General features: G+C 62.1%; 48 protein-coding genes (2 of these 48 only partly in view). 30 read left to right on the top strand and 18 right to left on the bottom strand.

Annotation, left to right across the window (positions count from 1 at the left end; translation table 11 throughout):
• From gyrB to GWL_RS20295, 6 genes are all read right to left on the bottom strand, one after another.
• Positions 1-2,141, bottom strand: the 5' portion of a protein-coding gene (gene gyrB / locus GWL_RS20320; RefSeq protein ID WP_008333934.1) for a DNA topoisomerase (ATP-hydrolyzing) subunit B. It extends 358 nt beyond the left edge of the window; the window shows 2,141 of its 2,499 coding nt (coding positions 1-2,141); its start codon is at positions 2,139-2,141; the stop codon falls past the left edge of the window.
• Positions 2,142-2,277: 136 nt separating this feature from the next.
• A complete protein-coding gene (gene dnaN, locus GWL_RS20315) occupies positions 2,278-3,384 on the bottom strand; it encodes a DNA polymerase III subunit beta (RefSeq protein ID WP_008333931.1) in 1,107 nt (368 codons plus the stop codon).
• Between the two features lie 654 nt (positions 3,385-4,038).
• Positions 4,039-5,439, bottom strand: coding sequence for a chromosomal replication initiator protein DnaA (dnaA, locus tag GWL_RS20310; protein ID WP_008333930.1), 1,401 nt, complete (start codon positions 5,437-5,439; stop codon positions 4,039-4,041).
• A 395-nt stretch (positions 5,440-5,834) separates the two neighbouring features.
• Entirely contained in the window at positions 5,835-6,602 is a 768-nt protein-coding gene (locus tag GWL_RS20305; RefSeq protein ID WP_034351523.1) for a class II glutamine amidotransferase, read from the bottom strand.
• A 219-nt stretch (positions 6,603-6,821) separates the two neighbouring features.
• Positions 6,822-7,139, bottom strand: coding sequence for a hypothetical protein (locus tag GWL_RS20300; protein ID WP_008333926.1), 318 nt, complete (start codon positions 7,137-7,139; stop codon positions 6,822-6,824).
• Between the two features lie 642 nt (positions 7,140-7,781).
• Positions 7,782-8,015, bottom strand: a complete 234-nt coding sequence (locus tag GWL_RS20295; RefSeq protein ID WP_008333924.1) for a hypothetical protein — start codon at positions 8,013-8,015, stop codon at positions 7,782-7,784.
• A gap of 168 nt (positions 8,016-8,183) precedes the next feature.
• Here GWL_RS20295 and GWL_RS20290 point away from each other — a divergent pair, with 168 nt between their 5' ends.
• The 3 genes from GWL_RS20290 to GWL_RS24065 all read left to right on the top strand — a co-directional run bounded on the left by GWL_RS20290 (position 8,184) and on the right by GWL_RS24065 (position 12,090).
• Entirely contained in the window at positions 8,184-9,143 is a 960-nt protein-coding gene (locus tag GWL_RS20290) for a LysR family transcriptional regulator (RefSeq protein WP_008333922.1), read from the top strand.
• A 127-nt stretch (positions 9,144-9,270) separates the two neighbouring features.
• Entirely contained in the window at positions 9,271-11,307 is a 2,037-nt protein-coding gene (locus GWL_RS20285) for an AsmA family protein (protein WP_008333920.1), read from the top strand.
• Between the two features lie 657 nt (positions 11,308-11,964).
• A complete protein-coding gene (locus GWL_RS24065; RefSeq protein ID WP_008333915.1) occupies positions 11,965-12,090 on the top strand; it encodes a hypothetical protein in 126 nt (41 codons plus the stop codon).
• Here GWL_RS24065 and GWL_RS20275 read toward each other — a convergent pair.
• Both GWL_RS20275 and GWL_RS20270 read right to left on the bottom strand, forming a co-directional pair.
• Complete coding sequence (locus GWL_RS20275; RefSeq protein WP_034351717.1) at positions 12,080-12,382, bottom strand: 2Fe-2S iron-sulfur cluster-binding protein; 303 nt, start codon at positions 12,380-12,382, stop codon at positions 12,080-12,082. The two genes, GWL_RS24065 and GWL_RS20275, sit on opposite strands and share 11 nt — an antisense overlap.
• Before the next feature lie 448 nt (positions 12,383-12,830).
• Positions 12,831-13,715: a LysR family transcriptional regulator gene (locus tag GWL_RS20270; RefSeq protein ID WP_008333910.1), complete on the bottom strand. Its 885-nt coding sequence runs from the start codon at positions 13,713-13,715 to the stop codon at positions 12,831-12,833.
• 293 nt (positions 13,716-14,008) lie between these two features.
• Between GWL_RS20270 and GWL_RS20265 the strand changes: the two genes are divergently transcribed.
• The 7 genes from GWL_RS20265 to GWL_RS20235 all read left to right on the top strand — a co-directional run bounded on the left by GWL_RS20265 (position 14,009) and on the right by GWL_RS20235 (position 22,369).
• On the top strand, positions 14,009-15,520 hold the full coding sequence (locus tag GWL_RS20265) for a CoA-acylating methylmalonate-semialdehyde dehydrogenase (protein ID WP_008333908.1): 1,512 nt from the start codon (positions 14,009-14,011) through the stop codon (positions 15,518-15,520).
• A gap of 81 nt (positions 15,521-15,601) precedes the next feature.
• Complete coding sequence (locus GWL_RS20260) at positions 15,602-17,221, top strand: GMC family oxidoreductase (RefSeq protein WP_008333904.1); 1,620 nt, start codon at positions 15,602-15,604, stop codon at positions 17,219-17,221.
• A 212-nt stretch (positions 17,222-17,433) separates the two neighbouring features.
• Positions 17,434-18,204: an ABC transporter ATP-binding protein gene (locus tag GWL_RS20255; protein ID WP_034351715.1), complete on the top strand. Its 771-nt coding sequence runs from the start codon at positions 17,434-17,436 to the stop codon at positions 18,202-18,204.
• A 29-nt stretch (positions 18,205-18,233) separates the two neighbouring features.
• The gene (locus GWL_RS20250; RefSeq protein ID WP_034351713.1) at positions 18,234-18,962 is read left to right on the top strand and encodes an ABC transporter ATP-binding protein; all 729 of its coding nucleotides are present in this window, start codon (positions 18,234-18,236) and stop codon (positions 18,960-18,962) included.
• A gap of 189 nt (positions 18,963-19,151) precedes the next feature.
• Positions 19,152-20,360, top strand: a complete 1,209-nt coding sequence (locus tag GWL_RS20245; protein ID WP_008333899.1) for an ABC transporter substrate-binding protein — start codon at positions 19,152-19,154, stop codon at positions 20,358-20,360.
• Between the two features lie 131 nt (positions 20,361-20,491).
• Positions 20,492-21,376 (top strand): branched-chain amino acid ABC transporter permease, encoded by an 885-nt coding sequence (locus GWL_RS20240; RefSeq protein WP_008333897.1) that lies wholly within the window; start codon positions 20,492-20,494, stop codon positions 21,374-21,376.
• Between the two features lie 12 nt (positions 21,377-21,388).
• A complete protein-coding gene (locus GWL_RS20235) occupies positions 21,389-22,369 on the top strand; it encodes a branched-chain amino acid ABC transporter permease (RefSeq protein ID WP_008333895.1) in 981 nt (326 codons plus the stop codon).
• 15 nt (positions 22,370-22,384) lie between these two features.
• Here GWL_RS20235 and GWL_RS23530 read toward each other — a convergent pair whose 3' ends face one another.
• Positions 22,385-22,570 (bottom strand): hypothetical protein, encoded by a 186-nt coding sequence (locus GWL_RS23530; RefSeq protein ID WP_157174295.1) that lies wholly within the window; start codon positions 22,568-22,570, stop codon positions 22,385-22,387.
• 100 nt (positions 22,571-22,670) lie between these two features.
• On the opposite strand from GWL_RS23530, the gene GWL_RS20230 reads away from it, so the two are divergent.
• The 7 genes from GWL_RS20230 (at position 22,671) to GWL_RS20200 (ending at position 29,378) form a co-directional block, all read left to right on the top strand.
• Positions 22,671-23,432, top strand: a complete 762-nt coding sequence (locus tag GWL_RS20230) for a TSUP family transporter (protein WP_008333886.1) — start codon at positions 22,671-22,673, stop codon at positions 23,430-23,432.
• A gap of 307 nt (positions 23,433-23,739) precedes the next feature.
• Positions 23,740-25,668: a tRNA uridine-5-carboxymethylaminomethyl(34) synthesis enzyme MnmG gene (gene mnmG, locus GWL_RS20225; protein WP_008333884.1), complete on the top strand. Its 1,929-nt coding sequence runs from the start codon at positions 23,740-23,742 to the stop codon at positions 25,666-25,668.
• Between the two features lie 52 nt (positions 25,669-25,720).
• A complete protein-coding gene (gene rsmG / locus GWL_RS20220) occupies positions 25,721-26,383 on the top strand; it encodes a 16S rRNA (guanine(527)-N(7))-methyltransferase RsmG (protein ID WP_008333882.1) in 663 nt (220 codons plus the stop codon).
• Positions 26,383-26,934, top strand: coding sequence for a lipocalin family protein (locus tag GWL_RS20215; protein WP_008333880.1), 552 nt, complete (start codon positions 26,383-26,385; stop codon positions 26,932-26,934). The genes rsmG and GWL_RS20215 overlap by 1 nt, the downstream gene beginning before the upstream one ends.
• Before the next feature lie 69 nt (positions 26,935-27,003).
• On the top strand, positions 27,004-27,636 hold the full coding sequence (gene leuE / locus GWL_RS20210) for a leucine efflux protein LeuE (RefSeq protein ID WP_008333879.1): 633 nt from the start codon (positions 27,004-27,006) through the stop codon (positions 27,634-27,636).
• A gap of 18 nt (positions 27,637-27,654) precedes the next feature.
• Positions 27,655-28,425 (top strand): ParA family protein, encoded by a 771-nt coding sequence (locus GWL_RS20205; protein WP_008333877.1) that lies wholly within the window; start codon positions 27,655-27,657, stop codon positions 28,423-28,425.
• A gap of 41 nt (positions 28,426-28,466) precedes the next feature.
• The gene (locus tag GWL_RS20200) at positions 28,467-29,378 is read left to right on the top strand and encodes a ParB/RepB/Spo0J family partition protein (protein ID WP_008333870.1); all 912 of its coding nucleotides are present in this window, start codon (positions 28,467-28,469) and stop codon (positions 29,376-29,378) included.
• Between the two features lie 84 nt (positions 29,379-29,462).
• Here the strand turns inward: GWL_RS20200 and GWL_RS20195 are convergent, their stop codons facing one another.
• Complete coding sequence (locus GWL_RS20195; RefSeq protein WP_081486121.1) at positions 29,463-31,019, bottom strand: glucan biosynthesis protein G; 1,557 nt, start codon at positions 31,017-31,019, stop codon at positions 29,463-29,465.
• Between the two features lie 258 nt (positions 31,020-31,277).
• Here GWL_RS20195 and bglX point away from each other — a divergent pair, with 258 nt between their 5' ends.
• Complete coding sequence (gene bglX, locus GWL_RS20190; protein WP_008333868.1) at positions 31,278-33,632, top strand: beta-glucosidase BglX; 2,355 nt, start codon at positions 31,278-31,280, stop codon at positions 33,630-33,632.
• 114 nt (positions 33,633-33,746) lie between these two features.
• On the opposite strand, the gene GWL_RS20185 is transcribed toward bglX, so the two are convergent.
• The gene (locus GWL_RS20185; RefSeq protein ID WP_008333867.1) at positions 33,747-35,603 is read right to left on the bottom strand and encodes an ABC transporter ATP-binding protein; all 1,857 of its coding nucleotides are present in this window, start codon (positions 35,601-35,603) and stop codon (positions 33,747-33,749) included.
• A gap of 371 nt (positions 35,604-35,974) precedes the next feature.
• Between GWL_RS20185 and GWL_RS20180 the strand changes: the two genes are divergently transcribed.
• The gene (locus GWL_RS20180; protein ID WP_034351518.1) at positions 35,975-36,631 is read left to right on the top strand and encodes an HD domain-containing protein; all 657 of its coding nucleotides are present in this window, start codon (positions 35,975-35,977) and stop codon (positions 36,629-36,631) included.
• An 84-nt stretch (positions 36,632-36,715) separates the two neighbouring features.
• On the opposite strand, the gene GWL_RS20175 is transcribed toward GWL_RS20180, so the two are convergent.
• Positions 36,716-38,416 carry a methyl-accepting chemotaxis protein gene (locus GWL_RS20175; RefSeq protein ID WP_008333864.1) on the bottom strand — a complete coding sequence of 567 codons (1,701 nt, stop codon included), beginning with the start codon at positions 38,414-38,416 and terminating at the stop codon, positions 36,716-36,718.
• Between the two features lie 265 nt (positions 38,417-38,681).
• On the opposite strand from GWL_RS20175, the gene GWL_RS20170 reads away from it, so the two are divergent.
• Together GWL_RS20170 and GWL_RS20165 are read left to right on the top strand one after the other, a co-directional pair.
• Positions 38,682-40,457 carry an ABC transporter ATP-binding protein/permease gene (locus GWL_RS20170; protein WP_008333863.1) on the top strand — a complete coding sequence of 592 codons (1,776 nt, stop codon included), beginning with the start codon at positions 38,682-38,684 and terminating at the stop codon, positions 40,455-40,457.
• Between the two features lie 120 nt (positions 40,458-40,577).
• Positions 40,578-41,426: a D-amino acid aminotransferase gene (locus GWL_RS20165; RefSeq protein WP_034351516.1), complete on the top strand. Its 849-nt coding sequence runs from the start codon at positions 40,578-40,580 to the stop codon at positions 41,424-41,426.
• Between the two features lie 7 nt (positions 41,427-41,433).
• Here GWL_RS20165 and GWL_RS20160 read toward each other — a convergent pair whose 3' ends face one another.
• Positions 41,434-42,030, bottom strand: a complete 597-nt coding sequence (locus GWL_RS20160) for a hypothetical protein (RefSeq protein WP_008333861.1) — start codon at positions 42,028-42,030, stop codon at positions 41,434-41,436.
• A gap of 4 nt (positions 42,031-42,034) precedes the next feature.
• Positions 42,035-42,613 (bottom strand): hypothetical protein, encoded by a 579-nt coding sequence (locus tag GWL_RS20155; RefSeq protein ID WP_008333860.1) that lies wholly within the window; start codon positions 42,611-42,613, stop codon positions 42,035-42,037.
• Between the two features lie 259 nt (positions 42,614-42,872).
• Here GWL_RS20155 and GWL_RS20150 point away from each other — a divergent pair, with 259 nt between their 5' ends.
• Complete coding sequence (locus tag GWL_RS20150; RefSeq protein WP_008333859.1) at positions 42,873-43,154, top strand: DUF493 family protein; 282 nt, start codon at positions 42,873-42,875, stop codon at positions 43,152-43,154.
• Between the two features lie 65 nt (positions 43,155-43,219).
• On the opposite strand, the gene gcvA is transcribed toward GWL_RS20150, so the two are convergent.
• Positions 43,220-44,170: a transcriptional regulator GcvA gene (gcvA, locus tag GWL_RS20145; RefSeq protein ID WP_008333858.1), complete on the bottom strand. Its 951-nt coding sequence runs from the start codon at positions 44,168-44,170 to the stop codon at positions 43,220-43,222.
• A gap of 196 nt (positions 44,171-44,366) precedes the next feature.
• Between gcvA and GWL_RS20140 the strand changes: the two genes are divergently transcribed.
• The 4 genes from GWL_RS20140 to GWL_RS20125 are packed head-to-tail and all read left to right on the top strand — an operon-like array spanning position 44,367 to position 47,210.
• A complete protein-coding gene (locus GWL_RS20140) occupies positions 44,367-44,681 on the top strand; it encodes a DUF2917 domain-containing protein (protein ID WP_008333857.1) in 315 nt (104 codons plus the stop codon).
• A gap of 35 nt (positions 44,682-44,716) precedes the next feature.
• Positions 44,717-45,409, top strand: coding sequence for a lipoyl(octanoyl) transferase LipB (gene lipB, locus GWL_RS20135; RefSeq protein WP_008333856.1), 693 nt, complete (start codon positions 44,717-44,719; stop codon positions 45,407-45,409).
• A gap of 40 nt (positions 45,410-45,449) precedes the next feature.
• Positions 45,450-46,442, top strand: coding sequence for a lipoyl synthase (lipA, locus tag GWL_RS20130; protein ID WP_008333855.1), 993 nt, complete (start codon positions 45,450-45,452; stop codon positions 46,440-46,442).
• An 18-nt stretch (positions 46,443-46,460) separates the two neighbouring features.
• Positions 46,461-47,210 carry a Fic family protein gene (locus tag GWL_RS20125; protein ID WP_008333853.1) on the top strand — a complete coding sequence of 250 codons (750 nt, stop codon included), beginning with the start codon at positions 46,461-46,463 and terminating at the stop codon, positions 47,208-47,210.
• 6 nt (positions 47,211-47,216) lie between these two features.
• On the opposite strand, the gene GWL_RS20120 is transcribed toward GWL_RS20125, so the two are convergent.
• Both GWL_RS20120 and GWL_RS20115 read right to left on the bottom strand, forming a co-directional pair.
• Positions 47,217-48,635 (bottom strand): coniferyl aldehyde dehydrogenase, encoded by a 1,419-nt coding sequence (locus tag GWL_RS20120; protein WP_008333852.1) that lies wholly within the window; start codon positions 48,633-48,635, stop codon positions 47,217-47,219.
• 33 nt (positions 48,636-48,668) lie between these two features.
• Positions 48,669-50,300, bottom strand: coding sequence for a GMC family oxidoreductase (locus GWL_RS20115; RefSeq protein WP_008333842.1), 1,632 nt, complete (start codon positions 50,298-50,300; stop codon positions 48,669-48,671).
• A gap of 235 nt (positions 50,301-50,535) precedes the next feature.
• On the opposite strand from GWL_RS20115, the gene ribA reads away from it, so the two are divergent.
• The 3 genes from ribA (at position 50,536) to GWL_RS20100 (ending at position 55,573) form a co-directional block, all read left to right on the top strand.
• Positions 50,536-51,222, top strand: coding sequence for a GTP cyclohydrolase II (ribA, locus tag GWL_RS20110; RefSeq protein WP_008333841.1), 687 nt, complete (start codon positions 50,536-50,538; stop codon positions 51,220-51,222).
• Positions 51,223-51,399: 177 nt separating this feature from the next.
• On the top strand, positions 51,400-52,575 hold the full coding sequence (locus GWL_RS20105) for a GTP-binding protein (RefSeq protein WP_008333838.1): 1,176 nt from the start codon (positions 51,400-51,402) through the stop codon (positions 52,573-52,575).
• A 157-nt stretch (positions 52,576-52,732) separates the two neighbouring features.
• Positions 52,733-55,573, top strand: coding sequence for an EAL domain-containing protein (locus tag GWL_RS20100; protein ID WP_008333835.1), 2,841 nt, complete (start codon positions 52,733-52,735; stop codon positions 55,571-55,573).
• Between the two features lie 69 nt (positions 55,574-55,642).
• Here GWL_RS20100 and GWL_RS20095 read toward each other — a convergent pair whose 3' ends face one another.
• Complete coding sequence (locus tag GWL_RS20095) at positions 55,643-56,578, bottom strand: AEC family transporter (protein WP_008333833.1); 936 nt, start codon at positions 56,576-56,578, stop codon at positions 55,643-55,645.
• Between the two features lie 146 nt (positions 56,579-56,724).
• On the opposite strand from GWL_RS20095, the gene mnmC reads away from it, so the two are divergent.
• On the top strand, positions 56,725-57,671 hold the 5' portion of the coding sequence (gene mnmC / locus GWL_RS20090; protein ID WP_034351514.1) for an FAD-dependent 5-carboxymethylaminomethyl-2-thiouridine(34) oxidoreductase MnmC. 931 nt of this gene lie beyond the right edge of the window; the window shows 947 of its 1,878 coding nt (coding positions 1-947); its start codon is at positions 56,725-56,727; its stop codon lies beyond the right edge, outside the window.

The raw sequence follows: 57,671 nt of genomic DNA, 5'->3' as shown, positions 1-57,671 counted from the left end.
AGCTGCTGGTAATCCGGGCCGCTCACGAAGTCCGCATCGATCACGGTCGCCTTGATGTTGCCATGCTGGCGACGATGGATATGCAGCGCCACCTTCTCGCTATGCTCATCCACGCGCGCCTGCACGTCGATGTTGATGTCGTTGATGGCCTTCTTCAGGTCTTCCGCGGTGGCGGTGGCCTGCTCGATGTTGTCCATCTTCAGCGCCACGCCACCGGTCATGATGGCGTTCAGGGCCGATTCATCGATCGCGCGCGACAGGCGCATGATGATGGCGTTGGCCGTGTTGTACTGCCGTGCCAGTTCCACCAGCGCTTCGCCGCTGATCGGCGCAGCACCTTCGGAAGGCTTGATCTCGGCGTCGTTCAGGGCGATCTGCATCATGTACTGCGCTTCCTCGAAGTCGTCCTTCAGGTAGCGCTCGTCCTTGCCCGCCTTGACCTTGTACAGCGGCGGCTGGGCGATATAGATGTGGCCGCGTTCGACCAGCGCCGGCATCTGGCGATAGAAGAGCGTCAGCAGCAGCGTGCGGATGTGGGCGCCGTCAACGTCCGCATCGGTCATGATGATGATGCGGTGATAGCGCAGCTTGTCCGGGTTGAATTCGTCAGCACCGATGCTAGTGCCCAGGGTCGCGATGAGCGTCGTGATCTGCTCGGATGAGAGCATCTTCTCGAAGCGCGCCTTCTCCACGTTCAAGACCTTGCCGCGCAGCGGCAGGATGGCCTGGAATTTACGGTCGCGGCCTTGCTTGGCCGAGCCGCCTGCGGAGTCACCCTCGACGATGTACAGCTCGCACAGGGCCGGGTCACGTTCCTGGCAATCGGCCAGCTTGGAAGACAAACCCAAACCATCCATCACGCCCTTGCGGCGCGTCAGTTCGCGTGCCTTGCGCGCAGCCTCACGGGCACGCGCGGCTTCGACGATCTTGCCGCAGATGATCTTGGCATCGTTCGGCTTCTCGGCCAGGAAGTCGGTCAGGGTCTTGGCGACGATTTCTTCCACGGGGCCGCGCACTTCGCTGGAGACCAGCTTGTCCTTGGTCTGCGAACTGAACTTCGGTTCCGGCACCTTCACCGACAGCACGCAGGTCAGGCCTTCGCGCATGTCGTCGCCGGAGATCTCGACCTTGGCCTTCTTGGCGAGATCGTTTTCTTCGATGTACTTGTTGATGACGCGGGTCATCGCGGCACGCAGGCCGGTCAGGTGGGTGCCACCGTCACGCTGCGGGATGTTGTTGGTAAAGCACAGCACCTGCTCGTTGAAGGCGTCGTTCCATTGCATCGACACGTCCACCGATACCAACGTGCCCTGGTCGGATTGCTTCTCGCCGGTAGCCTGGAAAATGGTCGGGTTGAGGATGCTCTTGTTCTTGTTGATGTATTCCACGAAGCCGCGCGTGCCGCCTTCGAAGGCGAAGTCCTCTTCCTTGCCGGTACGCTGGTCGGTCAGCTTGATATGAACGCCATTGTTCAGGAAGGACAGTTCACGGATACGCTTGGCCAGGATCTCGTAGTGGAATTCGACGTGGGTGAAGATTTCTTCGTCGGCCCAGAAGTGGACTTCGGTGCCGCGCTTGTCGGATTCGCCCACGACCTTGATCGGGGAGACCTGCACGCCATCGATCATCTCCAGCTCGCGGTTCTGCACGATGCCCTTGGCGAATTCCATCGCGTGCACCTTGCCATCGCGGCGGATGGTGAGCTTCAGTTTCTTCGACAGTGCATTCACGCACGACACGCCCACGCCGTGCAGGCCGCCGGAGACCTTGTAGGAGTTCTGGTCGAACTTGCCGCCGGCGTGCAGTTCGGTCATCACGATTTCGGCCGCCGAACGCTTGGGTTCGTGCTTGTCGTCCATCTTCAGGCCCGTGGGGATGCCGCGGCCGTTGTCGGTGATGGAGATGGAATTGTCGGCGTGGATGGTGACGTGGATCTCGCTGCAATAGCCGGCCAGGGCTTCGTCGATCGAGTTGTCCAGCACTTCGAACACCAGGTGGTGCAGGCCGGTGCCGTCAGAGGTGTCGCCAATGTACATGCCGGGACGCTTGCGCACCGCCTCCAGCCCTTCCAGGATCTGGATGGAAGAAGCGCCATAGCTTTGTTGCGCGGAATTGGTGTTGTCTGCGGGGCTGGAGGACATGGTTACCTTCTGAAAATGCTAGCCAAACGACTAGGGAGCTGCAAAAAACGGAATTCTGGGGACGAATCTTTGGAATTCTTAAAAGCAACCGAGGGGCCGTCTGGGACGGCCCCTCGGGCGCGTGGAGCGGGTTTGCTCAGATCCGCATCGGCATGACGACGTACTTGAAGTCGGCGTTGTCAGGGATGGTGATCAGGGCCGACGAGTTGGCATCGCCCAGGGCGATGTTGACGTAGTCGTTCTTGAGGTTGTTGAGCACGTCGAGCAGGTAGCTGACGTTGAAACCGATGTCCACGGTGTCGCCGCCGTAGTCGATTTCCAGTTCTTCGACCGCTTCTTCCTGGTCGGCATTGGTGGAGCTGATCTTCAGGCTGCCCGGTGCGATCACCCAGCGTACGCCCTTGAACTTGTCGCTGGTCATGATGGCCGCGCGTTGCAGCGAGCGCAGCAGCTGGTCGCGGCTGATGGTGAAGCTGTTCTTGTAACCCTTGGGCACCACGCGGGTGTAATCGGGGAACTTGCCTTCGACCAGCTTGGAAATCAGCTCGATGTCGGCGAAGGTCAGCTTGACCTGGTTGTTGGCGATCTGCAGCTGGACTTCCTCGTCGCTGTCGTCGAGCAGACGTTGCAGCTCGATGATGGTCTTGCGCGGGATGATGACTTCCTGACGCGGGAAGTCTTCTTCGGTCTCAACCTGGCAGAAGGCCAGGCGGTGGCCATCGGTAGCCACTGCGATGACGTTCTTGCCTTCCACCACCAGCAGCAGGCCGTTGAGGTAGTAACGGATATCCTGCTGGGCCATGGCGAAATGGACCATGTTGAAGAGATGCTTGAGGGTCTTCTGCGGCAGGTTGACCTGGGCGTTGTACTGCTCGGCCTGTGCCACCGTGGGGAACTCCTCGGCGGCCAGTGTCTGCAGGGCGAAGCGGGACTTGCCCGATTGCACGGTCAGACGCTTGTTGGAGAGCGAAATCGCCACTTCGCCGGAGTCAGGCAGGGCGCGCAGGATGTCGAGCAGCTTGCGCGCCGCCACGGTGGTGGCGGTCGCTTCGCTGCCGGAACCGACGTCGGCGTGCGTGGTGATCTGCACTTCGATGTCGGTGGACAGGAAAGACACCTTCTCGCCGTCCTTGCGAATGAGAATATTGGCCAGAATCGGCAATGTGTGCCGACGCTCGACAATACCACTCACGATCTGCAGAGGACGCAGGAGCGTGTCTCGTTGGGTTTTAACCAATTGCATAGTCAGTTTGTCCTTGCTAGTAGTGGTTTAAAGGGCGCCGTCGGCCGGCGTTCAGTCATGCCCATGTCGCGCGTGTTCCTCCTCTGGGTGAAAAACAGCTGCTCTCTGCACTGCAACCTGCCTGAAATACGCAACGCTCCTGCTCGTGCATGACCGGCCGCTGCCGGTCCGAAAACCCGTTCCCGAAAAGCTGGTGATACAGCGACCCGGCATTGTCCATCTGCGCTTGACAAGCCCGGGTAGCCAGAACCACTTGGCTATACTTTTGGAACATTTGAATACTTTTGCCGGATCTTGCCGGGTAGTTATTCGAATTTTCCGTGCTACTTCGCGGATTTCCTGCTCCATGGCCGGCCCTTGCGTCCGCCTGCGAAATAACGCCTTCCATTGTACCAATCATCCCCTCTTCGGAGTAGTGCGGCGGGGGTCCGGCAAGGGCTTTGGGAGGGAAAAAATGGACGGCGAAGCTGCTGTGTTGTCTTTTCTTTCATATGCCGCCGAAAGCGGGATTTTTCAATTATCCACAGGCGGTTTTGACGAAATTCGCCATTGTTCTGCGGCAATGCCCTGTGCAAAAGAAATGCCGCCCGGTTCACGCTGGAAGCGGGCGGCATGTCGATTTATCCACAGGCGTTTTCGCCGGGAGTGAGCGGATCAACCCTTCAGGGTTTGCTCCAGCACGTGCAGTTCATGGTTACACTCCGGGCTCTTGGCACGGTCGGCCGCGATCTTGCGCACGGCGTGCAGCACGGTGGTGTGGTCGCGCCCGCCGAAGAGGTCGCCGATTTCCGGCAGGCTCTTCTGGGTCAGCTCCTTGGCCAGGTACATGGCGATCTGGCGCGGTCGGGCGATGTTGGCCGGGCGCTTCTTGGAATACATATCCGCGACCTTGATGTTGAAGAAATCGGCCACGGTCTTCTGGATGTTTTCCACCGAGATCTGGCGATTCTGTACCGACAGCAGGTCCTTCAGGGCTTCTTTGACCACGTCGATGGTGATGTCCTTGCCGTGGAAACGGGAGTAGGCCAGGATCTTGCGCAGGGCGCCTTCGAGCTCGCGCACGTTGGAGCGCAGGTGCTTGGCCACGAAGAAGGCGACGTCGTCGGACAGCACCACGTCTTCGGCGGAAGCTTTCTTCATCAGGATCGCCACCCGCATCTCCAGCTCGGGCGGCTCGATGGCCACCGTCAGGCCGGAGTCGAAGCGGGAGATCAGGCGGTCATCCATGCCGCTGATTTCCTTGGGATAGGTATCACTGGTGATGATGATCTGCTTCTTGGCCGCGATCAGGGCTTCGAAGGCGTAGAAGAATTCTTCCTGGGTGCGGCTCTTGCCGCCGAAGAATTGAATATCGTCGATCAGCAGCAGGTCCAGCGAATGGTAATAGCGCTTGAAATCGTCAAAGCCCTTGCGCTGGTAAGCCGTCACCACATCGCGTACGTATTGCTCGGCGTGGATGTAGCGGATCTTGGCGCCCGGGTTATCCACAAGCACCTGATTGCCGATGGCGTGGATGATGTGGGTTTTACCCAGACCCACACCGCCGTACAGGAACAGCGGGTTGTAGGACGTGCCGGGATTGTTGGCCACCTGGGTGGCTGCTGCGCGGGCCAGCTGGTTGGCTTTACCGGTCACCAGGTTGTCGAAGGTCAGCACCGGGTTGATGCGCGACTGTTCCTGGCGCGGGGCTACCGCGCGCACCGGCTGGGCCGGTTCCGGATCGAGGTGCAGTTGCTCGTGGTTGGGCAGACCCAGGCCGCTGGCGCCACCGCCATTGGCTTGCGCGTTGGCGGCCGGGCGGCGGCCCTGGTTGCCGCGCGGGTCCAGCACGAACTGCACTTCGGTGGGCGCGTCCCAGTATTCGCAGGCCAGCGCGGTGATGCGGTTGGCGAACTGCGTCTTGACCCAGTCCAGCTTGAAGCGATTGGGCGCGGCAATGCGCAGCAGCCCGTCCTCGAAGTCGAGCGGGACCAGCGGCTTGATCCAGGCGCTGTATTGCTGAGGCGTCAGCTCCTGCTCAAGTTTGTGGGAGCAGGCCTGCCAGAAGTTTTCCATGAAGCTTTCTTGTCGGATGATTGCGGCGCCCGACCGCCGCGTCCAGGGGACGGGCCTGTGGACGATGTCGTCCGGGCGCGAAACGAGGGACGCATTTTACTCCGGTAAACTGAAGTTATCCACAGGCGATCCGGCAAAAAACCCTGAAAAACTTCATCTATCCACAGGCTGCGCAGCAGGCATCTTCGTCGTGTTCACGCAAAGGCGCTTGAGGGGCGGGTGATAGGGGGACAGAGTAACGATCTTGTGGAAAACACAAGCTCATCCTTGGGGACGCGGTTTTTTGTAACAGCCTGTGCAAAACCTGAGAGAGGGACGGATCCTGTCCCCGATTTCCCCTGTGGGCAAATGAAATGATGTGACATTCCGGCTGTGGATAAGATAAATAACCGCCGTCAGTCGACCACGGCCCCATCGACAAAGACCTTCATTTCACCGGCCTGGTATTGCGTCCAGACTTCATTGTTGGTCAGCGGCTGGGTGACGATCACGGCCACCCGGTCATTGGTGGTGGTGACTTCGGCAAAGTCCACCGACAGATCCTCGTCGGACAGCTTGGCCTTCGTGAAGGGATGCTGGCGGACGATGTAATAGAGGTGGGTGGAGCAGTGGGTATAAAGCGCCGAGCCGTCCGAGAGCAGCATGTTGAAGGTGCCATGGCTGGCGATGCCCTCCACGATCCCGCGCAGTGCAGTACGCAGGTCCGCCAGCAAGGGCAGGGTATCGCCGAAGCGCTTGCGCAGCTCCTGGAGGATGAAGCAGAAGGCCAGTTCACTATCGGTGGTGCCGACCGGGCGGAAAGGCCCGTCCAGTGTGGGGGTGAAGTTTTTCAGGTCACCATTGTGGGCAAATACCCAGTAGCGTCCCCACAGCTCGCGCACGAAAGGATGGCAGTTGGCCAGTGTGACACGCCCTTGTGTCGCCTTGCGGATATGGGCGATGACATGCTGCGACTTGATCGGATAGCGCTTGATCAGCTCGGCCACCGGGGAATCCACGGCGGCCTGGTGATCGACGAAGGTGCGCACCCCGGAGCCTTCGAAGAAGGCGATCCCCCAGCCATCGCGATGATGGTCGGTCAGCCCGCCACGGGTGGCAAAGCCGGTGAAGCTGAAGACGATATCGGTGGGGGTGTTGCAGTTCATCCCGAGAAGCTGGCACATGATGTCTTGCGGTGAGGCTGTGATGATAGTCAGCTGGACAAGTTATCACGATTGCCGCCGCCCATGACGCGGGCTGTGGACAAAAAAAGCCCCGCGAGCTTGCGCTGGCGGGGCTAATCCTTCCTAAAGAGGGAGGAGGAGACACAGTACGTACTACAAAACTTCAACTACACGACCAGAAGCCGGTGGGCCTCGAACTACGGTCAGGCGGGGACTGGATCAATCACGCGCGGCCATGTTGCGCAGTTCGGCGGCAAAACTCGGTTGGGACAGGCTGTATTCGTTGGCCATGCGGTTCAACATCATCTTGCCGCTGAACTTGTGCGCCAGGATGCGTTGCTCCAGCGACTTGCGCGGCTTGATCAGCAGCACGGCGGCTTGCGCCAGTCCCAGGATCAGCGGCTTGAACACCATCATCAGGGTCACCAGTGCTCCCAGACCCAGCGCCGGACGGACATAGGCCGCCATCAAACCCAGGAAGGACTGCGCGAAAGGCAGGGCGGCTTCTGCGGGAAAGGCAAGATTCAGGAAGGACATGATATTTCTACCTCTGATAATCAGGCCGCGACACGATTGCGCGGCGTTCAAGTTCACTGTTGTTGCGTCGCAGTATGAATCTTGGCCTCTGGATTGACTACTTTAGAGTTCTCATATCAGTTATAGCGTTTGTGAATAAGAAGGCTCCGGCATGCCGGTTCACTCTCAATCCCGCGTAAAACCGGCTTCCTGAGCGATGCTGGCGCGTCCTTTGTCGGCAACATGGCTGCATGAGCCCCTGTTGTCTGATCGCACTGATGTGGTTTTGCAACGCCATTTGACGGCAAGGAGCGCGGCGGTGAATATCTGACTTGCGGAAATTGGCAAAAAGGCTCACGTCGGAGCCCGGAGAAATGAAGGCGCCGAGGACAACAGGCCCACCCGGCGCGGCTTTGCGGGCAGTCCACAAAAAAAAACCCCGCAGGCTGTGCCTGCGGGGTTAATCCTTCCTAAAGAGGGAGGAGGAGACAACGGATCGGTGTCCTGACGCGTTGATCGAATCAGCGTCAACATAAGCGCCGTAAGCGCCGGGAACTACCGAAATCCTTCACTACCGGCATCAAGCTCTTGGGCTGATGCCAAGGTCACGCAGAAGTCATGCGGACCGGTAAAACTGGAATCTGGTGAAGCAGAAACCTTCGATTAACCGCGCGAAGCGATGAAGCGCAGTTCAGCAGCCAGGTTCGGCTGGGTGGCTTCGAACTTGTCAGCCATGCGGTTGAGCTGGCGGCTGCCGGTGGCGCGATCCTGTTCGGCGGCGACCAGAGCAACGGCTTGCAGTTCGTGGGCCTTCACGAAGTGCACGAAGATGTTGCGCATGACGGCGGCGAACTTGCTCTTGAAGGTGCTGTTGGTGCTTTGTGCGATGGTTGCCATGATTCGATCCTTGACGTTGTGTGTTATGTTGCATTGCAGTGTAGTGAACTCACATTTGTTTGACCACTTTCCGTTTCGGATATCAGTTATATAATCTGTGAATAATATTTCTGCCGGCGATGACCGGCGTCCATACTGCCTCTCCTTACCGCCGCAAAGGCCCGCCCTATGAGCTTTCTCACCCTGGACCTGAACCTGTTGCGCGTATTCGACGCCGTCATGACCGAGCAGAACCTCACGCGCGCGGCCAATCTGCTGGCCATGACGCAGCCGGCTGTCTCCAATGCGCTACGCCGCCTGCGTGACACGCTCAACGATGACCTGGTCATTCGCACCGCCCACGGTGTGAAGCCCACTCCGCGCGCCGAAGAGCTCTGGCCGACGGTGCGCCGGGCGCTTTCCGAGCTGGAAGCGGTGATTGCCCCGGAAAGCTTCGACATCTCGCGCGCCCAGAACACCTTCCGCATGGCCATGGTCGATGCCACGGCCGCGCTGTGGCTGCCCTCGCTGGTGCGCACCATCATGCGCGATGCCCCGCGCATCAAGATCCGCATGATGCCGCTGACCACCCGCGATCCGCGCGCCATGCTGCTGCGCGGTGACATCGACCTGGCCGTGGGCTTCTTCCCCGGCGTGACCGCGCAACTGGCCGACGGCCAGGGCATGGCCAAGAGCCAGATCAGCCACGCCCGGCTCTATACGGGGCAATACGTCTGCGTGATGCACAAGAACCATCCGCTGGCCACCCAGCCGCTGACGCTGGACAGCTACTGCAGCGCCGATCACTTGTTGGTGAGCCTGTCGGGCAAACCCCATGCGGTCATCGATGACGTGCTGGCGGGCATGAACCGCGAGCGCAAGATCCTGTTGACGGTGAACCAGTTCTTCACGGCCGGGCGCATTGTGGCCAGTTCGGAACTGATCACCGTGCTGCCGCGCCATCTGGTAGCCGCCACCGGCATGGCCGAGGTGCTGGTGGTCAAGGAACTGCCCTTCCAGACCCCGGAAGAACACGTCGACATGCTCTGGCATGAACGCGATGCCCGCAATCCCGCCCACAAGTGGCTGCGTGCGCACTTGTCTGCAACAACCCATGACGAATTCGGTCGTATCAACATGAAGCGCTGAGGCAGCGCGTACACGAGGCTTTCCCGATCTGACTCATCCACGGGCGTGCGGGAGACAGGCGCCCGGAAAGCCCCCCGTGTTCGCGCATCGGCGCCTGTTGATAACCCCAACCAGGGAAGCCGATCCGATGCCGCGCCTGACCAGACTCCTCCTTTGGCTGCTCGCCAGCCTGTTGCTTGTGATCGCCGCCGCGGTCATCTTCCTCCTCACCTTCGACTGGAACCGGGCCAAGCCCTGGATCAACGCGCGCGTCTCTGCGACCACCGGGCGCGCGTTCGCCATCGACGGCAATCTGTCGCTGCACTGGCAGCGCCCGCAGCCGAGCACGCCGCCCGCCGGCTTCTGGGCGCGCTGGGTACCCTGGCCGCGTTTGCAGGCCGAGAAGCTGCGGTTGGGCAATCCGGCAGCCCTGGCCAGCTCCGGCCAGATGGTCACGGTGCGGCAGGTCACGTTTACCCTGAATCCCTTACCGCTGCTTGTGCACAAGATCTCCTTGCCTGCGCTGGAGATACAGGAGCCGGCCGTGTCACTGCTGCGCGACCGTGAGGGTGTGAACAACTGGACATTCAAGACCGACAGCGGCAGTCCTTCTACCTGGCAGATGCAGCTGGGGCGGATCAGCCTGCGCCAGGGCAAGCTGGCGCTCAACGATGCGGTGCAGAAGATCGACATCAAGGCCGATATCGATACCCTCGATCCGGACAAGGACAAAGTCTACGGACTGGGCTGGAAACTGACCGGCAGCTTCAACGGGGCGCCGGTGTCGGGTCAAGGCAAGGCGGGCGGGGTGCTCTCGCTGCAGGACCAGCAGCAACCCTATCCGCTGCAGGCTTTGGTCAAGGTCGGCAAAACCACCGTCGGCGTGCGCGGCACCCTGACCAAGCCGGCCGAGCTGGCGGCACTGGATCTGCGGCTGTCGGTCGCCGGTGCCAGCATGGGCAACCTGTATCCGCTGACCGGGGTGCTGCTGCCGGAAACGCCGCCCTTTGCGACCGAGGGTCGCCTGATCGGCACGATTGCCCCGGACCGCAGTCAGTGGCAGTACCAGGACTTCAGCGGCAAGGTCGGTGACAGCGATCTCAACGGCAGCCTGAATTACCTCACCGGCGGGGTCCGCCCGCAGCTGACCGGGACACTGAGCTCGAATGTCCTGCGGCTTGACGACCTGGCGCCGCTCATCGGCGCCGATTCCAATGCCGAGAAGGCGCAACGCGGCGCCGAAGAACGCCAGCCCGGCAACAAGGTGCTGCCGGTCAAGACCTTCAGCACCGAGGCCTGGGGTGCACTGGATGCCGATGTACGCTTCACGGGCAAGCGCATCACGCGCCAGAAGGGCTTGCCCATCAGCGATCTGCAGGCGCATCTGATGCTCAAGGACAAAGTTCTCACGCTGGACCCGCTCAACTTCGGGGTGGCCGGCGGCAATCTCACCTCCACCATCCGACTGGACGGCCAGGCCGCCCGGATGAAGTCCGATATGACGCTTTCTGCGCGCAAGCTGAAGATCCAGAAACTCTATCCGGAGCTCGATGCGTCACGTACCAGCTTCGGCGAGATCAACGGCGATGCGCGCTTGAGCGCAAGCGGCAATTCGGTGGCCGCCATGCTGGGGTCGGCCAATGGCGAAGTGAAGACTTTGGTCAGCCAGGGCGCCATCAGCAAATTCCTGCTGGAGGCGGCAGGCTTGAATGTGGGCAATGTGGTCATCAGCAAGCTGTTCGGCGACAAGGAGGTCAAGCTCAATTGCCTGGCCGGCGACCTGCCCGTGCGCGACGGCGTCATGACCGTCAAGACCCTGCTGCTGGATACGGAAGACGCGCTCATCGTGGTCGATGGCAGCATCGACATGAAACACGAACGGCTGGACCTGAACGTACACCCGCACAGCAAGGGCTTGCGCATCATCTCCTTGCGCTCGCCGCTATACGTCAAGGGCAGTTTCAAGGATCCCGACGTCGGCGTGAACAAGGGCGTGCTGGCATTGCGTGCAGGCGGTGCCGTGGCGCTCGGCCTGCTGGCACCGGTGGCGGCCATCCTGCCCCTCATCAATATCGACGCAGACCAGAAGGCCGAGTGTGGCCGCCTGCTGGAGGAAGTGAAGAAAACGCCGCAGGCCCCGCCGGCGGGCAAATCCCGTCCGCATCAAGCCGCGCCTAAAAAATAGGCAGCCGCAAAACAGGAAGAAAATTGCCGCCGGGCCAGGGGATAACTTCCCTGGCCCGGCGGCTTTCAGGGCCTCGTCTGCGTACGATGGCAGCCGTTTGCTTTTTCCGCCTGTGGGGAAATTGCATGAAATCATGCCTGGCGGCCCCTGTTTCTCCCCTGCCAAGGTGCGAAATCGGGGACCAAATGCCCGAAATCGGTGACTTCCTGAAATTCCACCCCGGATCGACACGAATCCATCAATTTCGGAGTTGCCTGTGGATAAAGTTCTGAATAACTTTTTCACCGATTGGGGAAAAGTCAAAAAGTTATCCAAAGGCGGATTTTTATCCAAGATCGGTGATCGCGTCATACAGAGCTTGCCCAAGGCCTTGTCCTTGCTGTAAACAGCTGATTTTTCTCGCGTAAACGAGGTTATCCACAGCAGACGCAGGGCGTTAACTATCACTACTAATTTTATAAACAGCTTGGATTTAAAGCCTAAGCGCGCGAGCTTTCGCCCGCGACGCGGCTTGGCCTGCAGTCGGTCAGCGACCACTGTCACAGCCTGTGCGTAGAGGCAAGCTCAATGCAGCAAGAAAAGAGAAAACACGGGGCGCTGGTCTCGGAGGCACTGGTGGGCTCGCCAAGGCACAAGGGGATAAGACAGGCAGGGGGCATGCTGCTGTGGAAAACAAAGAGCGCCTGCGACCGCTGCCGGGGCTCTGTTGCCTTTTTTTATCCACAGGGCGGCCTGAAATGGTCTGCGCTGGCCAGCAGCGGTGGACAAGACATCAAGCGCTGAGGTCGAGCGCTCCAGGGACTTCCAGCACCAGGTCGCTAGACGCCTGGGCCACGCAGGGCAGGATCCAGCCTTCAGCCTTCTCTTCGCGGGTCAATCCTGGCCATTCGATCTGGTACGCGATGTCGCCTGTGGACAATTTGCACATGCAGGTCCGGCAAGTGCCATTCCGACAAGAGTTGGGCAGTCGGATACCGGCACGCAACCCAGATTGCAAAATCGACAGTCCAGGAACTTGTTCAAATTGCAAACCCGAGGGTGAAATGGCGACGCGGAACGGTTTTGGGTTATCCATACCTTGTTTTTCGCGGGTTTGAAGGCGCCCTGTGGATAAGTCTCTGCATATCCGCTGGGCGTTTTGGGTATATCTCGCCGTTTTATCCACGGACGAAATTTTGTCCAGAATCTGTGCCTGGACAATGCAGAAGCTTACCAAGCGTTTATCAGAAAGCTAAAGTCTTGATTTTTTTCGTGTAAACCGACTTATCCACAGTTTTTGGCGACGTTAACTACTACTACTATTTATATATATCCACAGCTAAATTAAAGAACCGAAAGCGCGTGCGCAGTGGACATCTTTCCAAAAAGTTGACTTTCAAGCACCAAAACCAGCAGAAAAGCCCTTGGCAAACCGATTAAGCGAGAGAAAAGTCCTTTGGGTTCAGCAGGAAAACGAGGATCTCAAGTCCTTGTTGCCTGTATTCACGCCAATTCAATATCTTTTCGGCAAGTTATTGGCAGACTTACGATTGCCAGACTTGCTGCAACAGCTGGAAAACCGCCCTGATGGCAGCCTCATGTTGTCTTTTTTCTAATGTAATGAAGCTCAGTTCAGTCGACAGATCGACTGCATCGGCGATCACCAGCCCGTGGGCGTGTGCCTGGTTGAGTGCGATCGACTCGCGCGCCAGTGACAGGCCCACCCCTGATTTGACCAGATCTAGCATCGACGACTCCTGGTCGACGAGGGCAACAGTCTGCGGCTTTACCTGATGTTGCGCGAAGATCTTGCTTAATAGACGATGATGTGCGGATTCTGCCGGAGTCCATATCCATGGCAGGCGCGCCAGTTCCTTCCAGCCCTTGCCCGATACGCGGTTCTTCCAACCGGCTGGTGCAATGACGTTGTAGCTGAAGGAGGTCAGCGTCATGGCATGAAACCCCTTGCCGGGGTCGCCCAGGAAAAAGCCCACGTCCAGACGGCCAGCCCTGACTTCGTTGAGCACCGAACCCGACATGTGGTGGGACAGCTGGGTCGACAATTGTGGATGGCGTTCCACCAGCAATTTCAGAAAGGCGCCGAGGCGAATGAATTCCGGATCCAGAATGGTCCCGATGGCCAGGGTGCCGGAAACAATGTTGTCGTTCGAACGCAGGTCGGTCGCCTGGCGCCGCAATGCCTGGACATCGGCCAGCACGCGCTCGGCCAGCGGCAGCAGGGCATTGCCCTCGCCGGTGAGGACCATGCCGGATGCACTCCGATTGAACAAGGCAATGCCCAGACTTTCCTGCAAGGCCTTGATCTGCAGGCTCACGGCCGGTTGAGTCAGATGCAGCTTCTCGGCTGCCCGGGTCAGGTTACCTTCATGGGCAACTGCAATAAATGCGCGTAACTGGGTGAGATCCATCGTCTTCTCCCGCCTTTGATCCCTCTTCTTGTCCTTGCTGGATGTGGATAAACCGGTGGATATCCCGGTGTACAGCTTGTGAGGATCTTGTGGGTAGCGTGTGTACAAGAAAGTCCAGATTATAAGCAATCTTTATATTGCTCTTGATAATTCCTCATTGGATGTGCTGCGGGCAGACGACTATTCTTGCTCTTCCACGCCATGGACCCGTCATGATGACGGACTGGCCCGCTTGCAGGAGGGCGCAGGAGACAGCGCCGTCCACCATTCTCCAAAACACCAAAGGAAACCTTATGAGCCGCCCGCACATCGATCACTTCATCAATGGCCAGATTTCCCGCTCCGAGAGCGGTCGCAGCCAGGACGTCTTCAACCCGGCCACGGGCGCGGTTACGGCCAAGGTCGCGCTGGCTTCGGTGCAGGAGGTCAATGCGGCGGTGGCCGCCGCCAGTGCTGCCGCCCCGGCCTGGGCCGAGACGGCGCCCTTGAAGCGTGCGCGGGTGCTGTTCAAGTTCAAGGAACTGATCGAGCAGAACCACGATGCCCTGGCCAAGGCCATCACGCTGGAACATGGCAAGGTGTTTTCGGATGCGAAAGGGGAGGTCACGCGCGGTCTGGAGATCGTCGAATTTGCCACCGGCATCCCGCAACTGTTGAAGACCCAGTTCACCGACAACATCGGCGGCGGCATCGACAACTGGAACCTGCGTCAGCCCCTGGGCGTGACGGCCGGCATCACCCCGTTCAACTTCCCGGTGATGGTGCCGCTGTGGATGGCGCCCGTGGCCATCGCCACCGGCAACAGCTTCGTGTTGAAGCCCTCCGAGCGCGATCCTTCGCCCTCGCTGATGCTGGCCGAACTGTTCAAGCGCGCCGGCCTGCCCGATGGCGTCTTCAACGTGGTCCAGGGGGACAAGGTGGCCGTGGATGCACTGCTGGAACATCCGGACGTGCAGGCGGTGTCCTTCGTGGGGTCCACCCCGATTGCCGAATACATTTACCGCAAGGCCACCGAGCGCGCCGGGACCTTCCCGCTGCGTGCCCAGGCCCTGGGCGGTGCCAAGAACCACCTGGTGGTGATGCCGGACGCCAATCTGGACCAGGCCGTCGATGCTCTCATCGGTGCGGCCTACGGATCGGCCGGCGAGCGCTGCATGGCGATCTCGGTGGCGGTGGCCGTGGGCAGCGTGGCCGACAAGCTGGTCGATGCCCTGATCCCGCGCGTCAAAGCGCTCAAGGTCAAGAACGGCATGGAAGACGATGCCGAGATGGGGCCGCTGGTCACTGCTGCCCACAAGGCCAAGGTCGAAGGCTACATCCAGAGCGGGGTGGACGCCGGTGCCAGGCTGCTGGTCGATGGCCGTGGCCTGAAGGTGCCGGGCCACGAGGAAGGATTCTTCATTGGCGGCACGCTGTTTGACAATGTCACGACCGACATGAAGATCTACCAGGAAGAAATCTTCGGTCCCGTGCTGTGTGTGGTGCGCGTGCCGGACTTCGCCTCGGCCGTGCAACTGATCAATGCTCATGAATACGGCAATGGCGTCTCGCTCTTCACCGCCGACGGCAATACGGCGCATGAGTTCTCGCGCCGCATCCAGGTCGGTATGGTCGGCATCAACGTGCCCATTCCGGTGCCGATGGCCTGGCATTCCTTCGGTGGCTGGAAGCGTTCGCTCTTCGGTGATACCCATGCCTATGGCGAAGAGGGCATCCGCTTCTATACGCGCTACAAGTCCATCATGCAGCGCTGGTCGGCCACCATCGGCAAGGGGGCGGAGTTCACCATGCCGGTGGCGAAGTAAGCAGGGCGCTGGCCGCTTCCTCTCCGGGGCAGGGGGCGGCAGCAGACCACAAGACCACAAGAACAAGCAAGCGGAGACACCATGCAATCGGCAGGGCAATACGACTACATCATCATTGGCGCCGGCACCGCCGGTTGCGTCATGGCCAACCGGCTCTCGCGCCAGACCGGCAAGAAGGTGCTGCTCATCGAAGCGGGGGCCAAGGACGACTACATCTGGATCCATATTCCGGTGGGCTATCTCTACTGCATCAACAATCCGCGTACCGACTGGATGTTTCGCACCGAGGCCGATCCTGGTCTCAACGGCCGCAGCCTGATCTACCCGCGCGGCAAGGTGTTGGGGGGCTGCTCCTCCATCAACGGCATGATCTACATGCGTGGTCAGGCGCGTGATTACGATCACTGGGCCGAGGTCACGGGCGACGACAGCTGGCGCTGGCAGAACGTCCTGCCGCTGTTCAAGAAGAGTGAGGACTACCATCTCGGTGCCAGCCAGTTCCACGGTGCCGGCGGTGAATGGCGCGTGGAGAAACAGCGCCTGCGCTGGGACATCCTCGATGCCTTCCGCGATGCGGCCGCCGAGAATGGCATTCCCAAGGTCGAGGACTTCAACTGCGGCGACAACGAGGGCTCTGGCTACTTCGACGTCAACCAGAAGCGCGGCGTGCGCTGGAACGCGTCCAAAGCCTTCCTGCGGCCTGCCATGAAGGATGGCAACCTCACCATCATGACCGGCTCCCACGTGAGCCGCCTGCGCATGGAGCAGGGCGAGCAGGGACCGGTGTGCACCGGTGTCGAATTCACCGGGGGCGGCAGTGCCTGGTTTGCCGAGGCCAAGGAGACCATCCTGTGCGCCGGTGCCATTGGTTCGCCGCACATCCTGCAGATGTCGGGTATCGCCGATCCGGTCCTGTTGCAGCAGCACCAGATTCCCGTGCAGCATGCGTTGCCGGGCGTAGGCGAGAACCTGCAGGATCACCTGCAGATGCGCATGGTCTTCAAGGTCGATGGCGTCAAGACGCTCAACGCCATGGCCTCGACCCTGGTCGGCAAGATGAGGATAGGGCTGGAATACCTGCTCATGCAAAGCGGTCCGATGTCGATGGCGCCTTCGCAGCTGGGCGCCTTCGCCAAGTCCGACGCCCGGCAGAGCAGCGCCAATCTGCAGTACCACGTGCAGCCGTTGTCACTGGAAAAATTCGGTGATCCGCTGCATGCCTTCCCGGCCTTCACCGCCAGCGTGTGCAATTTGCGTCCGACCTCGCGCGGTCATGTGCGCCTGGCCTCGACTGATCACGCACTGGCGCCCCGCATCACCACCAACTATCTCTCCACCGAAGAAGATCTCCAGGTCGCCGCCAATGCGTTGCGCCTGACCCGTCGCATCGCGGCCTCGCCTGCACTGGCGCGCTATCGGCCCGAGGAATACAAGCCCGGTACGCAGTATGAAAGTGAAGCGGATTTGTATCGCGCTGCCGGCGATGTGGGCACCACCATCTTCCATCCGGTGGGCACCTGTCGCATGGGGCGCAGCGATGACGCGATGGCCGTGGTCGACGCCCAATGCCGGGTGCGCGGCGTGTCAGGACTGAGCGTGGCCGATGCCTCCGTGATGCCCTCCATCACCTCCGGCAACACCAATTCGCCGACCGTCATGATCGCCGAGAAAGTCGCTTCCAGCCTGCTTTCCCGGGCATAAAACGGCAATTCTCAGGTGCTGAACCATACGGTACTTATACGTATTGTATGAATGGTACGAACCGGCTACTATGCGCCAAATATTAAAACGAGCTTCTCGATTCGCCAGTCATTAAGGGCGGTTCCTGAATCCAAAAGATTCAGATGATCCGCAGCAGGCAGGCCTTGACGACCGGACCCACCGGCGCGGGCATCAAAGGGAAAGAAGAGACCATGACAGACGTCATTCTGGAGACACGAAACCTGACGAAGGAATTCAAGGGTTTCACGGCAGTAAGCGCGGTCAACCTGCAAATTGAGCGCGGTCACATTCATGCCTTGATCGGCCCCAACGGTGCCGGCAAGACCACGTGCTTCAACTTGCTGACCAAGTTCCTGGTACCGACTTCGGGCCAGATCCTGTTCAACGGCAAAGACATCACCATGGATGCACCCGCGCAGATTGCGCGTCAGGGTATCATTCGTTCCTTCCAGATTTCCGCTGTCTTCCCGCACATGAGCGTGCTGGAAAACGTGCGCATCGGCCTGCAACGCAAGCTCGGTACTTCGTTTCATTTCTGGAAGAACGGCGAGAGCCTGAAGCAGCTCGACGAGCGCGCCATGCAGTTGCTCGACGAAGTGGACCTGACCAGTTTTGCCCGCACCACCACGGTGGACTTGCCCTACGGTCGCAAGCGTGCGCTGGAGATTGCCACGACGCTGGCCATGGAACCGGAACTGATGTTGCTGGACGAACCGACCCAGGGCATGGGCCATGAAGACGTGGACCGTGTCACCGCCCTGATCAAGAAGGTCTCGGCCGGTCGCACCATCCTCATGGTGGAGCACAACATGAGCGTGATCTCCGGCATCTGCGACCGCATCAGCGTGCTGCAACGGGGTGCGCTGCTGGCTGAAGGCAGCTACGAAGAAGTCTCGCGCAATCCGCAGGTGATGGAAGCCTACATGGGCAGCACCTCGGTCGAACTGCAAGGGGCCCACTGATGAGCACCGCCACCCTGAATGCTGATGCCATGACCACGTCTTCTTCTTCCGCACCGCTGGTGCTGCAGATCAGCGATCTGCAATCCTGGTACGGTGAATCGCACATCCTGCACAACGTCAACCTCAACGTCCACCAGGGCGAGGTGGTGACGCTGTTGGGCCGCAATGGCGCCGGTCGTACCACCACGATGCGTTCCATCATGGGACTGGTCGGTACCCGCAAGGGATCGATCAAGATCAACGGCCAGGAAACCATCAACCTGGCCACGCACAAGATCGCCCACCACGGCGTGGGCTACTGCCCGGAAGAGCGGGGCATCTTCTCCTCGCTCTCGGCCGAAGAAAACCTGATGCTGCCGCCCTTTGTTTCAAAGACGGACAAAGGCATGTCCATCGACGAGATCTACGAGATGTTCCCCAACCTGAAGGAGCGTCGCAACAGCCAGGGCACGCGTCTGTCCGGTGGTGAACAGCAGATGCTGGCGGTGGCCCGCATCCTGCGTACGGGTGCGCGCCTGCTGTTGCTCGATGAGATTTCCGAAGGCCTGGCCCCGGTCATCGTGCAGGCTCTGGCGCGCATGATCACCACGCTCAAGGCCAAGGGCTACACCATCGTCATGGTCGAGCAGAACTTCCGCTTCGCCGCTCCCCTGGCCGATCGTTTCTATGTGATGGAACACGGCCAGATCGTCGAGTCCTTCGCTTCCTCGCAGCTGGAAGCAAAGATGCAGACCTTGAACGAACTGCTCGGCGTATGAGCATCGCGCCCGGGCAGCCTGTGTTGCTGCCCGAGCGACTGTCCCGATTTTTCCGGTATCACCAGCTTCACGACTAGAAGAAGTACTGGCAACAAGTACGTCCGCGGGGGTGAGCGACCCTCTCCCCGTTCCACCAAGTTGTCTCGCATCGAAATCATCAAGCGGGCTTCAAAACAGAGGAGATGAAAAATGAAACTCAAGGCAATGGCACTGGCCGTCACCGCAGCCGCTGCGGCATTCGCGACCGCGCCGGCTTCGGCACAGATCTCGGGTGATGTGATCAAGATCGGTTTCATCACCGATATCTCGGGTGTGTATTCGGACATCGACGGCCAGGGTGGTGCGGAAGCCATCAAGATGGCCATCGCCGACATGGGCGGTGCGATCAACGGCAAGAAGATCGAACTGCTGGTCGCCGATCACCAGAACAAGGCCGACGTGGCCGCCAGCAAGGCCCGTGAATGGTTCGACCAGCAGGGCGTGGATATGCTCATCGGTGGTACCAACTCCGGCACTGCCTTGGCCAGCGCCAAGGTCGCCGCCGAAAAGAAGAAGGTCTACATGCAGGTCGGTGCCGGCTCGGCCCGTCTGACCAACGAAGAATGCTCGCCCTACACCGTGCACTACGCCTATGACACCGTGGCCCTGGCCAAGGGTACCGGTTCGGCCGTGGTCAAGCAGGGCGGCAAGAGCTGGTTCTTCCTGACAGCCGACTATGCCTTCGGCCACTCGCTGGAATCCGATACCGCCAACGTCGTGAAGGCTTCCGGCGGCACCGTGGTGGGTTCGGTCAAGCACCCGCTGGGCGCGTCGGACTTCTCCTCCTTCCTGCTGCAGGCACAGAGCTCCAAGGCCCAGATCATCGGCCTGGCCAACGCCGGTGGCGACTTCATCAACTCGGTGAAGGCCGCCAACGAGTTCGGCATCACCAAGACCGCCAAGCTGGCCGGCCTGCTGGTGTTCATCAACGACGTGCATTCGCTGACCCTGAAGAACACCGAAGGTCTGTACCTGACCGACAGCTGGTACTGGGACACCAACGACGAGACCCGCGCCTTCGCCAAGCGTTACTTTGCCGAGCGCAAGAAGATGCCGTCCTCCCTGCAAGCGGCTGACTATTCGGCTGCGCTGCAGTACCTGAAGATCGTCAAGGAAATCGGCAGCGATGACTCCGACAAGGTGCTGGCGGCCATGCGCAAGACCAAGTTCAACGACATGTACCAGAAGAACGGCTACCTGCGTGCCGATGGCCGCGTGGTCCACGACATGTACCTGTATCAGGTCAAGGCACCGTCGGAATCGAAGTATCCGTGGGACTACTACAAGCTGGTGCAGACCATCCCTGCCGAGCAGGCCTGGACCACCAAGGCCGAGTCCAAGTGCGCGGCCTGGAAGTAAGCAAGGCGTAGCACCGTAGCAGTAAGGCCATCGCACAGCCCAGCAAAATCTGTCATTTCTGTTCACGCGGGGATGGCAGATTTTTGCTGTAAGCGATGGCGTTTTTTACCCATCTGGATGAACGGGTTTTTATGGAACTATTCGGCATACCCCTGCAAGCCTTGTTGAGCCAGCTGCTGCTGGGCCTGGTCAACGGCTCCTTCTACGCCATGCTCTCGCTGGGTCTGGCGGTGATCTTCGGCTTGCTCAACGTGATCAACTTCGCGCACGGCACGCTCTACATGCTGGGCGCTTTCCTGGCCTGGATGGGCATGAGCTATTTCGGGCTCAACTACTGGGTCATGCTCATCCTCGCACCGATCCTGGTGGGCGCCTTCGGCATCGTCATCGAAAAGACCATGCTGCGCTGGCTCTACAAGCTGGATCACCTCTATGGCCTCTTGCTGACCTTCGGCATCACGCTGATGGTCGAGGGTATCTTCCGCTCCATCTATGGCGTCTCGGGCCAGCCTTATTCGGTGCCTGACCTGCTGCAGGGGGCGACCAATCTCGGCTTCATGGTGCTGCCCAACTATCGCGCCTGGGTCGTGGTGGCCTCGCTGGTGATCTGCTTCGCTACCTGGTTCGTGATCGAGAAGACCCGCCTGGGCGCCTATCTGCGCGCCGGCACCGAGAACCCCAAGCTGGTGGAAGCCTTCGGCATCAACGTGCCGCTCATGGTGACCCTGACTTACGGCTTCGGCGTGGCGCTGGCCGCCTTTGCCGGCGTGCTGGCCGCACCCGTGATCCAGGTTTCGCCGCTGATGGGTTCCAACCTCATCATTACCGTCTTCGCGGTGGTGGTGATCGGCGGCATGGGCTCCATCCTCGGTTCCATCATCACGGGCCTGATGCTGGGCCTGGTCGAGGGCCTGACCCGGGTGTTCTACCCGGAGCTGTCGGCCACCGTGGTCTTCATCATCATGGCCATCGTCCTGATGGTCCGTCCGGCCGGCCTGTTCGGCAAAGAGAAATAATCGGAGACCGGCATGAACAAGAAAATCGGAATTGCTGTTTTACTAATATTGTTGTTGGCGGCACCGTTCGGCATCTACCCGGTGTTCCTGATGAAGATGCTGTGCTTTGCGCTGTTCGCCTGCGCCTTTAACCTGCTCATCGGTTATACCGGCCTGTTGTCTTTCGGTCATGCTGCCTTCCTGGGCTGGGCCGGCTACCTGTGCGGCCAGGCGCTGAAGGTGTGGGGTTTGCCGACCGAACTGGGTCTGATCATCGGTACCCTGACCGGTGCCTTGATCGGCCTGGTCATGGGCTTGCTGGCGATCCGTCGTCAGGGCATCTACTTCACCATGATTACCCTGGCGCTGGCGCAGATGCTGTTCTTCGTGGCCTTGCAGCTGCCGTTTACGGGCGGTGAGGATGGCTTGCAGGGCGTGCCGCGCGGCAAGCTGCTGGGTTTCCTGAACCTGGAAAACGACATGACCCTGTACTACGTCGTGCTGGTTATCGCCGTGGCGGGCTTTGCGCTGATCGTGCGGACCATCCATTCGCCCTTCGGTCAGGTCTTGAAGGCGATCAAGGAGAACGAGCCGCGTGCCGTCTCGCTGGGCTATGACGTGGCCCGCTACAAGCTGCTGGCCTTTGTGCTCTCGGCTGGCCTGTCCGGGCTGGCGGGGGCCACCAAGACCCTGGTGCTGGGCTTCGAGACCCTGACCGACGTGCACTGGAGCATGTCCGGCCTGGTGGTGCTGATGACCCTGGTGGGGGGGCTGGGCACCATCCTCGGTCCCATCGTCGGTGCGGTCATCATCATCATGTTGGAGAACAAGCTGGGGGATATCGGCAACTGGCTGGCCAGCGTCACCCACATCGACTGGTTCAATACCCTGGGAGATTCGGTGACGATTGTGACCGGCTTCATCTTCATCGTTTGCGTGCTGGCTTTCCGCAAGGGCATCGTGGGCGAGATCCTGGCATTCATGGGCAAGGGGCAGGCCAAGGGATCGCACTAGTTCTTGCGCTGAACTTCAACGCTTCATCTGCCGCCGGCAAGTCACCTTGGGGTGATTTCCCGGCGGTAATTTTTTATCTTCATTGTCGGCGAACCAGAACAGCAGCCAGGTGTTTCGCAACAGTGCGCGAAGCGTCATCTCTGTGGCTGATGCCAGCCGGGGCAGGGCGGTAGAATGTGGCCGGCCTGCTCCATTCTTCATTTCACCGTCCATCCATTCCCCCTCATCCCATGTTCAGCCCTGTTTCATCCTTTGCCGATTTTTCCGATTGTTTCTTCACTTCGTCAGCGGAGGGCAAGTGATGGTCGATTATGTGGTGTTGTGCTGCGCAGCCTTCGTGGCCGGCTTGATCGATGCCGTGGTGGGCGGAGGTGGACTGGTGTTGGTGCCGACCTTGTTCTCGGTCTTTCCCAATACCCCCCCGGCGACCTTGCTGGGGACGAACAAGGTCGCCGGCGTGATGGGCACCAGTGCCGCCGCGATCAACTTTGCGCGCAAGGTGGCCGTGCGCTGGAGTACCGTGACACCGGCTGCGATGGCAGCCTTTGCCTTCTCCTTTTTCGGTGCTTATGTCGTTACCCATATTCCGACCGATCTCATTCGCAAGGCATTGCCCTTCATCTTGATGGCGGTCGCCCTGTACACGCTGAAGAAGAAGGATTTCGGGACGACCCACGCGCCGACCCTGACGGGGAGTCGTGAAATGGTGTTCGCGGCCTTGATCGGTGCGGCGGTGGGTTTCTACGATGGGGTGTTCGGTCCGGGGACGGGGAGTTTCCTGGTCTTTCTCTTTGTCCGTGTATTCAGCTACGACTTTCTTTCGGCGTCTGCCGTCTCCAAGTTCGTCAACATTGCTACCAATCTGGCGGCTTTGTGCTGGTTCGGCTATAGCGGGCATGTGATCTGGCAATTGGGTTTGTTGATGGCGGTATTCAATATTGGGGGCTCGCTGGTGGGGACCCGCCTGGCGATGAAACATGGCAGCGTTTTTGTCCGCAAGTTGTTTCTGGTGGTGGTGGGTGCATTGATCCTCAAGTCGGGCTATGACGCCTTCCTTAAATAAGGGAGAAAACTTCACCGGTTGTTTCACGTGAAACAACCGGCCCCCGACCAGAGAGACGGAGCGCGCTGCTCCGTTTTTTTATTCATATAACGCCCTCGTGGGCAAAATCCAGCCTCACTGTTTCACGTGAAACAGTTCACGTGGATGTTTCATTGATCAGCTCCTGCTATCAATCTGGCCCGGCGATAGTGTCCAGCGGGGCAGGGAAGTGCGGTAAACCAACAGCCAAGGACCTCACCCCCGACCCCGTCAGATAAAAGGTCTTATAATCTCGCCTCTGTTCTCACCTCTACGCGAGGCCCGCATCATGCTATTCCCCACACAATTTGACGTCATCGTCGTTGGCGGCGGTCACGCCGGCACCGAAGCTGCACTGGCCGCAGCACGCATGGGCCAGAAAACCCTGCTCCTGACGCACAACATCGAAACCCTGGGCCAGATGTCCTGCAATCCCTCCATCGGCGGGATCGGCAAGGGCCACCTGGTCAAGGAAGTCGATGCCATGGGTGGGGCGATGGCCATTGCCACCGACGAGGCGGGCATCCAGTTCCGTATCCTCAATTCCTCCAAGGGCCCGGCCGTGCGCGCGACCCGTGCCCAGGCCGACCGCATCCTGTACAAGGCGGCGATCCGCTCGCGCCTGGAGAACCAGCCGAACCTGTGGCTGTTCCAGCAGGCCGTGGATGACCTGATGCTGGAAGGCGACCGCGTCGTGGGCGCCATCACCCAGGCAGGTATCCGCTTTGCCGGCCGTGCCGTGGTGCTGACTGCCGGGACCTTCCTGGACGGGAAGATCCACGTGGGCCTGAACAATTATTCCGGTGGCCGTGCCGGTGATCCGCCTGCGGTGTCGCTGTCGGCGCGCCTGAAGGAATTGAAGCTGCCGCAAGGCCGGCTGAAGACGGGTACGCCGCCGCGCATCGATGGCCGTACCATCAACCTGGCGATCCTGGAAGAACAGCCCGGCGACCTGGACCCGGTACCGGTGTTCTCCGTCATGGGCGATGCCGCCATGCACCCGCGTCAGATGCCGTGCTGGATCACCCATACCAACAGCCGCACCCACGACATCATCCGCGGCGGACTGGATCGCAGCCCCATGTACACCGGCGTCATCGAAGGCGTGGGCCCGCGTTACTGCCCTTCCATCGAGGACAAGATCCATCGTTTCGCCGGCAAGGATTCGCACCAGATCTACCTGGAACCCGAGGGCCTGACCACCCACGAGTTCTATCCCAACGGCATTTCCACCAGCCTGCCTTTCGATGTGCAACTGGAACTGGTGCGCTCGATGAAGGGCATGGAAAACGCCCACATCCTGCGTCCGGGCTATGCCATCGAATATGACTACTACGACCCGCGCGGCCTGAAGTCCTCGCTGGAAACACGCCAGGTGCAGGGTCTGTTCTTCGCCGGCCAGATCAACGGCACCACCGGATATGAAGAAGCCGCCGCCCAGGGCATGCTGGCCGGCATCAACGCCGCGCTGCAGACCCAGGGCCGTGAAGCCTGGACCCCGCGTCGTGATGAAGCCTACCTCGGTGTGCTGGTCGACGATCTGGTGACCCAGGGCGTGCAGGAACCGTACCGCATGTTCACCAGCCGCGCCGAGTATCGCCTCTCTCTGCGCGAAGACAATGCCGACCTGCGCCTGACCGAAATCGGCCGCGAACTCGGCTGCGTCGGCGATGCGCAATGGGAAGCCTTCGACAAGAAGCGCGAAGCTGTTTCACGTGAAATGGAACGCCTCAAGTCGACCTGGGTCAACCCGCGCATCCTGGCGGCCGTCGAAGCCGAGCGTGTGCTGGGCAAGGCCATCGAGCGCGAATACAACCTGCTGGACCTGCTGCGCCGTCCCAACGTGACCTACGATAGTCTGATGGGCCTGACCGGCACCGAGGGTCAAGCCCTGGCCGGCCCCGGCATCGAAGAAGGTCCGGTGCGCGAACAAGTCGAGATCCAGGTCAAGTACGCCGGTTACATTGCCCGCCAGGCCAACGAGATCAGCCGCCAGGATCACAATGAGAACCTGAAGCTGCCGGCTGAGCTCGATTACATGGATGTGAAGGCACTGTCCATCGAAGTGCGCCAGAAGCTCAACAAGCATCGTCCGGAAACCCTGGGCCAGGCCTCGCGCATTTCCGGCGTGACGCCTGCGGCGCTGTCGCTGCTGCTGGTGCACCTGAAGAAGGGTGGCCTGAAACAGCCGAGCGGCGCCGACAACCAGGCAGCGTGAAGAAAAATACCAGGCATCGCCCTCGAACCAGATCCAACCCAAGGCATCACGCATGAGCAACACTGCAGACCTGAACCTTTTGACCCATACCCTGAAGGAAGGCGCCCAGGCCATGGGCCTGACGCTTTCCGATGCCCAGATCGACAAGCTCATGGCATACCAGGCCCTGCTGGCCAAGTGGAACAAGGTCTACAACCTGACTGCCTTGCGCGACCCGGCGCAGATGGTCACGCATCATCTGCTGGATTCCCTGTCGGCGATGTCGGCCTTTGCCGGCGCCCGACGCGTGCTGGACGTGGGCGCGGGCGGCGGCCTGCCGGGCATCGTGTTGGCCATCTGGGCCGCCGAGGCGCAACCGCAGATGCAGATCACCCTGGTCGACACCGTGCAGAAGAAAACCGCCTTCCTCAACCAGGTCAAGGCGCAATTGCATTTGAGCAATGTCACGGTGCTGCATGCCCGTGTGGAGCAGTTGCCTGTCGAGCAACAATACGATGTCATCACGTCGCGCGCGTTTGCGGAACTCAAGGACTTCGTGACGTGGTCGAATCATCTCCTGCAACAAGGTGGTCAGTACATCGCCCTCAAGGGTGTGCTGCCGCAAGAGGAAATCGACCGGTTGCCGGCGGGGTGGACAGTGCGCCAGGTGCAGCCCCTGCAGGTACCGGGCCTGGATGCTGAACGGCATCTCATCTTCATGGAAAGAACGACCTGATGAACAAACTGAAACGGGCCCTGGTGGCCACCATGGTCTCGATGGCAGCCTATGGCGCGCTGGGCATGGCTTGCGTCCATGCCCAGGAGGTCAAGACGGTAGCTTCGGTGGACCTCAAGCGTTACGCCGGCAAGTGGTACGAAATCGCCAAGATTCCCAACAGCTTCCAGAAAAAGTGCATTTCCGGCACCAGCGCAGAGTATTCCGCGCGCGATGATGGCATGATCGATGTCGTCAACCGCTGCAAGACGGCCGACGGCATCGATGAAGCCAAGGGCGTGGCGCGGGTGGTCCCGGGCAGCAACAACAGCAAGCTGGAAGTGCGCTTTGCGCCGGCCTGGCTGTCCTGGATCCCGATGGTGTGGGGCGACTACTGGATCATGGACCTGGACGATCAATACACCCTGGCCACCGTGGGCAGCCCCTCGCGCGAATACCTGTGGATTCTCTCGCGCACGCCCACCATCAGCGACGAGCAATACGAGAACGCCCTCAACAACGCCACCAAGCAAGGTTTCGATACCGCGCGGGTGGTCAAGAGCAAACCGTAATACGGCACCTGAGATCAGGCCAGCGGCCCGGGCAGCAACCCGGGCCGCGCACATTCAAGGAGACCCACCATGCAGGCGATCTTTCATTCCCTCGGCATCACCGATATCTGGCAACTGATCGCCGCCACCATGGTGTTCCTGCTCCTGCCCGGTCCCGGTACCTTCTGCATGCTCACCTGCGCGGCCAAGGGCGGCTTGCGCGGCGGCTTCATGGCGCAGGCGGGCATCATGCTGGGCGACATCGTGCTGATGTTCCTGGCCGCGGCTGGCGTAGCCGCCTTGCTGCATGCCAATCCCTTGCTGTTCCACGGCCTGCAATACCTGGGCGCGGCCTATCTGGCCTACCTGGGCGGACGTCTCCTGTTTGCAAGAGGCGAGGGCGGTGGTACAGTCGTACCCTTTTCCAATGCCGCAGACTTCCGGCGCGGCTTTTTGGTGACCTTGTTCAACCCGAAAGCCATCGTGTTCTACATGGCCTTCTTCCCGCTGTTCCTGGATCCGGCCACGCAGCAAGGCGCGCTGACCTTCTTCACGATGGGCGCAGTCATCAGCAGTTGCACCTTCCTGTATGGCAGCTTCCTGGTCATCGTCGGCAATGCCGCCGCGCGCCGCATGGCCCGCAATCGCACCATCGCCAAGCTGGCTTCTCGCGCGGCAGGTATTTTCCTGATCGGTTTCGGCATCAAGTTGACCACGCAATAACGCTCACATAACAACGATATGGCAAAAATATTTTGTGTCGCCAACCAGAAAGGTGGCGTAGGCAAGACCACTACTGCGGTCAATCTCGCTGCCGGGCTGGCGCAACTGAACCAGCGCGTGCTGCTGGCCGACCTCGACCCGCAGGGCAATGCCACCATGGGTTCGGGCGTGAACAAGGCGACCCTGGAAGGCTCGATCTATGAAGTGCTGCTGGGCATGTCCGACATCCGTGCCGTGCGCAAGCGTTCCGAAGCCGGGGGCTTCGACGTGTTGCCCGCCAATCGCGAACTGGCCGGCGCCGAAGTGGAAATGGTCGAGCTGGAGCAGCGCGAGGCGCGCCTGAAGATGGCCTTCGCCCAGGTTGCCGAGGACTATGACTTCATCCTCATCGATTGCCCGCCCGCACTGTCCATGCTGACCTTGAACGGGCTGTGCTCGGCGCATGGCGTCATCATTCCGATGCAGTGTGAGTACTACGCATTGGAGGGGCTGTCGGACCTGGTCAACACCATCAAGAAGGTGCACGCCAAGCTGAACCCGGAACTGAAGGTCATTGGTCTGTTGCGCGTGATGTTCGATCCGCGCATGACACTGTCGCAGCAGGTCTCGGACCAGCTGGAACAGCACTTCGGCGACAAGGTCTTCAAGACCGTCATCCCGCGCAACGTGCGGCTGGCCGAAGCGCCCTCGTATGGTCTGCCGGGCGTGACCTTCGATCCGCTGTCCAAGGGCGCGCAGGCTTATATCGCATTCGGCGCGGAAATGGTCGAGCGCATCAAGACGCTATAACCGGCCCCGTCATTACGCATCGTTTTTCATCAGGCAATCGCATGGCAACTTTACCGAAAAAATCCAAGGGTCTGGGACGCGGACTGGACGCGCTCCTGGGCGGATCCTCCGACATCACCGAAGAAGTCCAGGCGCAGGCCGCGCAGGGTCTGCCCACCGTGATGGCGGTCACCGAACTGCAGGCCGGCAAGTACCAGCCACGTACCCGCATGGATGAAGGCGCGCTCAACGAGCTGGCTGCCTCGATCAAGGAACAGGGCCTGCTGCAACCCATCCTGATCCGCGCCATCGGCCAGAAGAACGGTCGCGATACCTACGAGATCATCGCCGGTGAACGCCGCTTCCGCGCGGCCAAGATCGCCGGGCTGACCGAGGTGCCGGTGCTGGTCAAGAACGTGGATGACCAGACCACGGCCGCCATGGCCCTGATCGAAAACATGCAGCGCGAGGATTTGAATCCCCTGGAAGAAGCCCAGGGCATCCATCGCCTCATTACCGATTTCGCCTTCACGCACGAGCAGGCCGCGTTGGCCGTGGGGCGCTCGCGCAGTGCGGTCTCCAACCTGCTGCGCCTGTTGAACCTGGCCAAGCCGGTGCAGACCATGCTCATGGCCGGTGACATCGACATGGGCCACGCCCGTGCGCTGCTGGCCGTCGATTCGGCAACGCAGATCCAGCTGGCCAACCAGATCGTGGCCAAGCGCATGTCGGTACGCGATGCCGAGAAACTGGTCACCCGCGCCAGCGCCGAGCAGGCCGCCAAGCCGCGCGAAGCCAAGGACAAGTCTCGCGATATCGCACGCCTGGAAGAAGAACTCTCGGACCTGCTGGCCACCCAGGTCAGCATCAAGACCGGTGCCCGCAACAAGGGCCAGCTCATCATCAACTTCAACGACCTCGATGCCCTCGATGGCGTGATCGTGCGTCTGCGCGGGGAGTCGGTGGAGAGCTGATCGCGCCGGCAGGATGCACCAAACAAAATGGGCTGCCCGATTCGGAGCAGCCCATTTTTATTGATATAAATAATTTCCGAAATATCAGAAAGTCCGCTGCACATCCGAACGCGGCGGCAGCTGATAACTCCAGGTCTCGGTCAAGGGCTTGCCATTGGCCGTGAGCGCCGCGCGCAATTCCACGGCTTGCGCAACGTTACGAATCTTCACCCGCAGCGTCAGCCGCCAGCCATTGATGGCCGGATTGGGCTGCAGCTGGGCATCGATCAGCTCGCCATTGTTGGAAACGTTCACCTGCGGCTGAACCGTCGTCCCGGCGGGCAGCGAGCCCAGTGGTCCGCCGGTGAAATCCACCAGCAGGGCCGTGGTGCCATCGAAGGCGCGGATCAGGTTGGCCTGCGTGAGTTCGCCATCGGTATGGAAGGTCTGCTTGACCCAGCCCACTTCATTGTTGAGGATGGCCGGTTCATCCATGGTCCAGTGGATGCGGTAGTCATAGGCCAGCGGCGTGCCGCGCGGCGGCAGTTGCGCAGGCAGCCAGTAGGCCACGATGTTGTCGTTGGTCTCGTCAGCGGTGGGGATCTCCACCAGTTGCACGGCACCACGGCCCCAGTCACCCTTGGGCTCGATCCAGGCCGAGGGACGCAGGTCGTAGCGATCCTTGAGGTCTTCATAGGAGGCGAAATCGCGGCCCCGCTGCAACAGCCCGAAGCCGCGCGGATGGCTGACCTCGAAGGAACTCACTTCCACGTTCTGCGGATCGTTCAGCGGTCGCCACAGCCATTCACCATTGCCGGTATGGATCGCCAGGCCATTGGAATCATGGATGGCCGGACGGAAGTTGCGCCGCGAGGATTGCTGGTTGGGACCGAAGAGGAACATGCTGGTCAGCGGTGCAATGCCCAGGCGGCCCACGTCGGCGCGCAGGAACACGCGTGCCTGCACATCGAGCAGGGCATCCTTGCCCGGCGTGAGCGTGAACTTGTAGGCGCCGGTAGCGCGCGGTGAATCCAGCAGTGCATAGAAGGTCAGCTGCTTGTCGCCGGGGGCAGGACGCTGGATCCAGAATTCGGTGAAGCGGGGGAATTCCTCACCGCTCAACATGGCCGTATCGATCGCCAGTCCGCGTGCCGAGAGGCCATAGACCTGACCCTTGCCGATGACGCGGAAATAGCTGGCGCCCAGCACGCTCATGACCTCGTCTTCCTTGTCATCGCGGTTGAGCGGATAGACCACCCGGAAGCCGGCATAACCCAGATGGGCGGTGCTGCTCTTGGCCAGATTGAGGTCACCGAAGTTGAAGCGGTCGGTGCTGTAGCCCACATCCTGTACGCGGCCATCGACGATTTCGTGGATCGCCACCGGCGAGTTGAACTGCATGCCCTGATGATAGAAGGCCAGCTTGAAGGGGGTAGGCTGGTTGCGCCATTCGAACTTGTCGCTCTTGGGCTGGATCTTCATGTAATCGGCGAACTGCATCGCCGCAAACGTCGGCGAGAGATTGCTCACCGGCTTCTGGTAGGGTTTGGCGGCCAGTGCCTGGGCGCGGGCCACGGCCTGGTTGAGGTCGAAGCCTTGCGCGCTCTGTGCCTGCACCGAGGCAGCCAGCAGGCTTGCCGACAACACCAGCCCCTGCAGCAGGGGCCATTTCAATCCATGTCTGATCAATGTATTTCTCCACAAAGAAGCGGCGCGCGGGCATGTTGGCCAGCCGCGCCGCTGTGTGCCTGCGCGTCCGGCAGGCATCAAAACAGAATAATATAGCGAACCGTCTGGCTGGCGACGCATCAAAGAACGCAAGCAATAAATGCTCCCGCCGCCCGGCCGCTGTCCCGCTTGTGCAGGTCACACAGTAGAGGGCAGAGCGCCGCCAAAGTTTAAAAAAGAGAGAGGAAACCCGTGTCCCACAAGCTTACCGAGCGGCACGCCGCGTCCCCGCGTCGTCCCCGCCTGGCCCTGGTCATGACCTTGTGCGCGCTGGCCTGCGGCGCCGCGCTCACCGGCACGGCCGCGCATGCGCAAGCCAATCCGGCCTTGCTCGGCGACAAGACCGCCTTCATCAATGACCTGCTGCGTCAGATGACGCTGGAAGAAAAGATCGGCCAGCTGCGCCTCATCAGCATCGGTCCGGACATGCCCGCCAAGAAGCTGATCGAGGAACTGGCCGCCGGCCGTGTCGGCGGCACCTTCAACTCCATCACCCGGCCCGAGAATCGTCCGCTGCAGGAGGGCGCGATGCGTTCACGGCTGAAGATCCCGATGTTCTTCGCCTATGACGTCATCCACGGCCATCGCACCACCTTCCCCATCGGCCTGGGCCTGGCCTCCAGCTGGGACATGGACCTGGTCGGCCGCGCCATGCGCATCTCCGCCGAAGAAGCCGCGGCCGACAGCATCGACATGACCTTCGCCCCGATGGTCGACATCAGCCGCGATCCGCGCTGGGGGCGCACGTCTGAGGGCTTTGGTGAAGATCCTTACCTGGTCTCGCGCATTGCCGAGGTCTCGGTGCGCGCCCTGCAAGGCGATACCAAGCCCATCGCCGCCAATCGCCTCATGGCCAGTGTGAAGCATTTTGCGCTGTACGGTGCAGTCGAGGGCGGACGCGACTACAACGTCGTCAACATGGACCCGCAGCGCATGTACAACGACTATCTGCCGCCTTACCGTGCCGCCATCGATGCCGGCGCGGGCGCGGTGATGGTGGCGCTCAACTCCATCAACGGGACACCGGCCACCTCCAATACCTGGCTGCTGCAGGACCTGTTGCGCCGGGATTGGGGATTCAAGGGGCTGACGGTGTCGGACCACGGAGCCATCACCGAACTGGTCAACCACGGTGTGGCGCAGGACGATGCCCAAGCGGCACGCCTGGCGATGAAGGCCGGTACCGACATGAGCATGGCCGACCAGGTCTACATCAAGCAACTGCCGGCGCTGGTGCGCTCGGGCAAGGTGCCGCAGCAGGAGCTGGACAATGCCGTGCGCGACATCCTCGGTGCCAAGTACGATCTTGGCCTGTTCAAGGACCCGTATATCCGCATCGGCCGCGCCGCCGATGATCCGCCGGACGTCCATGCCGAGCGCCGCCTGCATCGTCGCGATGCGCGCGAAGTCGCGCAGCAGTCCATGGTGCTGCTGGAGAACCGCCATGCCGCGCTGCCGCTGAAGAAGACTGCGCGCATCGCCCTGGTCGGTCCGCTGGCCGATTCCCACATCGACATGCTGGGCAGCTGGTCTGCAGCCGGCCAGGCCAGGCAGACCATCACCCTGCGCCAGGGGCTGCAGAATGCGCTGGGCGGGCAGGGCAAGCTGCTTTACGCACGCGGGGCCAACATCACCGAAGACAAGCACATCGTCGACTACCTCAACTTCCTGAACTGGGATGATCCGGAAGTGATCCAGGACAAGCGCAGCCCCAAGGCCATGATCGATGAGGCCCTCAAGGCCGCACGCGATGCCGATGTCATCGTGGCCGCCGTGGGCGAGTCGCGCGGCATGTCGCATGAATCCTCCAGCCGTACCTCACTGTCGCTGCCGCAGAGCCAGCAGGATCTGCTCACGGCCCTCAAAGCCACCGGCAAGCCGCTGGTGCTGGTGCTGATGAATGGCCGTCCGCTGGATCTCAATTGGGCGCGCGAGAACGCCTCGGCCATCCTGGAGACCTGGTACACCGGAACCGAGGGCGGCAATGCGATTGCCGATATCCTCTTCGGCGACGTCAATCCTTCGGGCAAGCTGCCCATCACCTTCCCGCGTTCGGTGGGCCAGATCCCGAGCTACTACAACCATCCGCGCGTGGGCCGTCCCTACACCGAAGGCAAGCCGGGCAATTACACCTCGCAGTACTTCGATGAGCCCAATGGCCCGTTGTATCCGTTCGGATACGGCTTGAGCTATACCGAGTTCAAGCTCTCGGACGTGCATCTGTCGCAGGCCGCCATGAGCGCTGACGGCCAGGTGCTGGCCAGCGTGACGGTCAAGAACGTGGGCCGCCGCGCCGGCGCCACCGTGGTGCAGCTGTACATCCGCGATGTGGCGGCCTCGGTGGTGCGTCCGGTCAAGGAACTGAAGGATTTCCGCAAGCTGATGTTGCAGCCGGGTGAAGAGCAAGAGGTGCAGTTCAGTATCGACCGCAAGGCACTGTCCTTCTACAACGCCAAGCTGGAATACGTGGCCGAGCCGGGTGAATTCCAGGTGCAGATCGGGCTGGATTCCAAGGAGGTGAAGACGGCTTCGTTCACTCTGCAATAAAGATAAAACCGGGCGGGCAAGAAAAATGGGCGCACCGTTGAGTGCGCCCATTTTTTTGCAGCAATCTTTCTGCATTCATCGTAAATGATATAAATCATTTACCAAGATCAGGCATCACGCCGTCATCACCGCATCTTCTTCCTCTTCTCCCAGGAAGCCGCCACTCTGGTGCGACCATAGCCGCGCATACAGGCCATTGGCGGCCAGCAGTTCGGCGTGCGTTCCTTGCTCGACGATGCGACCCTGGTCCAGCACGATGAGTCGATCCATCGCGGCGATGGTCGACAGGCGGTGCGCAATGGCTACCACCGTCTTGCCTTCCATGAGCTTGTAGAGCGAGGTCTGGATGGCCGCTTCCACTTCCGAATCGAGCGCGCTGGTGGCTTCATCCAGCAGCAGGATGGGCGCATCCTTCAACATCACGCGGGCAATCGCGATGCGCTGGCGCTGGCCGCCGGAGAGCTTCACGCCGCGCTCGCCCACATGCGCGTCATAAGCGCGGCGGCCCTTGGCATCGGCCAGCGTGCCGATGAAGTCATGCGCCTCGGCGCGTTCGGCGGCGTGGATCATCTCGGCGTCGCTCGCATCGGGACGGCCATAGGTGATGTTCTCGCGCACCGACCGATGCAGCAGGGAAGTATCTTGCGTGACCATGCCGATCTGCGCGCGCAGGCTGTCTTGCGTGACATGGGCGATGTCCTGGCCATCGATGGTGATGCGGCCACCCTCGATATCGTAGAAGCGCAGCAGCAGGTTGACGATGGTCGACTTGCCGGCGCCGGAGCGGCCCACCAGTCCGATCTTTTCACCGGGGCGGATCACCAGGTCCAGCTGGTCCACCACCGGGCGCGGCGCCGCGCCGCCGTAGCTGAAGCTCACCCCCTCGAAGCGCAGCTCGCCCCGACTGACCTTGATCGGCGTCGCATCGGGTGCATCCTTGACCTCATGTGCACGGGCCAGCGTATTGATGCCATCCTGCACCGTGCCCACGTGTTCGAACAGGGAGGACATTTCCCACATCACCCAGTGCGCGATACCGTTCAGGCGCAGCGCCATGGCGGTGCTGGCAGCAACTGCGCCCACCCCCACCTTGCCCTGGGTCCACAGGTACAGCGACACCCCGGTGGCACCGATGATGAGCACCATGTTCAGCAGGTGATTGACCACCTCGAAGCCCGACACCAGACGCATCTGGCGATGGACCGTGGCGAGGAATTCGCGCATGGCGCTGCGGGCGTACTCGGCCTCGCGCCCTGCGTGCGAAAACAGTTTGACGGTGGCGATGTTGGTGTAGGCATCGGTGATGCGTCCGGTCATCAGCGAGCGCGCATCAGCCTGGTTGCGTGCCACCGCGGACAGGCGCGGCACGAAGTAGCGCATGGCCACCGCGAAGGCGGCCAGCCAGACGAAGAAGGGGGCCAGCATCCAGATATCGAAGCTGCCGACCACGCCGATGAGGGTGGCAAAGTAGATCGTGATGAAGACCAGGATATCGCCCACGATCATGCAGAAGTCGCGCACCGCCAGCGCGCTTTGCATGACCTTGGTGGCCACCCGTCCGGCGAACTCGTTCTGGTAGAAGCTCATGCTCTGGCTCAACATGAGGCGATGGAAATTCCAGCGCAGCAGCATGGGGAAATTGCCGGCCAGAGTCTGGTGCTTGTACATGGTCTGCAGCGCGATCAAGAGCGGGCTGGCCGCCAGGATGAGCGCCAGCCAGGCCAGGGTATGACCTTCCTGCGGCCACAATTGCGCGGGCTCTATCTTGGAGAGCCAATCGACGATGCGGCCGAGCGCGGCGAAGAGCAGCGCCTCGAAGACGCCGATGATGGCCGTCATCAGGGTCATGGCCGCAATGTAGGGACGTACGCCCCTGGTACAGAACCAGATGAAACGCATGAAGCCGCGCGGCGGCGGCAAGGGTTGCGACTCGGGGTAGGGGTGGACCAGTTTTTCAAACCAGCTGAACATCAGGGGACTCCAAAAATCGGACCAGGGCCGACGGCGGGTACCGCAGGCCGGCAGCCACCAAGGCAGTCGGCCGGACAGGCGTGGTCGGGCGTTGTTACTGTGGCGTACCCCAAGAGAAAGCGGCAGGTGGCGATACGCCATTCATGTGCGGCGTGCGGATCGCTGCGGCAGCGGGGCCGCTATCGTGATCCCGGGGCAGGCCGCGAGAAGATGGAAGCCGCATCATCTCATATGCGGCCCGCCTGCGTGTAGCGGAGCCGGGGAAAAACACTTGTCGGAAAATCGGAATGGTGCGCATCACCGCAAGCTCCCCGATCCTCTTGATTCATCTGCCATACTGCTGGACCGTCATCTTTTTATCTGTTTGCATCATGAATCTTTCCCAGGTCGCCGCGGCCTTCCAGCCCTTCGATACACTGGCTGCGCAATTGTTGCCCTACGTCGAGGATGATGCCGGAGATGGTTCCCACGATCTCTCACATCTCTTGCGCGTATGGAACAATGCGCGCCGTCTGCAGGCCGAGGAGGGCGGTGAGCTGCGCATCCTTGTGGCTGCGGTCCTCTTGCACGACTGCGTGCACGTGGAAAAAAATTCCCCGCTGCGCAGCCAGGCTTCCACGCTCTCCGGCGAGCGCGCGCAGCAGATCCTGTCATCGCTGGGATGGGCAGCGAAAGATGCGCAAGGCGTCGCCCATGCGGTCCAGGCCCACAGCTATTCGGCCCAGATCACGCCGCAAACGCTGGAGGCGAAGATCGTGCAGGATGCCGACCGCCTCGATGCCATCGGGGCCATCGGTGTGGCGCGTTGTTTCTATGTCGCCGGGAGAATGGGATCGGGCCTGTATGAAGCGCAGGATCCGCAGGCCGAGCAACGCCCGTTGCAGGACGCGCGATATGCGCTGGACCATTTTCCTGCCAAGCTGTTCCGCTTGCAGGAGGGTTTCCAGACTGCCGCCGGTGCGGCCATGGCGCAGGCGCGCCAGCAGAGGATGCGGGGGTTTGTGGAGCAATTCCTGAGCGAGCTGTAATTACTCGCCCAGATGCACTCAGTGCAGCCAGTGCAGCCAGTGCGGTGGTACCGCGAGGCGAGTCAGACTGGCTGCGGCGCGGGATCATGCCGCCTTGCGTACCACTTCCAGCTTCGGTACCACGCGCAACGGAATCTGTACGGTGTTGAGCGCAGGCGAGGGCGCTGCGGCCGCCACCGAGCCTGCGGCATCCGGCGCCTCCAGCTGAAACACGCCCACTGCCCGCGTCAGGCTCACCGCTTGTTCCTGCAGCGTGGTCACGGCGGCGGTGGCCTCTTCCACCAGCGCGGCATTGTGCTGGGTCACCTGATCCATCAGTGCGATCGCCTTGTTGACTTCCTCGATGCCCAGGCTCTGCTCATGGCTGGCCGCCGAGATCTCGCCCATCACATCGGTGACCTGCTGCACGCTGGCCACGATTTGCTCCATGGTGTCACCGGCGCGTTGCACCAGGTGCGCGCCCGTTTCCACATTGCCGACCGAGGTATCGATCAACTGCTTGATCTCCCTGGCAGCGGCTGCGCTGCGCTGGGCCAGGTTGCGCACCTCTGTGGCGACCACGGCAAAGCCACGTCCTTGCTCGCCCGCACGGGCCGCTTCCACGGCGGCATTCAAGGCCAGGATGTTGGTCTGGAAGGCGATGCCGTCGATCACGCCGATGATGTCCACGATCTTGCGCGAAGAGGTGTTGATGGCTGCCATGGTATCGACCACTTCGTCCACGATGGCGCCGCCCTGCCTGGCGATATCCGAGGCATTGCGCGCGAGTCGATTCGCTTCGCGCGCGTGGCTGTCGTTCTGCTTTACGGTGGCCGTCAGCTGTTCCATGGCCGAGGCGGTTTCTTCCAGCGAGGCCGCCTGGTCTTCGGTGCGGGCCGACAGATCGAGATTGCCGGCGGCGATCTGCCCGCTGATGGTGGCCACACCGCTGGCCGCATCCCGTACGTGGGCTACAGTCTGGTGCAGATTGCCGTTCATCTTGGAGAGAGCGGCCATGATGCTCTGGCGCTTGCTTTCATCGCTGGTGCGATTGACGGCCATGGCGTGATAAAGCTCGCCGCGATCCACTGCCAGTGCCAGCTGCGTCACCTCATCGGGCTCCGCACCGAGCGCGCCGCGGATGCTGCGGGTGATCAGGGTAGCCAGTACGACACCGGCTACCAGCGCGGCAGCCAGCAGCACCAGAATGAAGGCCTGGAAACCGTGGGCGGTGCTGCGGGCCTTGGCCGACTCGATCTGGCTCATGTGTTCTTCCAGGTCGATGAGTTCATTGATGGCCGCCAGCCATTCAACGAAGGCGGGTTTCACCTGGCTCAGCAGCAGCTGGCGTGCGCCTTCGATTTCCCCTGCGGTGCGCATGGCGACGACCTTGGCGGCCGGCGGCATGGCGCGTGCTTCGATGGCCTTGATGCGCTCGAGACTGGCGCGTTCCTCGCCATTGACCTTCATGGTGGCGAAGACCGCATCGAGCGGCCGGGCTGATTGCTGGTAGTCGGCATCGAGCTTGTTGATCAGGGCGATCACGTCCTTGACCTCGGCGTCGCTCACCAGCGTCAGATCACGCAGGGCGATGGCGCGGTCGTGCACGCTGCCGCGGAAATTGATGGCATAGCGCTGCTTGACGCTGTTGTCCTCGCTCACGGTGGAGAGGCTGCCTTCGATGGCGTTGACCTTGACGATACTGGCCACCGTCAGCACCAGCATCATCGCCAGCACCAGTGTAAAACTCAGTGCCAGTTGGGCCGCCACGGTCAGCGAACGGCGCTTGGGGGGATGGGCTTGCATGTGATTCTCCAGAAGATGGGGGGCGCCACTGCTGCCAACAGCCCTCACGGGATGTATTGATGCAAGGCAATGTCGACGAAGATCGCAGTCTAGCCGTGATCGGGCTCGCGCGGGATTGATTGTTTCGATTCATTCCATAGCGATGAATGCTCGATTGCAAGAGCATTAAACTTTGCTTAATGCTCCCCGGATGCCGGTTTAAGCCTGGTTTAAGTCTTTTGCGGCAAGCTGGGCAGCAAAGAGGACAACATCCACAGGATTCGCCATGACCGAACAAACACCTGCCCGCCAGGGCAGCCACGCCAATCGCGCCACCCGTGCCGAGATCTGGGGCCTCATCAAGCCCTACTGGGTCTCGGAAGAAAAATGGAAGGCCTGGGCGCTGCTGCTGTCCATCCTGGCCCTGAACCTGGGCATGGTCTACATCAACGTGCGGCTCAATTCCTGGAACCGCGACATGTACAACGTGCTGCAGTCGCGCGATTACCCGCACTTCAAGTCGCTGTTGTGGCAGTTCTCGGGACTGGCCTTCATCTTCGTGGCCATCGCCATCTACAGCGTCTACCTCAAGCAGGCGCTGCAGATCCGCTGGCGCTACTGGATGAGTACGCGTTATCTCGATCGCTGGCTGGCACATCGCGCCTACTATCGCATCGAGCAGGGCCAGGAGGGCCGCCTCTCGGACAACCCCGACCAGCGCATCGCCGAGGACCTGCATGCGCTCACCAGCGACACGCTGTCACTGGTGCTGGGCTTCATCTCCAGCAGCGTCACCCTGTTCTCCTTCATCCATATCCTGTGGTCGGTAAGCGGGCCGCTCTCCTTCTCGGTCCTGGGACAGTCGTGGGTCATTCCCGGTTACATGGTCTGGTTCGTGATCGCCTATGCGGCCATCGGCTCGGGGGTGGTGTGGTGGATCGGTCGCCCGCTGGTGGGCCTGAGTTTCAATCAGGAACGCTTCGAGGCCAATTTCCGTTTTGGCCTGATCCGTGTGCGTGAACATGCGGAGGCCGTCGCCTTGTATCGCGGCGAGCCGCAGGAGCGCATGCAGCTCACGGCGCGGCTGGACGACATCCGCGCAAACTGGTGGAACATCATGCGCCTGACCAAGAAACTCAACGTGGCCGTCAATTTCTACGGGCAGTTCGCGGTGATCTTTCCCATGCTGGTGTCGGCACCGCGCTACTTCTCCGGGGCCATTTCGCTGGGGGTGCTCATGCAGATCAGCGATGCCTTCGGCCAGGTGCAGGATGCGCTGTCCTGGTTCATCAATGCCTTTACTACGCTGGCCGGATGGAAGGCCAGCATCAACCGGCTGGCGGGCTTCCATGCCGATATCGAACGCGCCGCCGGCATGCCGCGCACACTGGCCGTCACCCGGCATGGCGGCAGTGCGGTCACGCTGGATGGCGTGCAGCTGTCCTTCCCCGATGGCAGCCTGATGCTGCGTAGCCTCGATGCGCGGGTGGAGTCGGGCGAACACGTGCTCATCAGCGGTCCTTCAGGATGCGGCAAGTCCACGCTGATCCGCGCCCTGGCCGATATCTGGCCCTATGGAGAGGGCCGCATCGCACTGCCACAGGATGCACCGGCCATGTTCCTGCCCCAGCGCAGTTACCTGCCCATCGGTACGCTGCGCGCAGCCCTCTCGTATCCGGCCGCCGAGGGCAGTTTTGATGATGCGCTCATCACGCGTTACCTGGGGTTGTGCCGTCTGGCGCATCTGGCCGCGCGACTCGATGTGGCGGCCAACTGGAGCCAGGCGCTGTCACCGGGCGAGCAGCAGCGGCTGGCCTTCGTGCGGGTGTTCCTGAATCGTCCGCGTCTGGTCTTCCTGGACGAGGCCAGCAGCGCCATGGATGGCGAGACCGAGGAAGCCCTCTATGCCGCCTTGCCGCGCGAGTTGCCCGGCGTGACCGTGATCAGCATCGCCCACCGCGAGACGCTGGCGCGCTTCCACGACGTGCGCTGGAAGTTCGTGCCGCCGGCTGACGGCGAGGGGGCCGGGCATCGTGTAGAGGCGCTGCCGATTGCAGCGTGAGGGCAGGGCGGCGTTATACCGTTTTTGCATAGGGATGCCGGGAGCCGCGTGACAGAATGGATTCATCGCGGCACGGTTGCCGCCTTCACCCGATCATCCTCGATTACCTGGAAGCCCATCATGAACGATCCCATCGTCTATCTCAACGGCGAACTCACGCCTCTCTCCGAAGCCCGCGTACCGGTGCTCGATCGCGGCTTCATCTTTGGTGACGGCATCTACGAAGTCATCCCCATGTATCGCCGCAAGGCTTTCCGTGGTCAGCAACACCTGGCGCGCCTGTTCCGCAGCCTGGCCAGCATCGGTATTCCGAATCCGCATGACGAAGCCGGCTGGAACGGCCTCATCCACCAGGTGGTCGAGGCCAACGGCCTGGAGGACCAGATGATCTACATCCAGGTCACCCGGGGCGTGGCCAAGCGTGCGCATGCCTTCCCCAAGGACGTGGTGCCGACGGTGCTGATCATGACCAATCCGATGGCCCTGCCTCCGGCTGCGGCTATCGAGAAGGGCGTGGCCTGCGTGACCCTGGAAGATCGTCGCTGGCTGAACTGCCAGATCAAGTCCACTTCGCTGCTGGGCAACGTGCTGGCCGCGCAGTTCGCCGCCGAGCATCAGGTGACGGAGGCCATCCAGTTCCGCGATGGTTATCTGTCGGAGGCGTCGTCCTCCAACGTGTGGGTGGTCAAGGATGGCAAGATCTCGGCACCGCCCAAGGACAACCTGATCCTGGAAGGCATCCGCTATGGCCTGATGGAAGAGCTGTGCGCCGAGCAGGGTATCGCGCTGGCATCGCGCCGCATCACGCGGGAAGAAGTGCTGGCGGCTGACGAACTGATCATTTCCTCGGCCAGCAAGGAAGTGCTGCCGGTGGTGACGCTGGATGACAAGCCGGTCGGCAGCGGCCAGCCGGGGCCGGTGTTTACCAAGGTGTATGCGGCGTATCAGGCGGCCAAGGCGCGGCTGTGAACAGGCCCTAGTGGGCGGCGTGCAATACGTCGCTCACATTCTGCGCGAACAGCGTGGATTGTTTTTCAGTGACATGCAGGGCAGGGAGCCGGCGTTCGAGGCCGAGCTTGTGCTGCGCTTGCAGACGCGCGGAGGCGCTCATGCACGACAGCAGGGCCTCGATCCGCTCCGCGCACTTGACTGCCAGGAATTGGCTGGGCGGGTCGATGAAGACCCAGGAGTACTTCTGGCGATTCAGCAGTTCGATCACGTTCCCGAGCGTGCCAGTACTTTTGGCGTCCCAGATCATCAGCCCGGAATCAGCGATGTCGGCCATGGCGATATCTTTGGCCGTGAAGAAGGCGCGCGTACCCGGGCGCAGCGTGGTATGGATGTGGTGCACGGGCCACTGGCCGATATTGTTGCGCGGTACCTGCCCGCTGCAGAAGACCGTCACGCGCCGGTAAGCCATCGCATGAAGGAAGTGCTGGATCGCCGTGTCGGCGCCGTCAGCATCGCCAACCACCACGTCGAACTCCTGGCGCACGATGTTCATGATCCTTTCCTGGACCTTGGGATGCAGATGTCGGATGCTGATGGAGCCAGCAATGAAAACGGTAGTCATGGGCTTACCTCCACGTCAGCGTTGCCACGAAAATGTCCCCGATTTTCTCATAGGCGCGCAGCGCATCGCATGCAGCATCGACCGAAGCACCACTATCGTACAAATCGTCGAGCAGCAACGTGTCCCAGCGGCCTTCTCCGTGGATAAGGCGATTCAGGATCAGCGTATCGGTGAGCACAGCGTGCTTTTCGGCGCGGGTGCGCAAGTCTTTCAGAAGCGCTGCACCCTTGGCCTTGCTCAACAGCGCAAGCACGGGTTTGCCGACCAGATGTCCCAGCGCATGCGCGATGGCGGCGACCGGCTGCACGCGCCGGACATGCGATGAAGCCATTGGCACGATCAGGCCGAATCCCGGCAGCAAGGGCAGGATGTGGGATTGCACGGCCAGCGCCAGCGGCAGGACGTAGCGCTGCTGTTGCCGGTATTTCAGCTGATACGGGGCTTCTCCCACTTCGGTGCGCTGCGTGTGCCATTGGATGTGGCCCGCCGCGTTGTACCCGGCCGGGAGACTGTAGAGCGAGTGCTTGTCGAGGGCATACCCCCTCTCAAAGCGACCTTGGAGCATTTTGAGGTTGACTTGCATGGGACACCGCATCTTGTCGGGAAGACACAGAGTCTTGTGCGGCAGCGCATGCTCATCAATCGCGATAGTTGGATATGTTGGAACAGATTGCTTGCGCGGACTTCCGGGCCGATGACGCTTTCTGCACGCCGCCGCGCCCGCATGGCGTAGAATGCAGGCATTCCCCACCCGAGTCCCCCCGCTTGAAGCCCGCAGGTTCATCCCCATCTGGGAGCATTGAATTCGGAGCGCCAGGCGGACAACGCCAAGGCGGTTTGCCATGACTATGCCCACTATTTCCCCTGAAGAATCCCTGATCGAGTATCCCAGCGACTTCCCCATCAAGGTGGTCGGGATCACCCATGACGCCTTCGCCGAGACCATCGTCGCCATGGTCATCGAGCATGATCCCGAGTTTCACGCGGGCAAGGTCGAGATGCGTCCCTCCACCCAGGGCAAGTACCTCTCGCTCACCCTGACCGTGCGCGCCACCAGCCGCGCTCAGCTCGACAACATCTACCGTGCGCTCTCCACGCACGAGATGGTCAAGTTCGTGCTCTGAGCGCAACTGCATCCACGCGAAAACCGGCGCAGCCCGCAAGGCGCGCCGGTTTTTTCATGGCCGCATCATTTCTTGCGAGTTGACGTTTTCTGCACCGTGCCTGGCCATTCCGACTGCGCATGGAATTGCCGCATCTCTTCAACGATCCATTTCCTGAAGGCCGCCACCCCCGGCTTCTCCAGCCCCTCCGGCAGATGCACCAGGTAGTGCGCCTCCTCGCACAGCTGCGCCACGTCGAACAGCCGCACCAGCGTGCCGCTGGCGATCTCCTGCCAGGCAATCGTATGGCGTGACAGCGCCACCCCCTTGCCCTCCACGGCATGGCGCAGCGTCAGCGAAGAATCCTCCACCACCAGCGTGCCGCGCGGCTCGGGCAGGTCCAGCCCGGCCAGGGTCAGCCACGGCTGCCAGGATTCGCGCGTGTCCATGCGCAGCAGCGTGCAGTGCGCCAGGTCGGTGGGACGCACGAGCTTCTTGTTCTGCTTGCCGCGATAGCCGGGCGCGGCCACCGGGTAGTAGTAATCATCGCTGAGCTTCTCGGTGACCACGCCCGCGTACTGGCCGCGCCCGAAGCGGATGCCGATGTCCACCCCGTCCAGCCGCAGGTCGGCCAGGTGGCTGCCCGATTGCAGCACCACCTCGATTTCCGGATGGGCATCGATGAACTTCCACAGGCGCGGCGCCAGCCAGCGTGAAGCGAAGGAGGGCGTGGCCGAGATCACCAGCCGCTGCTGGCGCGTGAGGCTGCGCAGGTGGTCGGCCGCTTGCGCGATCTCGCCCAGGGCCTTGCGGATGGTGGCGGCGAAGCGTTCGCCGGTCTCGGTGATGGAAATGCGCTTGCCATGGCGATGGAACAGCTGCAGGCCCAGGTCTTCCTCCAGCGCGCGCACCTGGTGGCTGATGGCACCGGGCGTGACGTGCACTTCTTCGGCCGCACGCGAGAAGCAGCCATGGCGGGCGGCCGCATCAAAGGCGCGCAGGGCGGCCAGGTTGGGGAGCTTGCGCAAATCGGCCATGACGGCTCCTTGTGAATTCAATTAGCAAGGAGAACCAATATATATCGTTTTGCTGCGCTTGCGGGCTTTCCTACAATGATGACTCATCACACATCATTCCAGGCATTTCCCCCCTTGCAGCCGCACCCTCCCGGGCATCGCGGCAGGGACGCGGCTTGCCTGGCGAATCAGGCAGTCGAGCAAAGGAGCCAGCGCCATGACAATTTCATTCACAGATCCAAGCCTCCCGGGCCAGTTGCAGGAAGGCCAGGTACAGACCCGTCGCCTGCAAGGCGGCGTGCGCATCCGTGTGAACTCCGGACTGGTGTGGCTGACCATTGCCGGCTGCCGCGAGGATATCTGGCTCAAGGCGGGCCGCTGCTTTGATTTTCACGGGCGCGGCGAGGCCATCTTCGAAGCCGTCAACGGTGCGGCCGAATTCACGGTCACTCCCTTGCCTCCCAAGGGGTGCAGCGACGATACGGTGCGTATTGCCAAGCTCCTGCCGCACGGCCTGATCCGCTGGTTCTGATACGGTCCGCAGCGAATTTCGCTACACTGGCGGGCATGCAAACTGCACTGCCCACCGCCAGCACACCCGTGGCTGGCGCCCGCCGGCCCGAGATCGTCCGGCGCGGCGTCGAGCCCTACGAGGCCAGCTTCGCCGCCATGCGCGCCTATACCGACGCGCGCACCGCCGACACCCCCGACCAGCTCTGGATCGTCGAGCATCCCCCTGTCTACACGCTGGGTTTGGGCGCTGACCGCGCCCATGTGTTGAATCCGCACGACATCCCCATTGTCCAGACCGACCGCGGCGGCGAGGTCACCTACCACGGTCCCGGCCAGGTGGTGATCTACCTGTTGATGGACCTGCGCCGCAACCGCAGCGGGGCGCGCCTGTTCGCGCGCGAATTCGTGCACAACATCGAAGAGGCGGTGATCGCCACGCTGGCGGCGTATAATCTGGCCGGTGTACGCAAGGAGGGGGCGCCCGGCATCTATGCCGCCGACGGCCCCTGGCAGGGCGCCAAGGTGGCCGCGCTGGGCTTGAAGATACGGGGCAACGGCTGCACTTATCATGGTGTTTCGCTCAATGTGGCGATGGACCTGGCACCGTTTTCCTGGATCAACCCCTGCGGCTACGAGGGCCTGGCCACCGTGGACATGCAGACCCTCGGGGCTGCCCACGCCCGGCTGGACGCTGTCCAGGACTTGCTTGCCGACCAACTGATCGCCCGCTTCGCGGGCATGGCTTGAGCCCCACGCGCCGCGTGTGCCCGGGGCCGGAACGACCGACATGACTACCGAACTCACTCCCGCAGCAGATTCTTCCTCCAATGCCACCGGCTCGGCGCGCGCCAATCCGCTGGACAAGCAGAAGGGCGCCGGCAAGACCGCCTGGATCCCGATCAAGGTGGTGGCCGCCGAAAAGCTGAAGAAGCCGGACTGGATTCGCGTCAAGGCCGGTTCGCCGACCACCCGCTTCTACGAGATCAAGGACATCCTGCGCGCCAACAACCTGGTGACGGTCTGTGAGGAAGCCTCCTGCCCCAACATCGGCGAATGCTTCGGCAAGGGCACCGCGACCTTCATGATCATGGGCGACAAGTGCACCCGCCGTTGCCCCTTCTGCGACGTCGGCCACGGCCGCCCCGATCCGCTGGACCCCAACGAGCCGGAAAACCTGGCCAAGACCATTGCCCAGCTGCGCCTGTCCTACGTGGTCATCACCAGCGTGGACCGCGACGACCTGCGCGATGGCGGTGCTGCCCACTTCGCGGCCTGCATCCAGCGTGTACGTGAATTGTCGCCCGAGACCCGCATCGAGATCCTGACCCCGGACTTCCGTGGCCGCATGGACCGCGCGCTGGAAATCCTCAAGATGGCCCCGCCGGACGTCATGAACCACAACCTCGAAACCGCACCGCGCCTCTACAAGGAAGCGCGTCCGGGTTCGGATTACGAATATTCGCTGAGCCTGTTGAAGCGCTTCAAGGACCTGCATCCGGAAGTGCCGACCAAGTCCGGCATCATGGTGGGCCTGGGCGAAACCGACGAGGAAGTGCTGCAGGTCATGCGCGACATGCGCGCGCACAACGTCGACATGCTCACCATCGGCCAGTACCTGATGCCCAGCGGCGACCACCTGCCGGTGCGCCGCTACGTGCACCCCGACACCTTCAAGATGTACGAGGAAGAGGCCTACAAGATGGGCTTCGTGCATGCCGCCGTGGGCGCGATGGTGCGCTCCAGCTACCATGCGGATCAGCAGGCGCACGGGTTGGTCTGACCATTTTCATAGAGGGCCATGTCACCGGCCGCCAGGTACATCGCGGTCGATGCTGCGAAGTCAGCGCTTGATGCAGCGCGCCCTCTGCCTCCTTATACGCAAGCATCGCTGCGCGAGAAATTGGTATTGGATTGGACTTTCCATTCCAATGCCCTCGCAGGCAACACGCTGACCCTGCGCGAAACCAAGGTAGTGCTGGAAGGCATCACCGTCGGTGGCAAGTCGCTGCGCGAGCACTTCGAGGCCATCAATCACCGCGATGCCATCCTGTTCGTCGAGCAGCTCGTGGCCGGCTGCGAGCCCCTGAGCGAAGCGAACATCAAGGACATCCACAGTCTCGTGCTCAAGGGGATCGATGCCGATGAAGCCGGCCGCTATCGCCGCGAGAACGTGGTCATCGCCGGTGCCAGCACCACCCCACCGGATTTCCTGCATCTCAACGATGAAATGCGCGCCTTGCTGGCGTGGTATCAGCAGGCCGGCAGCCTGCATGCGGTCGAACGTGCGGCGCAACTGCATACGCGCTTCGTGAAGATCCATCCCTTCATCGATGGCAATGGCCGCACTGGTCGCCTGCTGTTGAACCTGGAACTGATGAAATCCGGCTATCCCCCGGCGGTCATCCGCAAGGAAGATCGCCTGGCGTATTACGACGCCCTCGATGAAGCCTGCGTCAGCGGCGACCATGCGGCCATCACCACCCTTGTGGCGGAGAGCGTGCAGCGTTCGCTGCGCTTGTACCTGGATCTGCTGCCTGCGCCCGGATGATCGGCATCAGCTCAATCGCCTGATCAAGCCCATCACCCATTCAAATTTTTTTCCATAAGGCGGATGCAAGAGCGTCCCGCCGTTCCAACGCGCCTGCCGGAACACCGGCTTGCGCTTGCTGAAGGTATCGAAGCCCCAGCGTCCGTGATACGCCCCCATGCCGCTCTCGCCGACACCGCCAAAGGGCTGCTCCTCCTGCACCAGGTGCCACAGGCAATCATTGATGGTCACGCCGCCTGCATGGGTTTGCCGCAGCACCTGCTCGCGCCGTGCCGCATCCTCGCCGAACCAGTACAGCGCCAGCGGACGCGGACCTTGCTGCACATGGGCGATGGCTTGCTCTGGCGTGTCGTATTCAAGGATGGGCAGGACCGGCCCGAAGATCTCTTCCTGCATCACCCGCATCGCCGGGCTCGCGCCCAGGATCAGCGTGGGCATCAGCTTGCGGCTCTGCTCCAGGTCTTCCCCCGCGGGGTTGACTTCGATCACCCGTGCACCCCGCGTGCAGGCGTCCTCCACCAGCGCCTGCAAGCGCGCACGATGGCGCGGACTGATGATGGCGGTGTAGTCCGGGTTGTCGTGCAGACGCGGATACAGCCGGCCCATGGCTGCGACCAGTTGCTGCGCTACGCTGGCCGCCTGACCACGCGGCACCAGCAGGTAGTCCGGGGCTACGCAGGTCTGCCCGGCATTGAGCAGCTTGCCGAAGGCGATGCGTTGCAGGCTGCTCGTCATGCGGCACGAGGCATCGAGAATGGCCGGTGATTTGCCGCCCAGTTCCAGCGTGACCGGCGTGAGATTGGCCGCCGCCAGTTGTGCGATCTGCCGCCCGACCTGGGTCGATCCGGTAAAGAACAGATGATCGAACGGCAGTGATGCAAAAGCCTGTCCGATGCCGGCGTCCCCGGTGACCACGGCCATTTCCTCCGGGGCGTAATACCGCGCTACCAGCTCGGCCAGCAGGGCAGAGAGGCGCGGTGTCAGTTCCGAGGGTTTGAGCAGCACCCGGTTGCCTGCCGCCAAGGCCGCCAGCGCTGGCCCCAGCGCCAGTTGCAGCGGATAGTTCCACGGCGAGATGATGCCCACCACACCCAGTGGCTGCGCCAGCAGGCGATTGCTGCCGGGCAGGAAGTGCAGGGCGGTGGCCACCCGTTGCGGTCGCATCCAGCGCTTCAGGTGCGATTGCGCATGGCGGATCCCGGCGCGCAGAACGAAGAGTTCAGCCATGCGCGTCTCATGATGCGAACGGCCACCGAAGTCGGCATCGATGGCGGCGATGAGGGCGGTCTCATGCTCGTCCAGCAGCGCCAGCAGACGAGCCAGCCGGTCCATGCGCAGCGCATGGGAGGGATCGCCGTGGGCGGTGAACGCTTGTTGCTGCGCGGTGAAAAGCTGCTGCAATTCTGCAGCGGTGGTATCGGTCATTGATTCATCCTTGCATTGCATTATCGAGCGATGTCAGGCCGCTTCGGCATGCGCCTGGCTGGCGCGGATCATGTCGGCTGCCTTCTCGGCAATCATGATGGTGGGTGCATTGGTGTTGCCGCTCACCAACGTGGGCATCACCGAGGCGTCGACCACGCGCAGACCGTGCAGGCCATGCACACGCAATTGCGCATCGACCACCGCCATCGGGTCCGCACCCATGCGGCAAGTGCCTACGGGATGATAGATGGTGTCGGCGCGCCGACGGATCATGGCTTCCCATGCCGCCTCATCCATGCCCTCCCGGCCACCGAACAGTTCACGCCGGCAGTAGCGGCGCAGCGGTTCGGTCATGACAATGTCGCGCGCGATGCGGGCGCCCTCGATCATGGTCGGCAGGTCGCGCGGGTCGGAGAGATAGCCCGCATCGATGAGCGGATCGGCCATCGCATCGGCCGATTGCAGGCCCACACGCCCGCGCGAATGCGGGCGCAGCAGGCACATGTGCAGCGAGAACCCATAACCGGCATGCAGCTTTCTTGCATGGTCATCGACGATGGCGATGCAAAAATGCAGCTGGATGTCGGGGCGATCCAGTCCGGTCCGCGTCTTGAGGAAGGCCGCGCCCTCGGCAAAGGGGGTGGCGATGAGGCCCTCGCCATGGCGCTTCCAGGGCAGCAGCTGGCCCAAGAGGCGCAGGCCGCCGACCACGCCCAGGCCGAAGTTGTCGGTGTCGCGGGTGGTCCATCCTTGCGTGAAATCGAGGTGATCCTGCAGGTTCTGCCCCACGCCGGGCAGGGCGTGATGCAGGGCGATGCCATGCGGCAGGATGTCCTCGGGCCGGCCCACGCCTGACAGTTGCAGCAATTGCGGCGAGCCGAAGGCCCCGGCGGCGAGGATGACTTCACGCGTGGCGCGCACCTGCGCATCCTGCTGCTGCTGGCGATAGGCCACGCCCACCGCGCGCTTGCCCTCGAACAACACACGTTGCGCGCGCACCTGGCGCAGCACGCTCAGGTTGGGCCGTTGCCCCATCACCGGATGCAGGTAGGCCGCCGCCGCCGAGCAGCGCTCGCCACGATGAGCGGGTGTGTGGAATTGCGTCACCTGGTACAGGCCGACGCCTTCGTTGTCGCCGGTATTGAAGTCAGTGCACAGCGGATAGCCGCGCGCCTGCGCCGCCTCGATGAAGGCGCGCGTGATGGGGCGCGGGCGATTCTGTTCCGAGACTTGCAACGGGCCGCTGTCCCCGTGCCAGGCATCGGCTCCGCGTATATTGTTTTCGGATCGCTTGAAATAGGGCAGCACCGACTCCCAGTCCCAGCCAGGGCAGCCGGCCTGGGCCCAGCCATCGTAATCCTGGCGCTGTCCGCGGATGTAGAGCATGGCGTTGATGGCCGAGGAGCCGCCCAGGGCGCGACCGCGCGGCTGGTAGCCACGGCGGCCGTTCAGGCCCGGCTGGGGCGTGGTCTGCAAGGCCCAGTTGTTGAGCTTGCCATAGCCGGGCAGCATGGCCACCACGGCCGCCGGGGTGCGCACCAAGAGGCTGTCGCCCTGGCCGCCGGCTTCCAGCAGGCAGACCGTGACGCCCGGATCTTCCGACAGGCGCGCGGCCAGTGTGGCCCCCGCCGAGCCGCCACCGACGATGACGTAATCGAACAGCACGGTTGTCTCCCTTTTTTATCGTTGACCGGCTTTCAAGGGGATGCCGCCCTTGGGGCTGGCACCGTGTCCGGTGTGTCCCGGACTGGCTGGCATTATGAACCGGCAGGCAGCGTCTGTTCAAATTGCCTGCACGAATCGGACAATTGCCTTCACCGCAGCGGCCGCCGCGCTGAAATAAACCCGTGCGCAAGGTAAGATACGCGGTTCTGAGCATTCGATTCGAAAGCAGGTTGTCATGTCCTCACCGATCGCACCGGCCGCAGCCGCGCCGGAAGAAAAACTGGTTTTCGTCAGTTCGTGCAAGTTGCCCATGCCCTGGGCGACCTTCGAACTGCACGCCTTCTACGATGAAATTTCCGGCAAGGAACATCTGGCCCTGACCCTGGGCGAGGTCGGCAATGGTGAACCGGTCCTGGGTCGCGTGCACTCCGAGTGCCTGACTGGCGACGCCCTGTTCTCCCAGCGCTGCGATTGCGGTGCCCAGCTCGAAGCGGCCCTCAAGAAGATCGCCAAGGAAGGTCGTGGCGTACTGTTCTACCTGCGCCAGGAAGGGCGCGGCATCGGCCTGTTGAACAAGATCCGCGCCTACCACCTGCAAGACCAGGGGGCCGATACCGTCGAAGCCAATGAGCGCCTGGGCTTCCCCGCCGACATGCGACGCTACACCATCGTGCTGCCCATGCTGGCGCACCTGAAGATCACCAGCCTGCGCCTGATGACCAACAACCCGCGCAAGGTCAAGGCGCTGGAAGACAGCGGCATTACGGTAGCCGAGCGCATTGCGTTGATCGCCAACCACAATCCCTTCAACATCGGCTACCTGGGCACCAAGGCGCGCAAGCTGGGCCATCTGCTGCCGGGGCTGGCCAAAACCGAAGAAAAGCCTGAAAAGGTGCCGCTGGACGCACATGACAACGAGTAGATCGGCGTAGCTGTAAAACCAGGTAAAGATCGCGATCCCCGCCGGGCGCGGCTCACCGACAGGACGGACCCTCGCGGTCCGTCTTTTTTTTGCCCGGCCGAAGCAGCCGGCTTGACGCATCGGGTAGCATGGCGGCTCGGTCGTCTATTTTGGTCCCTACTCATCCCGTTTCCCGCCATGAATCCATCCGTCCCCGCCGGCGCCGCGCCGATTCCCGTTTCCCTGCTGACCGGTTTCCTCGGCAGCGGCAAGACCACGCTGCTGAACCACCTCATCACCCAGCCGGAGATGAAGAACACCCTGGTCATCATCAACGAGTTCGGCGAGATCGGCCTGGATCACCTGCTGGTGGCCCACAGCCAGGAAGAGACCATCGTCGAGATGAGCAGCGGCTGCCTGTGTTGCACCATCCGTGGCGATCTCAAGAAAACCCTCAAGGACATCACCTGGCGCTTCGCCGAGGGCGGCGAGCGCAAGTTCGACCGCGTGGTCATCGAGACCACCGGCCTGGCCTCGCCCACCCCCATCCTGCATACCCTGATGACCGACGCCTTCATCTCGGCGCGCTATCGCCTCGATGGCGTGATCGTGACCGTCGATGCGGTCAATGGCATGGCGACCCTGGACAACCATCCGGAAGCCATCCAGCAGGCCGCCGTCGCCGACCGCCTGCTGCTGACCAAGACCGATCTGGTCGATGCCACCACGCTGTCGGCCCTGCAGGCGCGCCTGCGCACGCTCAATCCGGGCGCGCGCCAGTTGCAGCCGCAGGTCGGCCAGATCGCCGCTGCCGAGTTGCTCGATGCGGGCCTGTTCAAGCCAGGCGAGAAGATGCCGGACGTGGCCCGCTGGCTCAACGAGGAAGCCTTCGCCGAGCAGCAGGCGCATGCGCATCATCATCATGACCACGGCCATGCACACGGTCATCACGGTCATCACGATCACCATGATCATCATGGCCATGACCACGACGATCATGCCCATGACGTCAACCGTCACGATGACCACATCCGCGCCTTCTGCTTTACCTTCGACGAACCCATCGACCCGGTGCTCTTCGATGAGTGGCTGAGCCTGCTGGTTGGCTTCAAGGGCCCCAACATCCTGCGCATCAAGGGCATCCTCAATCTCAAGGGAGAGGACAAGCCGACCGTGATCCACGGCGTGCAGCACATCTTCCACCCCACCGCCACGCTGCCGCAATGGCCTTCGGAGGACCGCCGCAGCCGCATCGTCTTCATCACCCGCGATGTCGAGCGCGCCACCATCGAACGCTCCTTCGATGCCTTCATGCAGGCCCAGGCCATCGAACGTGCGGCACGCGAGCAGCGCCCGTCACCACCGGTATATTGAGCCTGAGCACACTCGACAAATGCGTTTGTTCCCGTGCGGCAACATGCGAGTTGCGTGCTGCGGGGTGGGTCCGATTAAAAATAAATGCGCTTTGACCGATAACGAGGGGAGTCCCGGATTATGATCGGGCTCTCCCAAGGGATATAACGAATCGTTTATGCAGCGTGTGATCAACAAGCTGGGGGCAACGTTGTCGGCATCGCTCACGCTGATGCTGGGTTTATGTGCCACCGCGACGGTGTTCGTCGCCACCAGCCATCTGGAAGAGGATGCCGTCCAGCTCGACTTCGAGCGTAGGGCGGGCCTGCGCGCCTTCACCATTCAGCGCGGGCTGGAAGAGGCGGTGCAGGTGCAGTCGGTGGTGAACCATTTCTATGCCACCGTAGGCGATCCTACGCGCGAACAGTTCGAGAGCTTCACCCGCCCGCTGCTGGAACGCTATCCCTACGTGCGCGCCTTCAGCGTGCAGCGCTTCGTGGCCGACGAGGACCGGCTGGTGTTCGAGGCCCTGCGCCAGGGCGCCAAGCCGGGTTTCGAGATCACCGCGCTCGATGGCGACCGGTCCGTGCGCGCTTCGCAGCAACCGACCTATCTGGTGGTCGACTATGTGGAGCCCCTGGCCGGCAACGAGGCTGCGCTGGGACTGGACGTCTCGCGCAACCCCGCCATCATGGGGGCGCTCGATGCCGCCGTCGTCAGCGGCCGACCCTCCTCCACCCCGCCCATCCGCCTGGCCCAGTCCGGCCCGGATGAACGCGGCCTGCTGGTGATTCAGCCGGTCTATCGCGGCGGCGTGCAGCCTACCGATACCGCCGCCCGCCGTGCACTGCTCATCGGTGATACCACGGCGGTGCTCGAACTCAACGGCCTGGTGCAGAAGATCCTCGATGGCGCCGGCCTGATGTCGGACCACGAGATCGGCCTGCGCCTCTACGTCGGCCGGCAAGCCGATCCGACCAACCTGGTCTACCACCATGACAGCCAGCCGCACCCGACCCAGTGGCTGGACCAGCTCATCAAGCCGGGCAGCCTGTTCCGCCATCCCTCCACGACCGTCACCAGCTTTGATATCGCCGGCCAGAGCTGGCACATGGAGATCAGCATTCCACCGCGTTCGGTCTTTTCTGATCACTATGGCTCGTTGCTCATCGGCCTGGTCGGCGTGATCGCCTCGTTGCTGGGCGCGGCCTACATGCGGGCATTGTCGATGCGCTCGCATCGGGTGCAGCAGCTGGTGGAAGACAAGACTGCCGAGCTGCGTACCACCAATGCCCTGCTGTCGGACGACATCAAGGCGCGCCGCCTGGCCGAACGTGCGCTGCGCCTGCGGCACCAGGCCATCGAAGCCAGTGCCAATGCCATCCTGATTCTCTCGGCCCAGGAGCCGGACTACGCCATCGAATACGTCAACCCGGCCTTTGCCCGCATCACCGGCTACAGCAGCGCCGAAGCCGTGGGCAAGAGCCTGCGTTTCCTGGAAGGCCGTGACAGTGATCCCGAAGGCTTCGAGACCGTCTGGATCGCCATGCGCGAACAGCGCGAACACAACGTCGTGCTGCGCAACTACCACAAGGATGGTTCGGAGCTGTGGAATGACTTCTACATCGCCCCGGTGCGCGACGAGGGCGGCCTGGTGACCCATTTCGTGGCGGCACTCTACGACATCACCTCGATGAAGCGCTACGAAGCCGAACTGGAATTCCAGGCCAGCCGCGATACGCTCACGGGCCTGATCAACCGCCACATGCTGCGTCATCACCTGGAACAGGCCATCGGCGCGGCCGAGCGCCAGAAGCAGGCCTTGTGGGTGGTGTTCGTGGACCTGGACCGCTTCAAGTTCGTCAACGACACGCTGGGTCACAAGGCCGGCGATACCTTGCTGCGTACCGTGGCCGGTCGCCTGCGCGCCGCCGTGCGCGAAGCCGATACCGTGGCGCGCCTGGGTGGCGACGAATTCATCATGATCCTGCCCGAGCAGGATGAACTCACGCTCGACACCCGCAGCCTGCAACGCATCATGGATGCGGTGGCCGCACCGGTCACGCTGGGCGGGCATACGCTGTTCATGACCTGCAGCATCGGCGTGGCCTGCTATCCCAACGATGGCACTGACGGCGAGACGCTCATCAAGCATGCCGACATCGCCATGTACCGTGGCAAGCAGACTGGTCGCAACAATTTCCAGTTCTACACGCCGGCCATGAACGAGCAGGCGCTGGAGCGTCTGCGCATCGAAGGCGACCTGCGCAATGCGCTGGATCACGGCGAGTTCCTGCTGCATTACCAGCCCAAGGTGGACCTGGCCTCGGGCCGTGTGGTGGGCAGCGAGGCGCTGATCCGCTGGCAGCATCCGCAACTGGGCATGGTCTCGCCGGCGCGCTTCATCGGCCTGGCCGAAGAGACCGGCCTGATTCTGCCCATCGGCGCCTGGGTGCTGCGCACCGCCTGCACCCAGTGCCGCCAGTGGCAGCTGGCCGGGCATGAGGACATCAGCGTCTCGGTCAACCTCTCGGTGGGGCAGTTCCTGCAGAAGGACCTGGTCTCCTCGATTGCCGACGTGCTCGACAGTACCGGCCTGCCACCGGCCTCGCTGGAAATCGAACTCACCGAAAGCCTCATGATGACCGATGTCGAGCATGCCATCGGCATCCTGGCCGGCCTGAAGAAGCTGGGCATTCGCTTGTCCATCGATGACTTCGGCACCGGCTATTCCTCACTGGCCTACCTGAAGCGCTTCCCCATCGACGTGCTCAAGATCGACCGCTCCTTCGTGCGCGACATCACCATCGATGCCGACGATGCGGCCATCACCGCCTCCATCATCTCGCTGGCGCGCCACCTGAAACTGCGCGTCATTGCCGAAGGCGTGGAGACCGACGAGCAGCTGGACTACCTGCGCCACTATGGTTGCGACGAGATCCAGGGCTACCTGTTCAGCCCGCCGGTGGCGGCCGAGAAGTTCGAGCAGATCCTGCGGGAAGAGCGGGTGATTTTGTAATTTTTCTTCACGCCCGGTTTGCGAATCAGGCCGCACGGCAATCGCTGTGCGGCCTTGTTCATATCCGGCTCAATGATGCGCAATCCAGGCCAGGATCACGGCGATGGTGGGCAATGACAGCGTGGTGGAGATGAGAATGGCGCGCGACATGGCCGTGACTTCGCGCTGGTACAGCTCGGCCAGCATGAAGGGCCCGGTACCGATGGGCAGGGCTGCCAGCAGCACCGCGCTGTCGGCCCACAGGCGTGGCAGCGGCAGCAGCCAGTAAGCCAGCACGGCGGTGACGGCCGGTTGCAGCAGCAGCTTGAAGGCCACCAGCAGCCACACCGGTGCGCCATCGCCGGCGCGTACCGGTTGCGCCAGGAACAGACCCAGCGAAACCAGCGCGCAAGGGCTGGCCGCACCCCCCAGGATCTTGAAGAACTGCTGCACGCTGCCGGGCAGGCTCACCCCGCTCAAGGCCACGATGATGCCGGCCACGGGGGCGATCATGATGGGATTGCGCAGCAGCGAGCGGCCCACCTTGGCAACGGTCTGCATCCATCCTGCCCGGGCATGCAGACAGCTCTCCAGCATCACGATGGCCACCGCGAAGAGCAGGCAGGCCGTCATCACCATGGCGATCACCGAGGGCGGCAAGCCTTCGTTGCCGAAGGCCAGGTAGCACAGCGGGATACCGATGAAGCCGGTGTTGGCATAGGAACTGCCGAGGCTGTCGATGATGACGTCGGGCGCTGCCGCCTTCTGGCGCAGGCGCAGCCAGGCCGTCAGCAGGAATACCACGGCCACGCCGATGGCGAAGACGGCGATGAAGCGCAGGTTGGCAAAATCGGTCGCCTTCAGGCGCGACATGGAATCGAACAGCAGCGCCGGCAGTGCCAGCCAGATCACGAAGCGGTTCAGTTCGCTGGCCGCGCCCGCCGAGAGGATGTGGCGCTTGCGGCAGATCCAGCCGAGGAAGATCAGCGAGAAGATCGGAAAGACGATGTTGAAGATGGCGAGCATGGCGTTGCGCAGCCATGCTGCGGGGCTGGTTGATCGGCGAGGGCCCAGACTAGGGAGAGCGCTACCCTTTGTCAAGGCGCAATGCCGCACGCAAGCGGGAGCGTAGAATGGCGGCCTTCTCTGATTTATCCACAGGGCTTTTCAAGATGCCTGCGCGTCCTCTTCAACTTGCCTCCCCGGAACTGCTGGCTGCCTGGCGTGCCGAGGCCGATACCGTGGTACGGGCGCTGCAGCCGGTGCCGGACTGCCTGCACGAACAGCACAGCGCCACCGTGCTGGACCTGCATTTCGGCCTGGGTCATGCCTTCTTCGCCACCTGGCATGCCTTTGCCCGCCAGCGCGCGCTGGGGCAGGGTGCGGCCCGCCTGCATTACATCGCGATCCTGCCGCATCCGCCGCAGGCCGAGGCGCTGCATGACGATCTGACTTATGCACAGGCCTTGCGCGCGGCATGGCCCTTGCCGCTGCCGGGCACACACCGCCTGCTGCTCGATGAAGGGCGCCTCACGCTCACCCTGGTGTGGGGCGCGCTGGAAGAAGAGCTGGCGCGGCTGGAGGCGCCGGTCGACCTGTTCTACCTCCATGCCGATCCGTCCCGCTTCGACCCGGCCGCATCGCCCTGGCATGCGCATGCCTGCAAGCGGCTGGCGCGCCTGGCCTGGACCGGCGCCCGGGCGCTGGTGTTCGGCGCAGCCGGGCAGGCAGCGCTGGTGGCGGCGATGCGGCAGGTCGGTTTCCATGGACAAGCGCGGGACGGTGCGCTGGCCTTGCGCTATGCGCCGGCCTGGGCACGTCCGGCCACCCACGTGGCGCGGATCGACACGCCTTTGCGGCGCGATCCCGTGCATGAGCGCCACGCCCTGGTGATCGGTGCCGGGCTGGCCGGTACCGCCGCCGCCGAGCGGCTGACGGCACGCGGCTGGTGCATCGATCTCATCGATGCCGGGGCGCAGGTCGCCACGCGCGCCTCCGGCAATCATGGTGGCCTGTTCATGCCGGCGCTGGCACGTGACGACAGTCCGCTGGCCCGGCTCACGCGCGCAGCCTTCCTGTTCGCCTCGCAGCGTCTTGACGATCTGGGTGGCGTGGGTTT

Source organism: Herbaspirillum sp. GW103, from assembly GCF_000261365.1.
Classification (GTDB): domain Bacteria; phylum Pseudomonadota; class Gammaproteobacteria; order Burkholderiales; family Burkholderiaceae_D; genus Herbaspirillum.
The sequence above is the reverse complement of the archived record's forward strand: the minus strand, read 5'-3'. Positions and strand labels throughout refer to the sequence as shown.

Coding starts and splice junctions, on each gene's coding strand:
- GWL_RS20230 (WP_008333886.1), top strand. CDS start 22,671: ATGGTCGATTATGTGGTGTTGTGCTGCGCAGCCTTCGTGGCCGGCTTG.
- GWL_RS20305 (WP_034351523.1), bottom strand. CDS start 6,602: ATGTGCCAGCTTCTCGGGATGAACTGCAACACCCCCACCGATATCGTC.
- rsmG (WP_008333882.1), top strand. CDS start 25,721: ATGAGCAACACTGCAGACCTGAACCTTTTGACCCATACCCTGAAGGAA.
- ribA (WP_008333841.1), top strand. CDS start 50,536: ATGTCCTCACCGATCGCACCGGCCGCAGCCGCGCCGGAAGAAAAACTG.
- GWL_RS20160 (WP_008333861.1), bottom strand. CDS start 42,030: ATGACTACCGTTTTCATTGCTGGCTCCATCAGCATCCGACATCTGCAT.
- dnaA (WP_008333930.1), bottom strand. CDS start 5,439: ATGGAAAACTTCTGGCAGGCCTGCTCCCACAAACTTGAGCAGGAGCTG.
- GWL_RS20095 (WP_008333833.1), bottom strand. CDS start 56,578: ATGCTCGCCATCTTCAACATCGTCTTTCCGATCTTCTCGCTGATCTTC.
- GWL_RS20140 (WP_008333857.1), top strand. CDS start 44,367: ATGACAATTTCATTCACAGATCCAAGCCTCCCGGGCCAGTTGCAGGAA.
- GWL_RS20185 (WP_008333867.1), bottom strand. CDS start 35,603: ATGTTCAGCTGGTTTGAAAAACTGGTCCACCCCTACCCCGAGTCGCAA.
- GWL_RS20300 (WP_008333926.1), bottom strand. CDS start 7,139: ATGTCCTTCCTGAATCTTGCCTTTCCCGCAGAAGCCGCCCTGCCTTTC.
- GWL_RS20295 (WP_008333924.1), bottom strand. CDS start 8,015: ATGGCAACCATCGCACAAAGCACCAACAGCACCTTCAAGAGCAAGTTC.
- GWL_RS20245 (WP_008333899.1), top strand. CDS start 19,152: ATGAAACTCAAGGCAATGGCACTGGCCGTCACCGCAGCCGCTGCGGCA.
- GWL_RS20200 (WP_008333870.1), top strand. CDS start 28,467: ATGGCAACTTTACCGAAAAAATCCAAGGGTCTGGGACGCGGACTGGAC.
- GWL_RS20285 (WP_008333920.1), top strand. CDS start 9,271: ATGCCGCGCCTGACCAGACTCCTCCTTTGGCTGCTCGCCAGCCTGTTG.
- gcvA (WP_008333858.1), bottom strand. CDS start 44,170: ATGGCCGATTTGCGCAAGCTCCCCAACCTGGCCGCCCTGCGCGCCTTT.
- GWL_RS20215 (WP_008333880.1), top strand. CDS start 26,383: ATGAACAAACTGAAACGGGCCCTGGTGGCCACCATGGTCTCGATGGCA.
- lipB (WP_008333856.1), top strand. CDS start 44,717: ATGCAAACTGCACTGCCCACCGCCAGCACACCCGTGGCTGGCGCCCGC.
- GWL_RS20155 (WP_008333860.1), bottom strand. CDS start 42,613: ATGCAAGTCAACCTCAAAATGCTCCAAGGTCGCTTTGAGAGGGGGTAT.
- GWL_RS20270 (WP_008333910.1), bottom strand. CDS start 13,715: ATGGATCTCACCCAGTTACGCGCATTTATTGCAGTTGCCCATGAAGGT.
- GWL_RS20275 (WP_034351717.1), bottom strand. CDS start 12,382: ATGGATAACCCAAAACCGTTCCGCGTCGCCATTTCACCCTCGGGTTTG.
- lipA (WP_008333855.1), top strand. CDS start 45,450: ATGACTACCGAACTCACTCCCGCAGCAGATTCTTCCTCCAATGCCACC.
- GWL_RS20260 (WP_008333904.1), top strand. CDS start 15,602: ATGCAATCGGCAGGGCAATACGACTACATCATCATTGGCGCCGGCACC.
- leuE (WP_008333879.1), top strand. CDS start 27,004: ATGCAGGCGATCTTTCATTCCCTCGGCATCACCGATATCTGGCAACTG.
- GWL_RS23530 (WP_157174295.1), bottom strand. CDS start 22,570: ATGAAGAATGGAGCAGGCCGGCCACATTCTACCGCCCTGCCCCGGCTG.
- GWL_RS20175 (WP_008333864.1), bottom strand. CDS start 38,416: ATGCAAGCCCATCCCCCCAAGCGCCGTTCGCTGACCGTGGCGGCCCAA.
- GWL_RS20180 (WP_034351518.1), top strand. CDS start 35,975: ATGAATCTTTCCCAGGTCGCCGCGGCCTTCCAGCCCTTCGATACACTG.
- GWL_RS20120 (WP_008333852.1), bottom strand. CDS start 48,635: ATGACCGATACCACCGCTGCAGAATTGCAGCAGCTTTTCACCGCGCAG.
- GWL_RS20105 (WP_008333838.1), top strand. CDS start 51,400: ATGAATCCATCCGTCCCCGCCGGCGCCGCGCCGATTCCCGTTTCCCTG.
- mnmG (WP_008333884.1), top strand. CDS start 23,740: ATGCTATTCCCCACACAATTTGACGTCATCGTCGTTGGCGGCGGTCAC.
- GWL_RS20265 (WP_008333908.1), top strand. CDS start 14,009: ATGAGCCGCCCGCACATCGATCACTTCATCAATGGCCAGATTTCCCGC.
- GWL_RS20240 (WP_008333897.1), top strand. CDS start 20,492: ATGGAACTATTCGGCATACCCCTGCAAGCCTTGTTGAGCCAGCTGCTG.
- GWL_RS20125 (WP_008333853.1), top strand. CDS start 46,461: ATGTCACCGGCCGCCAGGTACATCGCGGTCGATGCTGCGAAGTCAGCG.
- GWL_RS20255 (WP_034351715.1), top strand. CDS start 17,434: ATGACAGACGTCATTCTGGAGACACGAAACCTGACGAAGGAATTCAAG.
- GWL_RS20235 (WP_008333895.1), top strand. CDS start 21,389: ATGAACAAGAAAATCGGAATTGCTGTTTTACTAATATTGTTGTTGGCG.
- dnaN (WP_008333931.1), bottom strand. CDS start 3,384: ATGCAATTGGTTAAAACCCAACGAGACACGCTCCTGCGTCCTCTGCAG.
- GWL_RS20170 (WP_008333863.1), top strand. CDS start 38,682: ATGACCGAACAAACACCTGCCCGCCAGGGCAGCCACGCCAATCGCGCC.
- GWL_RS20205 (WP_008333877.1), top strand. CDS start 27,655: ATGGCAAAAATATTTTGTGTCGCCAACCAGAAAGGTGGCGTAGGCAAG.
- GWL_RS20150 (WP_008333859.1), top strand. CDS start 42,873: ATGACTATGCCCACTATTTCCCCTGAAGAATCCCTGATCGAGTATCCC.
- GWL_RS20165 (WP_034351516.1), top strand. CDS start 40,578: ATGAACGATCCCATCGTCTATCTCAACGGCGAACTCACGCCTCTCTCC.
- GWL_RS20290 (WP_008333922.1), top strand. CDS start 8,184: ATGAGCTTTCTCACCCTGGACCTGAACCTGTTGCGCGTATTCGACGCC.
- GWL_RS20250 (WP_034351713.1), top strand. CDS start 18,234: ATGACCACGTCTTCTTCTTCCGCACCGCTGGTGCTGCAGATCAGCGAT.
- GWL_RS20100 (WP_008333835.1), top strand. CDS start 52,733: ATGCAGCGTGTGATCAACAAGCTGGGGGCAACGTTGTCGGCATCGCTC.
- GWL_RS24065 (WP_008333915.1), top strand. CDS start 11,965: ATGCTGCTGTGGAAAACAAAGAGCGCCTGCGACCGCTGCCGGGGCTCT.